The organism is Idiomarina sp. H2, from assembly GCF_004364275.1.
Taxonomy (GTDB): Bacteria; Pseudomonadota; Gammaproteobacteria; order Enterobacterales; family Alteromonadaceae; genus Idiomarina; species Idiomarina loihiensis.
In genome coordinates this window covers 1-57671 of sequence record NZ_SNZY01000007.1, presented here as the reverse complement: position 1 = coordinate 57671, position 57671 = coordinate 1, and the positions used below count along the sequence as shown (strand labels likewise).

Here is a 57671-nt window from a genome sequence, read left to right as displayed (position 1 = left end):
TATTTGTCAGTACCAATAACTCAGACTTTGATAACTTCGGCTCGAATCCGTCACGTGTGGCACAATTTGAAGACGACGGGCGAGGGCATGACGAAAGAGCGGGTGATGGTATATTTACCGGTTTCTTTAATCTGGATGTTGTACCAGGTGAGTGGATGGCCACTTATGAAATGACCACCCCTCTGTACCAACGAGTGTTTGAATCAGGCCCTGTTGAGGTTAAGCCGTTACCAGTTGAATTTAATGTTATTCAGTCAGAGTCTGTGGACGATAATCATCAATTAGTCGTTCGTGTTAATGAAGACTGGATAGATCCACAGAGCCTGGTGATTAATGGTGAAACCAGCTTCCCTAACGGAGAGGTTCGTAAATTTACGGTCAGCCAGATAGAGGGCTTTCCGCACAGCGTCGAAATTGCCAACCTGGCTTTTGGTAAACACCTTATAGACTTAGATATTTTTGCCACCAGTGTAGGGGGGCGTGAGTTTGAGGCCAGAATTGATGACTTTAGTTTTATTGCAAAGGAACCGCCTCCTCCTGAACCGACAGCCGCAGAGCTGGCTGAACGACAGCAAATAGAGCTTGAGCGTCAACGTGAACAGACAAGACTAGAACGCGAGGCCAAGCAAAAACAGGCGATGACCAATCTGATCATTATTGTTGTTGTTAATATTGTTCTCATTGCGTTAGCTTTAGTTGGGCTGTGGTGGTTTAAGTTTCGTCGGAAAAAAGTTGCCGTTGAGAGCGATGAAGCGGAAGCTGAAAAACCAGAGAAAAGTGGTAAAAAGTGACCTTTGTGGTTAAAAAAGCACAGATCTGAATATAAATCAGACAGTCGGTTAAAATCTTTAAAAAAAGTGTTGACTCATTTGCCCCTCACTCGTAATATGCACGCCGCGTTGAGGGAGACTTCAACGTGTAGTACTAATGCGGAGTGGTAGTTCAGTTGGTTAGAATGCCGGCCTGTCACGCCGGAGGTCGCGGGTTCGAGTCCCGTCCACTCCGCCATTTAGTACGCCTCAAAGAATTTTTGCGGAGTGGTAGTTCAGTTGGTTAGAATGCCGGCCTGTCACGCCGGAGGTCGCGGGTTCGAGTCCCGTCCACTCCGCCATTATTCTCTCTCTTAGTAATCCCCCCTGTAAAATCTAAATTAATTATATTTTTTATTTTCTTTCGTTTGTTGTATTTTTTATCCATCTTAAGTTTTACCCCGAAGATCATGCTTTTTGCCGTTTAGCTCTTGAGCCTGAGCCTCCACAGGGCTAGAGTATTGTCACCAAAATCACAATGATAAACATAGACAACGGGAGATACCCATGCGGAAAACTTTACTGGCTGTAGCTGTGAGTGCGGCAGTATCGTTGGGAGCTTGCAGTGATGCAAATGACTCATCGACAACTGAGAACAAAACTGCTTCAACTGAAGCTTCTAAAGACAGCAGTCAACAAGCAAAAGAAACCAACCCATTCTACAAACCCAGCCCTCTGCTGTATCAGGCACCTGACTTCGATGCCATTGAGTTCAAACATTTTGAGCCTGCGTTTGAAAAGGGTATGGATGAGCACATGGCTGAAATTGAAGCCATTGCAAATAACTCAGCAGAGCCAACATTTGAGAATACCATTGTAGCGATGGAAAAATCGGGTGCGATCCTTGGCCGTGTTTCATCAGTTTTCTACAACCTGTCATCGTCCAATAGTAATGAACAAATTCGCGAGCTGCAGGGTAAGTTAGCTCCGAAGTTAGCGGCTCATAGCGATAATATTCGTCTGAACGCTAAATTGTTTGCCCGAATTAAGTCACTTCATGACAAACGTGACGAATTAGAGCTGGATACTGCGTCAGAACGTTTATTAGAAGACACCTACAAAGGTTTTGTCCGTGCTGGTGCTGAACTAAATGAAGATGAGCAGCAACAGATTCGCGATGTTAATTCGCAACTTTCCAGCCTGACCACAGAATTTCGCAACAGCTTAATGAAGTTGACCAAGGAAAATGTGATTGTCGTTGATTCTAAAGAAGAATTAGCCGGCTTAAGTGATAGTCAAATCAGTAGCTTGGCGAGTGCGGCTGAAAGCCGTGATATGCCGGGTAAATACGCCATTACTTTAACTAACACAACACGTCAGTCTATTTTGACTGATCTTGAAAACCGCGAATTGCGTCAGCGCATTTGGGAAGCGTCCTCAAACCGTGGCACAGGAAATACCGAAACCGATACTCGCCCAATGGTTGCAAAGCTAACTCAGTTGCGTGCAGAAAAGGCGAATCTATTAGGTTATGACACCTGGGGTGATTACGTTCTTGAAGAAAACATGGCCGGTAATCCAGAAGCCGCTCAAAAAATGTTGCGTGATCTGGTTCCTGCAGTTGTAAGCAACGTTGAAAGCGAAGCCGAAGAGATTCGTGCGATGATTGAGGCTGAAGGCGAACAGCATGAACTGAAACCGTGGGACTGGTTCTACTACGCAGAGAAAGTTCGCGAAGAAAAATACGCGATTGACTCTGACGAAGTGAAAAAATACTTCGAATTTAATCGTGTTCTGGAAGACGGCGTGTTCTATGCAATGAACCAACTGTTTGGCATCACTTTTGAAGAGCGTAACGATATCCCTGTTTATCAGGATGATGTTGTTGTTTATGAAGTGAAAGACGTAGACGGCTCAAGTTTAGGTTTGTTCTATGCGGACTATTATGCTCGCGACAGCAAACGCGGTGGAGCCTGGATGAGCTCGTTCCGTACTCAGTCTGAATTGATGAACCAGAAGCCGGTTATTTTGAATAACATGAACATCACTAAAGCGCCTGAGGGTGAACCAACCTTGTTAAGCTTTGATGAAGTTTCAACCATGTTCCATGAAATGGGCCATGCGTTGCACGGCATGTTCTCTGACGTGAAATATCCATCTCAGGCAGGTACGTCTGTGCCGCGTGACTACGTTGAGTTCCCTTCAACTTTCCAGGAAGACTGGACGCTGAACCCGAAAGTTATTGCAAATTATGCAAAGCATTACGAAACGGGTGAACAGATTCCTGACGAGTTACTGCAAAAAGTACTGGATGCACGTAACTTTAACCAGGGCTTTGATACTTTAGAGTATATTTCCGCTGCGTTACTGGATCTTGAGTATCATACAGTGGAGCCGGGTACAGAAATTAGCGACATTGAGAAGTTTGAGCAGGACGCGCTGGAGAAAAACGGTGTAGCGATTGAAGCTGTACCACCACGCTACCGTTCAACTTACTTTGCTCACGTATTTGCGGGCGGCTACTCAGCAGGTTACTACGCTTACATGTGGAGTGAAGTGCTGGCAGCCGATGCGTTTAAACACATGGGCAATAATGGTGGTTTGAGCCTTGAAAATGGCCAGGCTTTCCGTAAAGAAATTCTGTCCAAAGGCAGCAGTAAAGATCCTATGCAACAGTACATCGACTGGCGTGGTCAGGAGCCAACTGTTGAAGCCTTACTTGAGCGTCGCGGACTAACGAATCCTAGTATTGACTAAGTCATACTGAAATAATTTCGACTGAACAGTCGTTATCTAAAGCCACTGGCGTTATCATCGTCAGTGGCTTTTTTATTATCTGCAGATAGGCGAGGCACAAATGCAAGAACGGATTGTAATAGTTGGTGGCGGTGCAGGCGGATTAGAATTGGCTACTATGCTGGGAAGAAAGCTGGGTCGCAAGAAGAAAGCAAAGATAATGCTAATTGACAGAAACAGTACCCACTTGTGGAAGCCGTTGTTGCACGAAGTTGCCTCAGGTGCTCTGGACTCGCGGCTGGCTGAACTGGATTATCGCGGACAAAGTGCCCGCGAGGGTTTTCAGTTTCTGGTTGGCACTTTAGAGGCTGTGAATAAAAACGAAAAGTCGATTCAATTAGCGGCAATAAAAGATGAGCAGGGTAATGAAGTGTTGGCGCCGCGCAGTATTCAATACGATAGATTAATTCTTTCCATTGGCAGTGTTACCGCAGATTTTGGAACCCCCGGAGTTAGCGATCATTGCTATTTCCTGGACTCATTACGCCAGGCGGATGAATTCCATGAACATTTATTAAATGAATTTTTACGAGTAAACCAGTCGATTGAGGACGGCGAAAATACGAAATTGTCACTGGCTATTGTGGGCGGCGGGGCGACCGGAGTTGAGCTGGCTGCTGAACTCATTCACTCAGTGTCATTGTTGTCTATTTATGGTCTTTCTTTCCTTGATCAAAAGCATTTTGAAGTTCGTTTGGTCGAAGCCGGTAAACGATTGCTGCCTGCGTTACCTGAGCGTTTGTCAGCATCAGTAGAGAAGAAACTGAAATCGTTAGGTGTCGAAGTCATATTGGGTAACCCGGTTACTGAAGTAAAAGAAAACACTCTGGTGTTGTCTGAAGGAGAGAATATCAACGCCAATTTAATGGTCTGGGCGGCTGGTGTCCGGGCTCCTGACTTCGTCAGTGAATGGGGTCTGAAAGTGCGCAAAAACAATCAAATTGAGGTAAATGAGTATCTCCAGTCAGTATCTGACGAAAGCATTTATGCTATTGGTGACTGTGCTGGTTGCCGCATAGATGACGAACGTTGGGTACCACCAAGGGCCCAGTCCGCACATCAGATGGCTGAATGTTTGTATCAGAATATTGTACGTGAGTACCGCAACAAACCGGCAAAAGCCTTCAAATATAAAGACCGGGGTTCACTCGTCTCACTGAGTCGTTTTTCGGCGGTGGGTAATTTAATGCAAAGTAAAAGTCTGTCAATGTCGCTTGAAGGCACTTTAGCGCGTTGGGCTTACGCCAGTTTATACCGGATGCACCAAAGAGCCTTACACGGCTGGTGGAAGATGTTTTTGTTGTTAATGGTGGACAAACTTAACCATGTTGTAAAACCGCGACTGAAGTTACACTGACGATATACTTCAGAGGCTGCTTAAGGCACAATAACGACCCTAAAATGATAATGAAAAAAGCCAGACTGTATCCGTAAAATGACTGCACCAAATTTTGTTCACTTAAGAGTTCATAGCGACTTTTCCATGATAGATGGACTGGCGAAAGTTGGTCCAATTTGTGAGGCTGTTGCTGAAGCGGGTATGCCTGCTTTAGCCATTACCGACCAAATGAACTTTTGTGGTTTGGTTCGCTACTATGGAAAAGCGCATCAACTGGGCTTAAAGCCTTTAATAGGGTGCGATTTCTGGGTGCAGGCTGACTATCCTGAATCTGAAATTTTCCGCCTGACTGCATTGGCAATGGATAATGAAGGTTATCAGCAGATAACTCAGCTTATTTCAAAAGCTTATTTGCGCGGTAATATTAAAGGCAAGCCGGTTATCGATAAAGACTGGCTGAAGGAGCATAACGAGGGCATTATTTTGTTGTCCGGAAGCCGTCAGGGTGATGTAGGACATGCTCTAATTAAAGGCCACGACAGCCAGCTGGATGCTGCCCTCGATTTCTACCAGCAATATTTTCCTGACCGCTATTACCTGGAACTGGTGCGCACCGGTCGGCCTCAGGAAGAAACCTATTTACATAAAGCGGTGGCTTTAGCCGGAGAAACTGGCCTACCCGTTGTCGCTACTAATGAAGTGGTTTTCCTGAAAGAAGAAGACTTTGATGCTCACGAAATTCGTGTGGCTATTCACGACGGGTACCAGTTGGAAGACAAACGTCGGCCGAAAAAATATTCACCACAACAATATTTGCGCTCCAGCGAAGAAATGACAGAGTTGTTTTCTGACATTCCTGAAGCAATAGAAAATACTGTTGAAATAGCCAAGCGCTGTAATGTCACTGTGCGTTTGGGCGAATACTTCCTGCCTAAGTTTCCAACTGGCGACCTGACCACGGAAGAGTTCTTAGTTAAGGTTTCGGAAGAAGGGCTGGAAGAACGTTTAGAGTTTTTGTTTCCTGACGCGGAAGAGCGACAGCAAAAGCGTCCAGAGTACGATGAACGACTCAAGCGTGAGCTTGGCGTTATTAACGATATGGGCTTCCCCGGGTATTTCCTTATCGTTATGGAGTTCATTCAGTGGAGTAAAGATAACGGCATACCCGTAGGCCCGGGGCGCGGTTCAGGTGCTGGCTCTCTGGTGGCTTATGCACTTAAAATAACGGATTTGGATCCGCTTGAATTTGACTTACTTTTTGAGCGATTCCTTAACCCTGAACGGGTTTCTATGCCAGATTTCGATGTCGACTTCTGCATGGATCGTCGGGATGAAGTTATCGATCACGTTGCTGACCTGTATGGTCGTGAAGCGGTTTCGCAAATTATTACCTTCGGTACTATGGCGGCTAAGGCTGCTATACGAGATGTCGGACGGGTACTGGCTCATCCCTATGGTTTTGTCGACCGAATTTCCAAATTAATACCGGGCGATCCGGGCATGACGCTGGCCAAAGCCTTTGAAATTGAGCCCCAGCTTGGCGCCGCGTACGACCAGGATGAAGAAGTTAAGGCCATTATTGATATGGCGCGTATTCTTGAAGGTGTGACTCGTAATGCTGGTAAACACGCTGGTGGCGTGGTTATTTCTCCAACCAAAATAACCGACTTCTCGCCACTGTATTGCGATGATGAAGGTAACAACCCGGTCACTCAGTTTGATAAAGATGATGTTGAGTCGGCAGGTCTGGTTAAGTTCGACTTTTTGGGTTTGAGAACGCTGACCATTATTCAGTGGGCGGTTGATATGGTGAACCGCCGGCATGCTAAGAGCGGTAAAGATCCTATTGATATTACGTCGATTGATTTAACTGATCCGGCGTGTTTTAAACTGTTGAAAAAAGCCGAAACAACGGCGGTGTTTCAGTTAGAGTCGCGTGGCATGAAAGAGCTTATTAAAAAGCTTTTGCCAGACTCTTTCGAAGACATTATCGCCCTGGTGGCGCTATTCCGGCCGGGGCCACTGCAGTCCGGCATGGTTGATAACTTTATTGACCGGAAGCACGGCAGGGAAGAAATTTCGTACCCCGATGCTGAGTATCAGCATGAGAGTTTGCAACCCATACTAGAGCCGACTTACGGTGTCATTCTCTACCAGGAACAGGTCATGCAAATTGCCCAGGTTCTGGCTGGCTACACTTTGGGTGGCGCAGATTTGTTACGCCGTGCAATGGGTAAGAAAAAGCCCGAGGAAATGGCTAAGCAACGAGAAATTTTTGCTAAGGGTGCGGCGCAAAATAATATCGACCCTGAACTGGCGACGAAAATCTTCGACTTGGTAGAGAAATTTGCCGGTTATGGCTTTAACAAGTCGCACTCGGCTGCCTACGCTTTAGTTTCATACCAGACTTTATGGATGAAAACCCACTTCCCGGCAGAGTTTATGGCTGCGGTGATGTCCGCCGATATGGATAATACCGACAAAATTGTCACTCTGGCGGACGAATGTGAACGCATGGGACTGGACTTGTTGCCTCCGGACGTAAACAAAGGCGAATATAAGTTTACCGTCGATGAACAGCAACGAGTGGTGTACGGTATAGGCGCAATAAAAGGTGTGGGTGAAGCGCCAATTGAGTCTATTATTAAAGCCCGGGAAGAAGGCGGGCCGTTCCGGGATTTATTCGACTTCTGTTGCCGGGTTGATCTGAAGCGAATGAATAAGCGCATTCTGCAGCGCTTAATTCGTGCTGGCGCAATGGACAACTTAGGACCTCACCGTGCTTCATTAATGGCGACGCTGGAAAAAGCCATTCGTCAGGCCGAACAGCATTTGAATGCGGAAAAAATTGGTCAGTCGGATATGTTTGGGGTGCTTACCACCGAACCTGAAGCGGTTGAACAGGAGTTTGTCAGCGTACGTAAATGGTCGGAAGCGGTCTGGTTGGAAGGAGAGCGCGATACCCTCGGTCTTTATTTGACTGGTCACCCCATTAACCGTTTTCGTGCAGAGCTCAAACATTACATTAATAGTACATTGTCCAATGTTACTCCTACCCGTAAAGATGAGAGTATTGCTATTGCCGGGCTGGTGATTGATGTGAGAGTACTGACCAATAAAAGAGGTCAGCGTTTTGCTATAGTGACTTTAGATGACAAAACAGCGCGCATGGATGTACGCTTATTTAGTAACGAATACGAAAGTTATCAGGAATTGCTCGAAAAAGACCGAATTTTGTGGATAAAAGGTGAGGTCAGATTTGATAACTTCAGTAATAGCAATACAATGACTGCCAGAGAAGTGATGGCAATTGAGCAGGCTCGGGAAACTTATCTCCGGCATTTAGCAATTACAGTGACGGATGAGCAGCTTGCTAAAGGTCTTGCCGGAAAACTGGAAAAGCTATTACAGCCCTTTGCTGAAGGGACTTGTCCGATAAAAATGCGGTATCAGTCGGAACGCGTTGAAGCCACGTTAAATGTTGGCGCACAATGGTATGTGAATCCGTCTGATGAATTAATATACGAATTACAGAATTTGCTGGGAACTCAGCAAGTTTCACTTGAATTTTAAAGGAAATGACAGCGAATGAGCCTTAATTTTCTGGATTTTGAACAACCTATTGCGGAACTTGAAGCGCAAATCGAGGAACTGAAGTCTGTTGGCAACCGCGGGCAACTGGATCTTAACTTAGAAGAGGAAGTGCAGCGACTGACCACCAAGAGTCAGGAACTGACAGAGAAAATCTTTTCTGATTTAGGTGCGTGGCAGGTTGCACAGCTGGCGCGTCATCCGTTGCGTCCTTACACGCTTGACTATATTCGCATGATATTCACCGAGTTTGACGAAATGGCGGGTGATCGCTCTTTTGCTAATGACGAGGCGATTGTTGGCGGTATTGCGCGTTTAGACGGCACTCCGGTTATGGTTATAGGCCAGCAAAAAGGCCGTGAAACCAAAGAGAAGATCCGTCGTAACTTTGGTATGCCCAAGCCGGAAGGTTATCGTAAGGCGCTACGCCTGATGCAAACCGCCGAGCGTTTTAAAATGCCAATTGTTACCTTCATTGATACACCTGGAGCTTACCCGGGAATTGGTGCGGAAGAGCGCGGTCAGAGTGAAGCCATTGCACGTAACCTGAAAGTTATGGCTCGTTTAACCGTTCCTATTGTTTGTACTGTTATTGGAGAAGGTGGTTCTGGTGGTGCTCTGGCTATTGGCGTCGGTGACCGCGTTAATATGCTGCAATACAGTACCTACTCGGTTATTTCTCCGGAAGGTTGTGCTTCTATTTTGTGGAAAAGTGCCAGCAAAGCGCCATTAGCGGCAGAAGCTATGGGCGTAACCGCAGCGCGGAGTAAAGAGCTGGGTCTGGTTGATTCTGTGATACCTGAACCTTTAGGTGGCGCACACCGCCATCAGGAAGAAATGGCGGTACGCCTTAAGCGTCAGCTGATTGCTGATTTAGGAAGCTTACAGGGCTTAAGCCATGAGGAATTGCTGGACCAGCGTTATCGTAAACTCATGTCTTTTGGTTACTGCTAATTACCAATGATGAAAGATGGTCTTTACGACCTGTTTTGTGAAAGCTTAGAGTCTCTTGCATTAAAGCCGGGGCAGCAATTAGTTGCTGCCCTTGGTGGCGGGGCTGACTCGCAAACTATCCTCGATTTACTGATGCGCTTTCGTCAGCAGAACCCTCAGTATCAGTATTTAGCCATTCATTTAGATCATAGTTTTCACCCCAGTTCAGCTGACTGGTCGTCGACTATTGAGCATGCTGCTAAGGCCTATGGTGTAAAAACGGTTTTTGAACCGCTTAATGTCCCAATAGAAAACCGCCAAAGCAAAGAGGCCGCAGGGCGTGAAAGCCGTTACCGGAGAATGGCCGAGCTGACTGAGGATGATGCGGTATTGCTGTTAGGGCAACACCGCAATGATCAGATCGAGACCTTTTTTTTGCAATTAAAACGCGGCAGCGGGCCAAAAGGCTTATCCTCAATGGCTGCTATTCAGCCTTGGGTTGGCCGCCGTCGTCTCTGCCGGCCTTTGCTTAGAGTGAGTAAAGAAGACATTTTAAGCTACGCGCAGCAACGGAAATTAACCTGGATTGAAGACGATACGAACTATGATACCCGTATTGAGCGGAATTTTTTGCGGCATAAAGTGGTGCCGTTATTAGAGCAGCGTTGGCCTCAGTTTGGGAATAGCGTGCTGAGGTCAGCAAAACTTTGTGCCGAGCAACAGCAGGTGATGGATGAACTCTTGCAGGAAAAGCTGCATAAGGCGCAGAAGCACAAGAGTCACTTTCCTTTAAGTTTGCTGAGGGAGCATTCTGCGGCTATGCAGCGAGCGTTACTGCGAACCTGGCTGCAGGAACAAAAATATTCGTTGCCCAGTTACGAGCAACTGGAGCAAATTCGGTTACAAGCTCAAAGCGCAACAGACGATAGCCAAATGCAGGTTCAGTGTGATGGCTACAGTGTGCGCTACTTTCAATACGCATTATGGTGCGACAACAATGTCGGCCAGTTACCTGAAGATTGTTGGTTAGCTGAGGCTAATGTCAATTTGGGTGAATGGGGAAAATTAAGCGTGCCAGATGCATTGCTGACAAATAATAATGAGTTGAGATTAACCTTTTCGTTAACCTCAGAAAAACTGGCAAAACCCGGACGTCAGGGGCGCAAAAAACTGAAAGACTGGCTGAAGCAGGCGGGAATTCCGCCGTGGTTAAGAGCCCGACGACCAATACTTGAGTTGAACGCTCAGTACGTGTGGGTAGCCGGACTTGGCTGGTTCAGCTACCAGGTTATTGAGAAAACAGAATTCGACAGCCTTAAGTTACCTGAGCCAAACTGGGTTAGCTCAGGTGTTGATTCTTACCGGTTACTTTAGCGGCGTAAAGGCGTCTGTCGGCTTCATCAATAATATCCTGCGGGCTATGAAAGCTCTCCATAACCAGGCTACCAGCGCTGACGCCAATATTGAAAGTGGCAAGGCTAATATCGTTATCAAGCGCGTCCCGAATACGCCGAAAAACGTCATCTGCTTGTTCGGGCCTTGTGTTTTCCAGTATTAATACAAATTCATCGCCACCATAGCGAAATACCCTATCCGTATCGCGCAGTTGCTGTTGCAATAAATTACCAAAGAGCTTTAGTACTTCATCACCTTGCTGGTGCCCATGACGGTCGTTGACTTTCTTAAAGCCATCCATATCCAATAGCATGACAATATGAGACTGTTTACTATCGCGCTTTAAACGTGCACTGATGTGCTCAAGCGTTTCGTCCAGTAAGGCTCTGTTGCCAAGGCCGGTTAAATGGTCTCGTATCGCAACTTTTCTTAAGCGCGAAAACTCTATAGCGTTACGCAGAGGGAAAGTCAGCTGTCGGTGCATTTGTTCCAGACGCACTTTATTCACATAGGATGGTTGACGTTTGAATTGGTAAACCATTTGTCCTAAGTATTCTTTATCGGCATAAAGCATTACCGAGTATTCGCTCTCAAGGCTTTCGTAGTCGCCAATCAAATTAATAATTTGGTCATCAGAGATAAATTGCAGGGCACTTACCGGTAAACGCTGAACCATGTAATCTGCGTAAATAGATAATACCTGATGCAAATCGAGAGATGTCTGCAACCGTTCAGTTAACGGGGTTGATTTGCTTTGCAAGTCAGCCGATGAGGTTAATTGACTGATAATTGCCTGAGTTTTGTTCTCAGTTGCCTTACTCTCAGTTTTTGCTACAGCTCTGTTTAGCATGACAAACCTTTTTGCCTGAATTTGATAATTGAAAATTTATTTGCAAATATTAGGCCAAGAATAGAAAAGCTATATTTTACAAAACGTTATAAGAGATAGTTTTTCTGAAACAAAAGAGTGTTACTATTTTGACACTCATAAAAACACAGAAATCCAGGAGTTTATGAATGAACGGTACATTTTCCAGCCTTCTGCTTTTATTAGCGGTTGCCGTTATTCTTGTCTGGCTCTTCAGAAGGGTGAAATTGCCGGCAATTTTAGCCTACCTGGTTGCCGGTATTATTGCCGGGCCGGATGTTATGGGCTGGATAGCTGACCCGGATGATTATCATCTGGTGGCTGAGCTGGGTATTGTTTTGCTCCTGTTTTCGCTGGGGCTTGAGTTCTCTTTACCTAAGATGATCGCCATGCGGCGATGGGTATTCGGGTTAGGCGCGGCTCAGGTTCTTGGCTCCTTGTTAATCTTTTTGCTTATCGGCTTTATCTGGCTGGATGAATGGGCTGCATCTCTGGCTATTGCCGGAGCGCTGGCCTTGTCCTCTACTGCGGTTGTTATCAAGCAATTAAAAGAAAGTGCACAAACGTCAACCCGTCGCGGGCAGATGAGTGTCGCCATTTTGCTATTCCAGGATATAGCGGTGGTGCCACTGCTAATTATTATTCCTTTGCTGGCCTCCGATAACGGTAATATCGGCTACACCTTATTACTGGCTCTGGCGAAAGGTGCCGCCGTTATTGCTGTACTAATGACAATAGGCAAATGGGTCTTACCTTATTTGTTCAAAGAAATAGCCAAGCAAAGAACCGATGAACTGTTTGTTCTGGCGACGCTTCTGGTCGCACTGGTTGCCGGTGGTATGACTCATGTTTTTGGTCTTTCTATGGCATTAGGTGCTTTTTTAGCCGGAATGATGCTGGGGGAAAGCCAGTATAAACATCAGCTGGAAGCCGATATTCGCCCGTTTCGCGATATTTTAATGGGCTTGTTCTTTACTACCATAGGCATGCAGCTTCAGCTTTACGGCTTCGTCCAGAATTTTCACTGGATACTGCTGGCTTTGATTGTAATGGCCGTGATTAAAATTGCGTTGATTAGCTCAGTAGCACGTTTTATGGGCGAGCGGGATGAGGATGCCTGGGGCAGTGGTATTTCACTATTTCAAATGGGGGAGTTTGGCTTTGTCATTGTCGCCTTGGCTAGCAGCCATGGATTACTGAGCAAAGAGATTGTCACCAGTATGATAGGTATTGGTGTGTTGAGTATGGCGATAACACCTATTGTTATCCACCGTCTGAAACCTTTAGTGAATCTGGTTGTTCGCCACCCTGATCCTCTGGTCGATATTGAACAGCAACGAACAACCGGTAGTGAAGGGCTGGAGAACCAGGTACTGATTTGCGGCTTTGGACGGGTTGGGCAAACCATGAGTCGATTTTTAGACGCAGAGGGAATTACTCATATAGCTGTCGATAATGACCCCATGCGAGTTCAGGAAGCCGTTGCCGGTGGTGCCCGGGTCTACTTTGGTGACAGTGCCAGAAAAGATATTTTACGTGCGGTAGGAGCCGAGAGTGTCGATCTGATTATTATCAGTTTCGCCGATGACCTGCGCGCTCTCGAAGTACTAAAAGAGCTTCGCCAGTTAAACCCTGATGCCTACATTATTGTACGGAGTCGTGACGATACAAGATTGACTCAGTTACAGGAAGCCGGAGCGTCTCAGGTGGTTCCAGACACACTGGAAGCGAGCTTAATGCTGATTTCTCATGTGCTTAGCCGCAGTGGTATTCCAATACGCCGTATTCTTGCGCGGCTGGATAAAGAAAGACGCAACCATTACGGTGAAATGCATGGCTTCTTTCAAGGGGATGAAACTGAGATTACGCCAGAACTTGCTGACAAACTTGAGTTTTTACGTGCTTTAACCTTACCTGAAGGTGCCTGGGCGACGGGCAAACGCATTGATGAATTAGACTGGGAAAAACATCAGGTACAGTTAAAAGCTTTAAGGCGTGACGACGAGGAAATTCAGGAGCCCGATGGTGATACCGAGTTACAACCGCAGGACGTGGTCTTGCTGGTGGGTAAACCGCGTTATGTTGAGGCCGCGGAACGTTGGTTACTGGAAGGCTGAAACAGTCAGTTACAACTTAGTGCCGGAATCACACAACTGGCAACAGTTAACGCCTAACATTTTACATTATTAACAGTAATAATAATGCTGTGAGTTAACCAATTATGAGAACAATAAAAAATGAAATTTAAAAAACGAGCCTTTATTCCGCCGTTAATTATTGTTGGAGCTATCGTTTTATCGATACTTGCAAGCATGTCTGCGGAGCCGCCAAAACAAAAAGAGCGAAGTAAACCTGCTGCGATGGTTGAAGTTCTGGAAGTCAGCCCTCGTGACATGACGTTTATTGTTGATTCTCAGGGCACGGTAAAACCAAAGCATTCCACTACTCTGGTTGCAGAAGTGACCGGGCAAATTGTTGATGTCGCTGCGAATTACCATGCCGGTGGTTTCTTCAAGAAAGGCGATATGCTGGTTCAGGTCGATCCGTCTGACTATGAAGTTGCGGTCCAACAGGCCCGGGCTAACTTGTTGCAGGCCCAGTCTGAGTTAGAACAAGAGAAAGCACGTGCCCGCGTTGCTGAAGAAGAATGGTCGGCCTTCAAAGAAGGGAAAGCACCTGAACTGGGCTTGCGCAAACCGCAGCTTGCCAGTGCCATTGCCGCGGTAGAGTCAGCCGAAGCGAACCTGGCTAAAGCCGAGCGTGATTTAGAGCGAACCACCATAAAAGCGCCTTACGATAGCGTACTTCGTAGTAAAGAAGCCAATTTGGGGCAGTTTGTTTCAACGGGTAGCCAGATAGCCTTGGTATTTGATACCCGTACGGCAGAAGTTCGGTTGCCATTAAGTGACCTTGATATGACTTATATTCTAGATCCGGCTCTTGCTGAAGAAGCGCCCCGAGTGCAGTTAGAATCTATGGTTTCCGGTGAGTCGGCAACCTGGCAGGGACGTCTGGTTCGGACAGAAGGCGTTTTAGATGAAAACAGCCGGGTTATCTATGGTGTTGTAGAAGTTTCTGACCCTTACAATCTGGGTGAAGAGACACATCCTATTCCTTTGCGCTATGGGCGTTTCGTGCAGGCTAAAGTTGAGGGCACTGTGGCTCAGGGAGTTATGGAAATTCCTACCTATGCACTGAATCCTGATGGGTCTGTCTGGATTGTTCCTGAGAGTCGCGAGCTGGAAAAACGTGATGTTGAGGTTGTGCGAACTCAGGGCAATACAAGCCTTATAAGCTCCGGACTGGAAAGTGGAGATAAAGTGGTGCTGACGCAGCTGAAGAATGCGTTACCGGGTATGAAGGTACGTTTGCCCGGCGACCCACTGCCAGAGCAAATGGAAACAACGGCTAAAACAGATGAAAACGGTGAGAAAAAAGCCGAAGACTCTGAAAATGTAGGCGGGTAAACATCATGACGACTGAAAAACAAACCGGTCTGATTGCGTGGTTTGCACGCAACTCGGTAGCCGCAAATTTATTGATGATCATTATTCTGGTTGCAGGCGCACTATCGGTATTTAGTGTGCGCAAGCAAATGTTTCCTGAAATTGAACTGAATATTATCAGTATCCAGGTACCTTTCCCCGGTGCTGCACCACAGGAAGTGGAGCAGGGCGTTATTATGCTGATAGAAGATGCCATTGAGGATGTTGATGGTATCGAAGAGATGACCTCTCAGTCGCGCGAAGGCGGCGGTAGTGTCACTTTGGAAGTTGAACCTGACTATGACGTGCAAGTTGTCATGGACGAGGTGAAAATGCTGGTAGATGCCATTCCTAACTTCCCTCAGCAAATCGAGAAGCCGAATATCTATCGGGTAAGACCACAGCGACAAGTTATCTGGATGTCGGTTTATGGCGACCTGGATGAGCGCTCCCGTAAAGAGCTGGCGAAGGAAGTCAGAGATGAGCTCAAGACTGTCGGCGGCATAACCAAAGTTGAGGTGGTTGGTGACCGTGATTATGAAATTTCGGTTGAGATTTCTCAGCAGGATCTTGAACGCTACGGACTGACCTTCTCACAAATTGTTGACGCGGTTCGCGGAACCTCAATTGATGTTGCTGGTGGTTCAATAAAGACCCCTAACGGTGACATTTTACTGCGTGCCAATAACCAGGCCTATGTTGGCGGTGAGTTTGAGAAAATTGTTTTATTAAGCCGTGCTGACGGTACGCGTTTAACTCTGGGTGATATAGCCAAAGTAGAAGACGGTTTTATTGAAGAAGAGTCGTATACCCGCTTTGACGGTAAACCGGCAACTTTTGTCCGCGTACAGTCAGTGGGCGATCAGAACGATCTTAAAATAGCAGAGTACGTCCGGGGCTATACGGAAAGAAAAAATGAAGAGCTGCCCGACGGCGTTCAGGTAGCACAATGGGGAGACTCGTCTTATTACCTGCAAGGCCGCTTAGACTTAATGATGAACAACATGTGGATGGGCGGGCTGTTGGTCTTCCTTATGTTGTCGTTATTCTTACAACTGCGTTTGGCGTTCTGGGTCATGATAGGTATTCCGGTGTGCTTTTTAGGCACCATTGCGTTAATGCCGCTGCCGATGTTTGATATCTCAATTAATATGATATCGCTGTTCGGCTTTATACTCGTGTTAGGGATAGTGGTGGATGACGCGATAGTCATAGGAGAAAGTGCTTATACTGAAATAGAGGAAAACGGTAAAAGTATCGATAACGTTATTGCCGGAGCTAAGCGTGTGGCAATGCCGGCCACCTTTGGCGTACTAACAACTATGGTTGCCTTTGTGCCCATGTTGACGGTTGAAGGAGGTATGGGGGCTATCTGGGAGTCTATTGCCTGGGTCGTTATTCTTTGTTTGGCCTTTTCCTTAGTGGAGTCAAAACTCATATTGCCAGCGCACATCGCTAATATGAAATATTCCAAACAGAAAGGTGAAAAAGCCAACGCTTTCCAACGTTTTCGCAATAAATTCGCGAATGCAATTAAGTCTTTCGTAGATAATTACTATCGACCGTTCCTCAAAAAATGTCTGCACTACCGTTATACAACGTTAGCAACCTTTGTCGGTATGCTGATTCTGATGGTCGGTCTTATGAGTGGCGGTATTGTACGTTGGGTTTTCTTCCCGGATATTCCTAGCGATTTTATTCAGGCGAATGTGGAGATGCAGCCCGGCACCTCAGAAACTCGCACCATTGAAGTCCTGAACAGCGTGGAAAAGTCACTCAACGAAGTGAACAGTCGGATTAAAGAAAACGACGGTGAAGCCGTTGTCCGTCATACCAATATCTGGATGGATGGCAATACTTCCGGTACGGTATTTGTAGAACTGAAAAAAGGTGAAGACCGCCAGATAGACGGGTTTGAAATTGTGAACCAATGGCGTGAAGCTGTTCCCGAACTAGCTGGAGTGCGAGCCCTTAATTTCCAGGGAAGCATGAGTGGCGGTAGTGGCTTTGATATTGAGTTTCAGTTAGTCGGTGAAAACCTGGATGAACTGAAAGCCGCAGCTGATGAGCTTAAGCTGGAACTTGCCGACTATGACGGGGTATTCGATATTGAAGATACCTTTGGCGACGGTAAAGAAGAAATTCTTCTGCAGACCAAACCGTTAGCGACTGCTATGGGGATTAATCTGGCTGAACTGGCTACTCAGGTGCGCTATGCCTTCTACGGTGCTGAAGCCCAGCGCATACAGCGAGGCGACGAAGAAGTTAAAGTCATGGTTCGTTACCCCCGTGACCAGCGTGAGTCCGTTGGCAACTTGCAGGATATGAAGCTGCGTGGTCCTGATGGTTCTGAAATTCCATTTACAGAATTGGCTGATATTGAGTTCGCTGAAGGTTATAGCACCATTACCCGTATTGACCGCCAACGCTCAGTGAACGTTCGTGCGCGGGTCGATAAAGATACAGTAGAACCTTTCCGCGTTGTAAATGAAGTTCGTGAACAAAAAATCCAACCAATTCTGGATAAGTACCCTAGTGTTAACTTCCAACTCCAGGGGGCGACTCAGGATGAAGCTGAAGCAACAGGCTCTCTTGCTCTTGGCGGTTTTTTGGCAATGTTTGCGGTCTACGCACTAATGGCCATTCCGCTGAAGTCCTATAGTCAGCCGCTGATAATTATGTCGGTGATACCCTTTGGTATTATTGGTGCAATTATTGGACACTGGGTTATTGGTATGCCGGTCAGTATTTTGAGCCTGTTTGGTATTATTGCGTTAGCCGGGGTTGTGGTGAACGACAGTCTGGTCATGGTCGACTACGTTAACCGGGCCCGGGAGATGGGAACGGATTTACGTAAGGCGGTGCTGGATGCCGGTTGTCGTCGCTTTCGCGCAATAACCTTAACCTCGTTAACGACTTTCTTCGGTTTGCTTCCGATAGTGCTGGAGAAGAGTCTGCAGGCTAAAATAGTGATACCAATGGCAATATCACTGGCCTTCGGTATTATTTTCGCAACGGTTATTACCTTGTTGTTAATACCTTGTTTGTACTTGATTTTGGCTGATACTAAGCGAGGGATGCGTACCATGCTGTCCTGGTATGGGCTGGCAACGCCGCCTGAACCTAAAGATATGAGTACCAAAGAGGCACTGGAGCACTACTAAGTGTCTGAGGAAATGAAAGAAAGCCGGAGCTAAGTCTCCGGCTTTATCGTATGGTTAGTCATAAACTGGTAAACTAATTACTCTAAACTGTTAAATTATTAATAACCGAACACTCCAGAGGAAACCCTGACATGTTGCTGTCGCTTCTTGATCTTGCCGCATTGCTATTTTTCTTTTTCTGCTGGATAGGCTATTCATTGTTTGCCCGCAAACGAGCCCGAACCACGCATTGTTTGTCGAGTATTCTGTGCTCGTTAAGAATTGACTGGTTTACCACTGTCATGCACAAAGAAAATCAAGTTGCTGACGCGTCACTTATTGGCAATGTCGAGAGAACTGTCACCTTTTTCGCCTCCTCTACCATTTTAGTTTTGGCCGGTGTTATTACGGTCTTAGCACATGCCGATGAAGTTGTGTTGGTGCTAAATGAAATTCCGATGAGTCCCGCTACCAGTTCTATTTTGGTGCAGTTTAAGCTGTCGGTATTAGCCATTATCTTTATCTACGCCTTTTTTAAGTTTACCTGGTCTATTCGTCAGTTCGGTTTTGTGTCCGTCCTGCTGGGAGCCTCGGTCGAGTATCACCAGGGCAATAAACCGGAAGAAGAGCGTCAGCGTTTTGCTATGCACGCAGCAAAAGTACTGGATCAGTCCGGGCATGAGTACAATAAGGGTCTGCGCACATATTATTTTGCTTTGGCCTATTTATCCTGGTTTCTGCATCCCGTCATCTTAATTGCTTCAAGTGCTGTGGTGGTCGCAGTGCTTTATCGTCGTGAATATCGCTCACGAGTATTACGTGAATTGTTGGCAACGAAAGGCTATGTGCCGGGAAAAAAATAGGAGAAGGTTGTGAATAAGGTATTTTCTGATTTTCTGGCCTGGACTCGTGAACATGAGTGGGGTTGTAGCGAGAGCCATGACTTAACACTGGGCAATGGCACTAAACTGTCGGTCTGGGATAGCGGAGTGTTAGAAGTTTCACCGGCTAATCCGGGACACAAGGATATTGTGTTATCCTGTGCGGTGCATGGAAATGAAACGGCTCCTATCGAAATATGCCGGGATATCATTAATGACATTATTAATGAAAAACAGACAGTAACGCACCGCACGCTGTTTTTAATTGCAAACCCCGCCTCAATAAACAAAGGTGAGCGGTTTGTTGAAGAAAATATGAACCGGCTGTTTAGTGGTGAGCACAGTAAAGGCAGTACGCAAAATAAAGAACGCGAGCGCGCAGCAAAGATAGAAAGCTATGTGGAGCGTTTTTATCAATTGGCTCCGGAAGGACCCCGCGAACGTTTTCATTATGACTTACATACTGCTATTCGCGACTCAAAACGTGAGAAATTTGCGGTTTATCCGTTCACTCACGGCGCACCTTACAGCCGCCAACAGCTTCAGTTTTTGCTGTCTTGTGGTGTTGATACGGTATTATTAAATCAGGCGCCGACAACGACATTTTCATATTTTAGCGCACGCCAATTTAATGCCCATGCGTTTACCGTTGAGCTGGGTAAAGTCCGTGCATTTGGCGAAAATGACAGGACTAAGTTTGCCGCAGCGGAAAGCACATTACGCAACTTAATTTCGCAAACTGAGCTGGATTTCGGTCCCTTTGAACCAGAACGACACTATGTGTTCAGAGAAGCGCAAACCATTAACCGCACACAACCTGACTTTGAGCTAAACTTTGCGGATGATGTGGCTAACTTCACCTCTTTTAATAAAGGGGAGCTACTGGCCTGGGATGGTGACAAGGCATGTTACGCGCAGCATGACGGCGAACATATTATTTTCCCTAATGCCAAAGTGGCGCTGGGGCACCGGGCGTTATTAACTGTGGTTAGAGTACCCACAGAGTCGCTCGATTTAGTCTGAAATTATTGAGCCTAAGTTGCCGAACTTTGTTAAGACTGTTCGTTTCTATTTACACTTAGCGCACTCAGTTTTCATTAGGGTGTGGTTTGCATGTCACTTTACGTAAAGGTAAAGTAGCGGCAATTTCCAACCCAGCTTAAAACCGAAAGAGAAGGTTATGGTCAAGGATAAAAAACACGACACAGAAATTGTGACGAAACCGAAATGGTTTGATAAAGATTCAGTCACAATTCCAATGCTGCAAATATTAAAAGAAGATGGCAGTTTTCATAAAGATGCGGATATGCCGGAGTACGATAAAGAGCTGATCGTGAAAATTCACGACACCATGCAATTTATCCGTATTCTCGATGAACGCATGATCGCCGCACAGCGCCAGGGCCGTATCAGTTTTTACCTGGCCTCACGAGGTGAGGAAGCCGAGAGTGTGGCGTCTGCCGCCGCGCTGGATGCAGGTGATATGATCATGGGTCAATACCGTGAGCAGGGCGCATTAGCTTACCGTGGTTTTACCGTTGAACAGTTTATGAATCAGCTGTTTTCGAACGAAAAAGACTTAGGTAAAGGCCGTCAGATGCCGGTTCACTACGGTTGCGCTGACTTAAACTTTATGACCATTTCTTCGCCGTTGGGAACACAGATTCCACAGGCAACAGGTTATGCGTTTGGTCAGAAAATGGATAAAACCGAGAAGTGCACTATCTGTTACTTTGGTGAAGGTGCTGCCTCTGAAGGTGACTTCCACGCCGCCTTGAACATGGCATCGGTTTATAAAGTGCCGGTCATCTTCTTCTGCCGTAATAATGGCTACGCTATTTCTACACCGGCGCAAGGCGAGCAGTATGCCGGTGACGGTATTGCCCCGCGTGGTATCGGCTATGGCATGAAAACCATACGCATAGACGGTAACGATGTTTTCGCTGTACTCAAAGCGACACAGGAAGCTCGTCGTCTGGCTGTAGAAGAAAACGAACCTGTTTTAATTGAAGCCATGTCGTATCGTATGTCTGGTCACTCGACCTCGGATGACCCTACTGGTTACCGTACGCGTGATGAAGAAGCGGGTTGGCAGGCGAAAGATCCGCTTGAGCGTTTACAGAAGTGGATGATGAACGAAGGCTGGTTGGATAAAGACCACGTTGAAGAGCATCATGCTGAAGTGAAAGCCAAAGTTCTGGCGGCGTTAAAAGAGTCAGAAAAAGTACCGGTCCCGCACATTGATGAACTGATCAATGATGTATACGACGAACCGACTGACATGCTGAAAGAGCAGTTAGACGAGTTGAAAGAGCACATCCGTAAATACCCGGATGCCTATAGTAAAACGTCGGGGAGACTGGACTAATGGCTAAAATGAATTTACTACAGGCCATCAACAGCGCGCTAGACCTGGCGATGGCTAAGCATGACAACGTATACAGTTTTGGTGAAGATACCGGTGGTTTTGGTGGTGTATTCCGCGCCACTTCAGGCTTGACTGAAAAATACGGCAAGCACCGTAACTTTAATACCCCACTGGTAGAGCAGGGGATTATTGGTTTTGCCAATGGCCTGGCGTCACAAGGCAGCTATGCCATTGCCGAAATTCAGTTCGGCGACTACATCTTCCCGGCGTTTGACCAAATTGTGAATGAAACGGCCAAGTTCCGTTATCGTTCAGGTAATGAATTTAACGTTGGTGGTTTAACTATTCGTACCCCGTATGGTGGTGGTATCGCCGGTGGTCATTACCACTCGCAGTCTCCGGAAGCTTACTTTGCGCATACGCCGGGTATTAAAATAGTGACCCCGCGTAACCCGTACGAAGCAAAAGGGTTATTGCTGAGCGCTATTTTTGATAAAAACCCGGTGTTATTTATGGAACCGAAGCGGTTGTACCGCGCGTCGACAGGCGATGTTCCGGAAGAAGAATATACTATTCCATTAGGCAAAGCCGAGGTAGTTAAAGAAGGTAAAGATATTACCGTTCTTGGCTGGGGCGCGCAGATGGAAATGATTGAAAAAGCGGTGGAAAAGTCTGAAGAAGACGGCGTTTCATGCGAAGTAATTGACTTGCGTACTATTTCTCCATGGGATGTTGAAACTGTTACACAATCGGTTTTAAAAACCGGTCGTTTGGTGATCACTCAGGAAGCACCGATTACCGGTGGCTTCGCCAGCGAAATTGCGGCAACAGTTCAGGACAAATGCTTCCTGTACCTGGAATCACCAATTGGCCGAGTGTGCGGTATCGACGTACCGTATCCGCTGTGTCACGAAAAAGAGTACATGGCTGATCATTTGAAGATTTATGAAGCGATCAAACGCTCAATGAACTACTAAGGACCCATCGACATGAGTAAAGACTTTATTCTGCCCGATATCGGCGAAGGGATCGTAGAGTGCGAAATCGTTGAGTGGCTGGTTGCCGAAGGTGACGAAGTTAAAGAAGACCAACCCGTAGTTGAGGTTATGACCGACAAAGCTATGGTTGAGATCCCGGCCAAAGACGACGGCATTGTGGAAAAACTGTATTACCAGAAAGGTGATATTGCCAAGGTTCACGAACCGTTATTTGCGATAAAGCCAGCTGACGGATCTTCTGACGAGGCACCTGCCAAAGAAAAAGACAGCACGCCTGCTAAAAAAGAAGAACCGAAAACAGAGGAAAAACAGACCCCGGCTGACGGTGATACAACCGACTTTATTTTACCGGATATCGGTGAAGGTATTGTTGAATGCGAAATCGTTGAATGGCTGGTGTCTGAAGGCGACGAAGTGAAAGAAGATCAGCCGGTTGTTGAAGTCATGACGGACAAAGCAACGGTTGAAATTCCGGCTAAAGACGACGGTACCGTGGTTAAGTTGTATCACAAAAAAGGTGATATTGCGGAAGTACACAAGCCGTTGTTTGCGTTGAAGCCAGTTGGTGGCGTTCAAGAATCGGGTTCAAATGCTCCGCAGAGCCATGTTGACCCCGACGCTAAGACTTCGCCATCGGACTCAAAAGCAGAAGCTGAGCCACCAGCGAAAGCGCGTCAGGGCAAAGCTATTGCCAGCCCGGCAGTGCGTCGTCTGGCACGTGAGAGCGATATTAATATTGCCGAAGTACCAGGTTCAGGTAAAAAAGGCCGGGTTCTGAAGAAAGATATTGAAGCCTTTAAATCGGGTGAGCAGAAGTCAGCGGTATCAAGCGATAGTCAGCAACCGCAAAAAGCTGCTGCTAGCGGTGGTACTCGTACCGAAGCTATCCGCGGTGTGAAAGCAGCAATGGCTAAGCAAATGATGAGCTCGGTCAGTACGATTCCGCATTTTACTTACGCCGATGAGTTTGATGTTACTGACTTAATCGCATTGCGTGAAAAGCTAAAAGAGCAATACAAAGAGAAGGGCATTCGTTTAACTGTCATGCCATTCTTTATCAAAGCTCTGTCGCTGGCACTGAAAGAATTCCCTGTGATGAATGCGCAGGTAAATGAAGATTGTACTGAGATCACTTATTTTGATGATCACAACATTGGTATGGCCGTTGACACCAAAATTGGCCTGTTAGTACCTAACGTAAAACAGGTACAAAACAAAAGCATCATCGATGTAGCCAATGAAGTGACTCGTCTGACTCAGGCATCGCGCGAAGGTAAGTTGCCGCAGGCCGATATGAAAGGCGGTACCATCAGCATTTCAAATATTGGCGTTATTGGCGGTACGGTGGCAACACCTATCATTAATAAGCCGGAAGCAGCTATTGTTGCCTTAGGTAAAGTGCAGGAATTACCGCGTTTTGACGAAAGCGGCAACGTGGTAGCTCGTAAGATAATGACGGTAAGCTGGTCAGGCGACCATCGTATTATCGACGGCGGCACCATTGCTCGCTTCAACAAGCTCTGGCAGGAATACCTCGAAGACCCAACCAGCATGCTGGTTAACATGGTCTGAGATAACGGCAAGGCTCCGCGGACATAGTGCTCCGCTTGGAGCTAAGGCCCGCTGATACAGGAGACGCAACGAGCTCATCCATGAGGGCTTGACGAAGGCCATCCATGGCCTTCGACACTCCTGTATCAGCGGGCCTTAACTCTTAGCGCTACACACAATGCCCGCGGAGCCTCGTTTACTAAGACTTTAACCTTCCTTTCCCCTTATTTTCTACAGCTGTGCTATGGTTTTCTTATCTGAGAAGCATAGAGAGCCAAGATGTTTGAAATTATTTACCTTTCTTTAGCGATATTACTGGCGGTACTGACGTTAGCGCCGTTGTCGTGGTCGCAGGTTTGGTGGATTCGCGGGTTAGATTTTCCCAGGTTACAGCTTTCGGTGGTGCTAAGTGTGCTGTTGATAGTTGGCTTTGTGGTTATACGTGACTGGACGTCGGTCACTGCGGTGGCTATGGGGCTGATTATTGGTTGTCTTGTTTGTCAGCTGTGGTGGGTGGTGCCTTATACGGCTTTATTCCCGAAAGAAGTGAAAGCGGTTGATGTAGGCGGGGCAGGGGCTCGGCTTAGAATTATGACGGCGAATGTACTGACGCCTAACCGTAACAGTGATGGCCTTATTAAGTTGGTTCGGGACTATACGCCGGATGTTCTGGTAACGCTTGAGTCTGATGGATGGTGGGGGGAGCAGTTAGAGGCTATTGAAGAGAACTACCCTCATACGGTTAAAGTACCTTTGGATAATCTCTATGGTATGCATCTCTATTCTCGGCTGCCGTTATCTGACATTAGCATTGAATACCTAATTGAAGACGATAAGCCATCGATACATTGTTTTATTGAGTTACCGACAGGGCAGAAAGTGAAAGCGCACTTTGTGCATCCGGCGCCGCCGAGTCCAACGGAAAATGAGGAGTCGGAGGAGCGTGATGGTGAACTCCTGTTAGTTGCGAAACACGTAGAGCCCGAGAAGCATCCGACTATAGTCACTGGCGACTTGAACGATGTGGCCTGGTCGAGAACGACACTGCTTTTTCGAAAGCTAAGTGGTTTATTAGACCCGCGCGTGGGACGGGGTATGTTTAACACTTTCCACGCGGACTATTGGTTTGCTCGCTGGCCGCTCGATCATATTTTTCATAGCCACCATTTTGCACTGGTTTCAATGACTCGTTTACCGGGTTTTGGGTCAGATCATTTTCCATTACTGACAGAGCTTGCTTTAGCTCCGGGAGAAAATGGTGCCGGTGATGGTCCGTCGCCGGATAAAGATGACAAAGAAGCTGCTGATGAGATTGTGGATAAGGCTATGGCTTAAGCTTACGTCGAATGTGAATACGTTGAACTAACAGTCCGAAAATAATAAGCATAAGCCCAACTAGCGTACTTGGGTAAATGGTTTCGCCAATCACGACCGAGAGCAGCAACAGCGAGATAAAGGGCGAAATAAAAATTAAGTTGCTGATAAGTGCGGTGTTGGTGGCTGTTTTCATGGCCTTTAGCCAAAACAGAAAGGTAATACCCATTTCAAATAATCCGACATAACTGACAGCTGCCCAGCCTTGCCAGGGTATGTTCGACCAGTCGCTCCAGACAAAGCTGGCAATAATTAGAATTGGCAATGCTAGGCCAAAGGACAAGACCAGGCTAACGACTGAATCTGCATTACGTCGGGTGTTGAGTATCCAGTATCCTGCCCACAGGAAGGTTGATATTAAGGCTAGTAAAACACCCCAGGGGTTGCTAAAGCTTAGCCCTAATAAGTCACCGCGGGTCGCTATAACTAGCACTCCAAAATAACCCAGTGCGCAGGCGACCCAGTCGCGGCGACGAATATGCTGCTTTAGAAACAGGGCGGCCATAATACTGAGTGCTATTGCCCATGTGTAATTCAGGGGCTGAGCTTCGGAGGCAGGTAGCAGTTTATAAGCTTGAAAAAGCACTAAATAGTAAATAAGAGGGTTAATAAGCCCCATTAGTACGTAGTACAAGGGCATTTTCCGCAGCTCAAGCAGCAACAAGTGAGACTTTCTCTGAATCACACAGACTAGGCTTAGAATAGCAAAGGAAACGACACTGGCGGCTGTTACCATTTGTAATGGCGTCATGTACTCTAGTGTGATTTTAAACGCCGTAGCGACCGTCGACCATAATAAAACGGCAATAAGGGCGTAGATAAACGCGAGTTTATCAGCGGCTATGGTGTGATGGCATGGTGCCCCCCTTAACTCATACGTCGATGAGCACTGCAGCTTGTTGGTGTTCAATCCAGAGAAAGGCATTCTGCTGATATCGGCGGGCAAGGTCAATGACTGTTTGTTGACTCAACCCTAAAACCATAAAGCTTTTTTCGGCTGGCCATTGGAAACTGCGGTCTTGACCTACTCCGTAAAAGTATCGAATGCCTTTAAAACCCACTAATTCAGCTTCTAACTGTTGGTTCCTTTCGCAATTCTCGTCAAAGGTTAACTGCCGACTTTGAGGGTTAAAAGCGGTAATAAAGGCCCCTGTTTTGCAGTTTAAGTCATGACAGAGTGTATTAAAGTCGCTATTGGTGCTACCTACCGATAAAGTCATTTTTTGGCCATTCACAACAAACCAGTAGTCGGTATTTTTATAATGTTCCAGCAATGTTGCGTCCATACTTTGACCATCACTTAAGCGTTAATTAAAGTAAGAGTTTAACTTTTGAGGCAGTAAGATTCTATGAACCCAAGTATCAGTGTTATTACGCTGGGAGTCGATGACTTAAAGCGCGCACTTGCTTTTTATCAGGACGGTTTAGGCTGGGAAACGAAGGGCATTGTCGGTGAGGACATTGAAAACGGTGCCGTTGCTTTCTTTAAACTGCCTAGTGGTTTGAGGTTGGCTTTGTGGCCGCGTAAAAGCATTGCTGCTGAAATGGGTGTTGATGTCGCTAAAAATGCTAATGAGGTGCTGCTGAGCCATAATGTCAGTTCCCACTCTGAAGTTGATGCAGTTATGAATGAGGCTAAATTGGCAGGAGCAACCATTCTTCATGAGGCTAAAGACTTATTTTGGGGTGGCTACGGCGGTTTCTTCAAAGATCCGGACGGTCATATTTGGGAAGTTACCTGGAACCCGGCATGGAGTTCTTAATGCCGGCTTTAGCGAATTTGATACAGATCAAGTATTGGTAAGTATTTACTCTAAAATAGATCTTTTTTTGATCTGATTAGACCAGCAAAGCGTAAACTATCGCATTCAAAAGTTCTTTGTTTGTTGTAGGAATACCTTAATGCTTTGCGCTAAAACGAAACACCAGCTCGCTAAAACCACTGAAGAGCTGTCGCAATATAAACAGTTAATGAATGCCATTGACAGTAATGTTGCGCGTATTGACTTTACCCCTCAGGGCTATGTTTTAAATGCCAATAACCAGTTTCTGGAAACCATGGGATATGGTCTCGATGATGTTATCTCTAAACATCACAAAATGTTTTGTGAACCGAGTTATTCATCTTCTCAGGCGTATCGAAATTTTTGGCAGCAGCTGGCAGAGGGTAAGTCGCAGCATGAGCGATTTAAGCGCATTCGCAGTAATGGCGACATTATTTGGTTAGAAGCGACGTACTTTCCTGTTAAAAACGAGAAAAGCGAGGTTGTTTTCATTACGAAAATTGCCAGTGATGTCACTGACGAAGTCACCGCCTTAGAGCAGCAAACCGCCATTAATACGGCAATTAATAAGTCAATGGCGACTATCGAGTTTTCACCTGACGGAGTCATTACCTGGGCAAATGATAACTTTCTGAACACTTTGGGTTACTCGCTCAGCGATATTACCGGCAAGCACCATAAGCTGTTTTGTGAGCAAAGCTTTTACGATGAAAATCCGGGTTTTTGGCGAGAACTTGGTAAAGGTGAGTTTAAAACCGGACGTTTTAAGCGTGTCAGCAAGCACGGGCAACCGATTTGGCTGGAAGCCAGTTACAACCCAATTTTTGATAGTAATGGTCGAGTTGTAAAAATCATTAAGTTTGCCAGCGACGTGACGGAGCAAGTGTTAAAAGCCCAGCAAACCACAGAAGCTGCAGAAATTGCGTATTCGACGTCTCAGCAAACGGCGATGATAGTGAAAGACGGTAAAGCCTCTATTGATGTCTCTGTGGAAACCTCTAATGAAATTCTGACTAAAAGCCAGAAAACCGACGATATTATTGAGCAGTTACAAGAGCAAGCCGTTAGTATTGAAGACATTGTCAAAACCATTAACGCACTAGCTGAACAAACAAATCTTCTGGCATTAAATGCGGCGATTGAAGCGGCTAGAGCGGGTGAGCATGGGCGTGGGTTTGCTGTGGTTGCTGACGAAGTAAGAAATTTGGCAACCAGAACGACGCAGGCAACAAGCGAGATATCGGGCGTTATGCAGCGCAGTTCAGAAGTTTCAGAAGCTATCTCGTTGTCTATTGACGATATTCAGGAAATGGCAAAGCGCGGAAAAGAGCAAATTGAAAAAGTGAAAAGCTTGATAGAAGAGATAGATGAAGGTGCGACGAATGTCGTAAATGCGGTGAGCCACCTTTCTTAAGGTGACTCACTGGTTTTTCATACGAGTTTAAATTCGGATATTTAGCCCGCAGGGTAAACGTAATTTGCCTGGATACCCAGAGGAAAGCCAAGAGTCCAGTAGAGGATAAGGAAGGCTGACCATAGTATTAAGAGCGCTACAGTATAGGGCAGCATCATTGCTACTAAAGTACCTATGCCTGTGCCTTTAACATAGCGTTGGCAATAAAGAACGACCAGCGGGAAGTAAGGCAGTAGTGGCGTAATAATATTACTGGATGAATCACCGACACGATACGCCGCCTGGGTTAAGTCGGGTGAATAGCCTAACTGCATTAGCATAGGCACAAAAATAGGGGATATCAGGGCCCATTTAGCCGATGCTGAACCTACGAATAAGTTAATAAAGGCTACTAAGAAAACGATGCCGACCATAGTAACCCCACCAGACAGCTCTAAGCTGGCCAGGAAGTTAGCGCCTTTAACGGATATTAAAGTGCCGAGCTGTGAATCTCCGAACGCTTTTATGAATAAGGCACAGAAGAACGCCATAACCATATAGTAGGCCATGCCTTCCATTGACTTAGTCATTGCGCCGATAACATCCTGCGAGTTGGTAAAGTTACCGGAAACATAGCCGTGAACAATACCCGGAATAATAAACAGTAAGAAAATGAGCGGTACAATCATACCCATAAGAGGTGCTGAGTAAGATGCCAATTCACCGGTTGCCGGGTCAGCCAAAGGAGTATTTTCAGCCGTTGCTGAGAAATACAACAGAGCCAAACCTACGGCCATGGTGATTACGCCAGCATAAAACGCTTTGCGATCACGTGGGGAGACGTCGTCTAGCGCAGGCATATCTTCGGCGTCACCATCAATTTCGGCACCGCGTAAACGGGGCTCAACCACTTTGTCCGTCAGGAACCAACCAATGGCAACAACGACAATTGACGAAGCGGCTGTAAAGTAATAGTTATTCAGTGGATTTAACTGCATGTCGGCGTCAATAATTTGTGCGGCGCTTTCAGTAAAGCCCTGCAACAACGGATCGATAGCCGAAGGTACGAAGTTGGCACTGAAACCGCCGGAAACACCAGCAAAGGCTGCAGCAATACCCGCCAGCGGATGTCTGCCGGCCGCGTAGAAAATTACACCACCTAAAGGAATAACCAGAACGTAGCCGGCATCAACTGCCGTATGGCTGACTATAGCAACCAGAATCAAAACCGGCGTCAGCAACATTTTCGGCGTAACGTTCAACATGAGTTTTATGGCAACATTAATAAAGCCCGAGCGTTCGGCTACACCCACACCCAGCATAGCTACCAGCACAACACCCAGGGGTGCAAAACCCATAAAGGTATCAACCATATTGGCAAGAAAAGCCGCAAATTCGGTGCCGCTTAATAAGTTGATTACGCCAATAGAGTCACCCGTAAGCGGGTGCTTCTCATCAAAACTCACGCCGGACAACTGGTTGTTATTTTATTGGTCTAATTATTATGCGCAGGTATCATAACCATTATTGTAAGGTGGAACAAAGCGAACAAGGTGAAAAAGTGTCAATGATTTGTGGTACAGATGAAGCGGGTCGCGGACCTATTGCCGGGCCGGTTGTGGCAGCGGCTGTCATTTTAGACCCGGATAACCCAATTGAAGGGCTTAACGACTCAAAAAAACTGAGCGAGAAGAAGCGTGAAAAATTGAGTCTGGAAATAAAAGAAAAGGCACTTTACTGGGCTATTGCTCAGTCTGACCCCGACGAAATAGAAGCCATTAATATTCTCTGGGCGTCGATGAAAGCCATGCAGCGAGCTGTGGAAGCACTGCCGGTCAAACCCGATATGGTGCTGGTGGACGGCAACCGGGTTCCGGAGTTGAATGTACCGGCAAAAGCCATTGTTGGCGGCGATGCCAGCGAACAATGCATTGCTGCTGCTTCAATTTTAGCGAAAGTGGAGCGGGACAGACAGATGCTCAAGTGGCATGAATTGTACCCACAATATGAATTCGATAAACATAAGGCTTATGGTACTCCCAAACACCTGGAGTTATTGGAAAAACACGGGCCTTGTCCTATACACCGTAAAGGTTTTAACCCGGTTAAGCGGCTCCTTGCTAACTTGTGATTTAACCCGAAAATTCATACAATAACGGCCTGTTCATTAAGCTCTTTCAGGAAGTTGGAGTTCACCATGCAGTCTATCCCGCACGTTGATATGCGCCGTTATCAGAATGATTTTGATGCTTTTACTCAAGATGTCGGTAATGGTTACGAAAAATACGGTTTTATTGCCTTAACTCAGCACGGCGTCGATACTGCGCTTATTGAACGGGCACTGGATACCTGTCGTGAATTGTTTGCATTACCTGAAGATGTAAAAAAACAATATCACCGCCCGGGTCAGGGTGGCGCCAGAGGCTACACGCCCTTTGGTACTGAAGTGGCTAAAGACGCCAAACATGTCGACTTAAAAGAGTTCTGGCATGTGGGTCGTGAAGTTGAAGGGGAGCCCGCATACCCACAACTATTGCCAAACGTCTGGCCACAAGAGTTGCCTAAATTTAAAGACGATATGCTAGCTATTTATGCGGCTTTGGATAACCTTGGTAATCAGGTGCTGGAAGCTCTGTCAGTTTATTTGGGTCAGCCGAAAGACTTTTTCCGCAATAAAGTGAATAACGGCAATTCAATTTTGCGGCCTTTACACTATCCACCTATTATTGATGAAGATACGCCATCGGTTCGTGCCGGTGCGCATGAAGACATCAACGTTCTGACACTATTGGTGGGGTCGCGTGAACCGGGGTTAGAAGTGCTGGCGAAAGACGGCACCTGGGTGCCGGTAACCATTATTGAAGGTGCTATTATTTGTAACGTGGGTGACATGCTGCAGCGCTTAACGAATCATGTGCTGCCATCGACAACGCATCGGGTGGTTAACCCACCTGCACCATTTAATGAAAAGTCGCGTTACTCAATACCCTTCTTTTTACATTTTAATCCGGATGTGATGATCACACCGCTGGAAAGCTGCATTTCGGATGAAAATCCGCAGCGAGATGAACCTATTACAGCGGATGACTATCTAATGCAGCGCTTACGTGAAATTGGTTTGATAAAAGACTAAAAGGAACAGCTGGTGAAAACAGGCGAGTTTAATCTAAAACGCATAGTTCGGGGTGTGGCTGCTGTCACTGTTTCTGCATTATTAATCAGTTGCGCATCAGCTCCGCAGGAGCCTGAAAGCAATGAGTTTCGATTGACGTTGCTGCACATTGATGACCACCATTCTAATTTGGATGCTAAGCGGCAAACCTTAGTGTGGGGTGAACAGGAGTGGCAAGTTGAAGCCGGCGGTTTCCCTCGTGTTGGCGCGCAAATCAAAAAGCTACGCGCGGCTAACGAAAATGTACTGACATTGCATGCTGGTGACGCTCTGACAGGCAGCTTGTATTTCACCTTGTTTGGTAGTGAAGCCGACGCCCGCATGATGAACAACATTTGTTTCGATGCCTTCACTATTGGTAACCATGAGTTTGACACCGGCGATGCCGGACTGGCCGAGTTCCTGCAGGAATTGGGAACTGAAAGTTGCCCTACCGTGAAGCTCGGAGCCAATATTAAGCCGAAAGTCGGGCAGTCTCCACTGACCCCTGACCGCGAGTGGCAAATGTTTCAGCCGTACACAATAGTCGAGCGTGGCGGTGAAAAAATAGCCATTATAGGTCTGGACATTGCCAGTAAAACCAAAAAGTCATCGCAGCCGGATGAAACTACTGAGTTTTTAGATGAGCTGGAAACGGCGCGCAAGTATATCGCGGAAGTTCAACAGCAGGGTATCGAGAAAATAGTGTTGCTGACGCACATTCAATACGAGCGGGACAAAGAGCTGGTGCAGCAGTTGCCAGGCGTGGATATTGTTATTGGTGGTGATTCGCATACGCTGTTAGGCGATTTCAGTGATTTTGGTATGGAGTCTGACGGGCCTTATCCAACCGAACTGAGCAATGCCGACGGCGACAAAGTTTGTATTGGCCATGCTTATCAATATTCATTGGTAGTTGGCGAGATGCAGGCGGTATTTGAAGGTGACAAAATTGCAGAGTGCGGCGGGCGTCCGCATTATCTTCTGAGTAACGACATTCAGGTCAGCGACGGCATTGTGACAACTTACGAGCCGATTAAAACCGCACTGGAAGAAAGTGACGTATTCAGCTTTGTTGAACCTGACGCTGAGCTGCAAAGCATGTTGCAGGAGTATCAAGGCAAAGTTGAAGAGTTTTCTGCCGAAGTGCTGGCGCAGGTGCCACAGCAAATTTGTAGTCAGGAAATTGATTTGCCGAGACGCGATGGTTGCGCTGACATTATGAGTTCTGGTGCTCACCGTCTGGTTGCTGAAGCCTTTTTGAGCTCAGTGCCGGAAGCTGACTTTGCTATTCAAAATGGTGGTGGTGTCCGCTCTGGCATTAGCCAGGGGGACTTTACCGTGGGCGACGCTTTCAATGTACTGCCTTTTGCGAATACTCTGGTTAAGCTGGAACTGAGCGGCTCTGAGTTCAAACAGGCAATGGAAGAAGCACTGGCCTATTCCATTTCTGATGGCGGCTCAACCCGAGCTTATCCCTATGGTGCCGGTATTCGTTATTCGGTGGACTTAACCAAAGAAAAAGGCAGTCGTGTGTCTAACCTGCAAGTGTGGGATAAAGGCAGCAGCAGTTGGCAGCCAATGACCGCCAGAGCAACCTACGTGATGGTGACAAACAGCTTTATTGCAGGCGGTCAGGACGGTTATGACACCTTTTATCGTGTCAGTGAGCGCGGACGAGCCCGTAATACCGGAATAGACTATGCTCAGTCGCTGGTGGATTATGCCAGAGAGCAGGAGGTTTTGAAGCGTCCGCAAGAATTTGCGACGCAGTCATATGTTCCTGTGGGAGATAAATAATGGCTCGTGCATTCGAGCCAGCCCCGGTTTCCGATAACGCCAGATTCGATTTTATTGTTGTTATTCTGGCGTTATTGACGGCTTTTGCGCCACTTTCCATTGATATGTACCTGCCGGCTTTCAGCGCTATTGCGTCGGACTATGCGACCGATACGCACCACGTTGAACTGTCGCTGACGGCATTTTTCTTCGGCCTTTTTATTGGACAGCTGCTCTACGGTACAGCGACCGATAAATTTGGGCGTAAAAACCCGCTTTATATCGGTTTAGCTATTTACGTGGTGACATCCATTGGTTGTGCTTTTGCGCCGGATATTCAGTGGCTTATTGCTTTACGCTTCCTGCAGGCTATAGGGGCCTGTGCCGGTATTGTTATTGCACGGGCTGTGGTGCGTGACTTATATACACCACAAGCGTCGGCCCGTGTGTTTTCATTCCTCATATTGGTAATGGGAGTTGCGCCTATTCTGGCGCCTCTGTTTGGTGCCTATGTAACCGAATGGATGGGATGGCGTGCTCTGTTCTTAATTGTCGCCGGTTTAGGTGTGGCCTCCGCCGTGACTATCCACTTTGTTCTGCCGGAAACCCGCGGGCGCCGTTATGACGTGCGTATGCGAAATACTGGCAGCACTTACTGGGCGGTTTTGCGAGATCCTTCATTCCTGCGTTATTCGTTAACAGGTGCTATTGCTCAGTCTGGGTTGTTTGCCTACATTACAGGTTCGCCAAAAATGTTTATTGAGGTTTTTGGTCTTGAACCCATGCACTACAGTTGGCTGTTTGGATTAAACGCTATTGGTATTATTGGCTTTTCGCAGCTTAATGGATGGTTGCTGAAATACCACTCCTCACGCAAGATCCTTAATGTTTCTTTACCGATATTGGCCGTAGTATCCATTGTAATGTGCGTTATGGCGTATTTTAATGCCGGCTTCTGGGGAATATTGCTGCCGTTATTTGCCTATATTTCGACTTTAGGCATGGTTTTCCCGAACGCTATGGCCGGGGCTTTGGCTGAACAGAAAGAACGCGCAGGTTCGGCATCTGCAGTAACCGGTAGCTTACAGTTTTTAATTGCTGGTTTAGTTTCTGCCGGAGTGAGTCAGGCGGGCTCATTCACTGATTACGCCATGGCCTGGGTCATAGGTGTGGCCGGCTTACTCGCGGTAATTGCATACCGCGTAATGCGCCGGCCAGAATAAGCTTTTTAGTTATAATAAGTCGGTGCGGCTGGTCCTACAGGGAATCCAAATACAAAGACCCAAAGGAAGAAAAGCACCGACCAGCCAACAAAGAAGAACATAGAATAAGGGAGCATCATGGCAACCAGAGTGCCAATACCTAAATCCTTCTTGTAACGAGCCGCAACGGCCAATATTAAGCCAAAGTAACTCATCATTGGTGTAATAACATTGGTGACTGAGTCACCAATGCGGTACGCCGCCTGAATGACTTCCGGCGAATAGCCAACCAGCATCAGCATCGGCACAAAAATAGGAGCGGTAATAGCCCACTGTGCAGAAGCCGAGCCAAGCATCAGGTTCACAAAGCCGCAGACCATAATGAAGAACAGGAAAATGATAGGGCCGGTCATGCCAATATTGGTCAGGAACTCTGCACCATTAATGGCAAAAATAGTCCCGAAATTAGTCCACTTAAAGAAGTTAACGAATTGAGCCGCAAAAAATACCAGCACAATATACATACCCATGGTACTCATGCTGTGCGACATCGCGTCGATAACATCGCGGTCGTTTCGCATGGTCTCAACCGTGCGACCATAGACAAAGCCCGGAATGGCGAAAAAGAAGAAGATATAAACAACCACGCCTTTCAGGAATGGCGAACCTTTAACATCACCGGTTTCCGGGTGGCGTAAAATACCCCATTCAGGTACAACGGTTAATGCCAGAATACCTGCCAGAACCAGAACGCTTAACCCCGCGTAAATTAACCCGCGTTTTTCCTGTTTGCTCAGAGGGTCCATTGAGGATTGATCGGACAAATCAATAGAGGCTTCGTCTTTGTTGTATTTACCCAGTTTAGGTTCGACAATTTTGTCGGTTATAAATGCGCCCATAATCGCAATCAGGAAGGTACTGACCATCATGAAGTACCAGTTGGCTTCTGCGCCAACGGTATAGGCAGGGTCAATAATTTTGGCCGCTTCTTCGGTAATGCCCGACAGTAAGGGGTCTACTGTACCAATTAGCAGGTTGGCACTGTAGCCTGCGGAAACCCCGGCAAAACCAGCCTCGTCTGGTCGCGTTATAGTCATTATTGGGAGACTGCATAACTCGCGCCTTTATTATAAGTTTTAGACCAGCGCAAGATTCTAGCATAAAAAAACGGCGCCGCTGAAATCAGGGGCGCCGTTTGTAGGTTAACCTTCAGCTGTTATGCAGCTTCATCTTTCTTAAGGTTTTTCAGGGCATAATCGAATGCTGCCTGACCGGCTAATAAATCTTCCGGAGCAAAGTCATCAACGTTTATGGTACGCAGGCGACCAACTTCCGTGCGCTCAAGCAGAGCAACTTCGTCGTCACTCAATACACCCAGCTCTTTACCTTTAGCGGCCAGCTGGTCTAATTGAGTAAAGCTGAAGCGTTTACCGGCTGCTTTACAAACTTTGTCGTACAGTGGCTCTGAGGCAATCACGTTTTTCAGGGTTTCTTCAAGGAAACCGAAGTGACCTTCAGGGCTAAGGAACTGGCCTTCGCCTAAACGCGTACGGACGTCGTTTGGTGACATAAGCATACGGGCAATTTCATGATCGTTTTTATCTGTAGGACGTTTAGCAATACGACCTAACGGATACATAACGGCGCGCATGAAGCTACCAACACCACCAAAGTTCGCCAGCATTTCCAGCTGTGCTTCCTGTAACTTATGCAGAGTGTCCTGCATAGCCCAGTGAACTAATGGTAAGTCTTCTTTAATGCGACCCTGGTCGTGATAACGCTTCAGCACACAAGAACCGATGTACAAGTAGCTGAGCATATCACCTAAGCGCGCAGAAACTCGTTCCTTGCGTTTAAGACTACCACCCAGTTTACCCATAGCAATGTCTGACAATAATGCCATGTTGGCACTGAAGCGGTTCATCTGCTGGTAGTATTTACGGGTTTCGTCGCTAGCCGGAACAGAGCTCAGGCGGTGACCACCAAAACCATAGAACAGTGAACGAACAAAGTTACTGATGGCAAAGCCAATATGACCAAACACGGCTTTATCAAATTTCTTCAAGGCATCCGGGCCTTTTTCAGCCGAGGCTTCCATTTCTTTCAAAACAAATGGGTGGCAACGGATAGCGCCCTGGCCGTATATCATCATACTGCGGGTAAGAATGTTGGCACCTTCTACTGTAATGGCGACCGGAACACCCTGGTAACCACGACCAAGATAGTTATTCGGTCCTAAACAGATACCTTTACCACCGTGAACGTCCATAGCGTCGTCCATGCAAGCACGTAGCTTCTCAGTCATGTGGTATTTCGCAATGGCACCGATAACGCCAGGCTTCTCGCCTAAATCAATACCTTTGGTGGATAACATAGTCACCGCATCCATCAGGTACGCGTTACCACCTATGCGAGCCATTGGCTCTTCAACACCTTCCATTTTACCAATAGGTAGTTTGAACTGACGACGGATGCGTGAGTAAGCACCAGTTGCCAGAGCCATTTGCTTAATACCACCGGCACTGTTTGAAGGCAAGGTAATTGAACGGCCGACTGACAGACATTCAACCAGCATACGCCAGCCCTTACCGGCCATTTTCTGTCCACCAATAATGTAATCTAATGGAACGAAGACGTCGTTACCGCGGATAGGACCGTTCTGGAACGGCACGTTCAGCGGGAAGTGACGGCGACCAATTTCAACACCTTTGGTGTCGCGAGGAATAAGCGCACAGGTAATACCCAGCTCTTCTTCTTCACCAATAAGGTTGTCAGGGTCGTACATTTTAAATGCCAGACCTAAAACAGTAGCTACTGGTGCTAAGGTAATGTAGCGCTTATTGAAATTCAGTTTAATACCGACAATTTCTTCGCCGTTCCACTCACCTTTACACACCACACCTGAGTCAGGAATAGCGCCTGCGTCAGAACCGGCTTCCGGGCTGGTTAGTGCGAAACATGGAATTTCGTCACCGCTGGCTAGGCGTGGCAGGTAATGGTCTTGCTGTTCTTTGGTGCCATAATGCTGCAACAATTCGCCCGGGCCTAATGAGTTAGGTACGCCGACGGTTGAGGCCAGCACCGTGCTAACACCGGCAAGCTTCTGTAAAACACGAGACTGCGCGTAGGCAGAGAATTCAAGACCACCGTACTCTTTCTTGATGATCATGGCGAAGAATTTCTCGTCTTTCAGGTATTGCCAGACGTGCTCAGGCATGTCCGTTAATTCGTGGGTCACTTCCCAGTCGTCCAGCATTTTGCAGACTTCTTCACAAGGCCCGTCCAGAAAGGCTTTTTCTTCAGCCGTTAACTCGGCTTTAGGTACCTTATGAAGTTTTGACCAGTCAGGGTCACCACTGAATAAATCGCCGTCCCACCAGACCGTACCGGCTTCCAGTGCATCACGCTCGGTATCAGACATTTCTGGCATTACTTTGCGATATGCGCTAAGAATAGGCTTAGTCAGCAGGTTTAAACGAATTGGCGCTATGTTAAGCGGAACCAGAACAATTGCCAGAATAGCCCAAAGCACCGGGCCAACAATGTCAATTGCGCTACCAATAGCGAACATAATAACCAGACCGGCGCTGAACATAGCCAGGCTGGCTCGTTTGTAGATTAATGCAGCCGCGACTATAACAGTAGCGACAATCCAAAGTGCAATACTCATAATGTAATACTCCGATTTGGAGGTCTGACCAGTAATACTGTGCAAGTTAGATCAACCAGAGTATATTTTCAAGAGAAAATTGAACGGGCGTTTGAATTTTGTTGTCAATATAAACGTCCAGTAGTGAACAGAAGGGGAGAAGTGAAAGTGAAAAGGACCGTCAGTTGGCTGGTATCCAGCGTATTATTAAGTGGTTTGGCAATGAATACCGCTGTTGCAGATAGTCAGCAGAACGCCGGGCAACCCATCGAACAATCAATGAAGCCGTATCAGGCTGATTATGTGATCACACGTGGTGACAGCGAGTATGGGGAAGGTTACCGTTATCTTGAGGTGTCGCCCGAGGACGAATGGCAACTGCGGACAAAGTCGGATATTTCCTGGTTTATTTTGTCGGACACCCGTGAAGCTCGTTCGGTATTTATTGTGGATGAAGAGAATAGCCGGCTGGAGCCTCGCGAATTTATTTACATGAGAACCGGCACCGGATCGGATAAGTCTTTTCATGGTGAATTCAAACCGAATGAGAAAAAGGTTCGCAATGTGGATACCGGGCGCATGCTGGATGTGAACTGGGAAGACGCGTTATTTGATGAAGCCAATGTGACCGAACAATTACGTGTGGATTTGGCCAGCGGAGCTGAAACTTTTAAGTACCGATTGGTTGATGAAAAAGGTCAAGAAGACGAATATCGTTTTGAGGTGCTGACAACAGAAGAGTTGTCGTTGCCTTACGGTGAGGTTGAAGCAATAAAAGTCGGGCGTATAAGGGATAATAACCGGCGCCAGACCTTTTTCTGGTTCGCGCCGGAGCTAAATTACGTGATGGTGAAAATGAAGCAGTTTAAAGAAGGTGACGAGCAAGCCACCATGTCACTGAAAAGCTTGTCTATGTGAACTAGTGCTTGTTTGACACGATATGTATCTGCTCTGGCATTTATGTAGCCTGACATTCATGTCAGGTTCAATGTTCAATACCTCACCTGACATAAATGTCAGGCTACGCAATTATTCGGTTGCGTAGCCTTGAGCGCCCAGAACTTCGCCGTCTAGTGTAACGCGACCGCCTTGCAGCTTAAGACGCTCCTGACAAAACCAGTTAACCACCAGCGGATAAATACGGTGTTCCTGCTCGTGCACGCGAGCCTGAACTTCTTCCACTGTGTCACCCTCAAAAATAGGTACTTTAGCCTGCAATACCACGGGACCACCATCGAGTTCTTCAGTGACAAAATGCACACTCACGCCGTGTTCGGTATCGCCCGCGTCTAATGCGCGCTGGTGCGTATTCACACCTTTATATTTAGGCAGAAGAGACGGGTGAATGTTGAACATGCGGCCTTCATAATGGCGCGTAAAATTACCTGTCAGAATGCGCATAAAGCCCGCCAGAACCACTAAATCGGGCTGGTAACTATCAATCAGCGATTTTAGTTCGGCGTCATAAGCCTCGCGAGAGTCAAACTCTTTATGACTCAATACCTCGGTATCAATGCCTTTAGCAGCTGCTTTCTCTAAGCCTTTAGCCGAGGCTTTATTGGAAATAACCGCAACCACTTCACCGGCTACTTTTCCATCTTCGCAGGCCTGTTGAATGGCCTGCATATTACTACCGGTGCCTGAAATTAGTACAACAATACGCTTCATTAGTGAGTCTCGTCGGCCAGAATGTCGACTTGCTCTTCACCTTCAGCCGCGTTGGCAATACGGCCAATTTTCCATGCGTCTTCACCGGCGTCTGTCAGAATTTGAATGGCTTTATCTGCTTGCTCGTTAGGTACGGCGATGACCATACCCACACCACAGTTAAAGGTGCGGTACATTTCTTTCATGCTGACATTGCCGTTTTCTTTTAACCAGTCAAAAATAACCGGCCAGTCCCAGCTATTGCCGTCAATAACGGCTTTACTACCTTTAGGCAGTACGCGAGGGATGTTTTCCCAGAAGCCGCCGCCGGTAATGTGTGACAACGCGTGTACCGGCACGTGTTTAATCAGTTCCAGAACCGACTTAACGTATATGCGGGTAGGTTCTAATAAATGATCAGCCAGTGTTTTGCCTTGTAAGTGAGATTCTAAATCAGCGCCGCTAACTTCAATAATTTTGCGAATAAGCGAGTAACCATTTGAATGAGGGCCGCTGGATGCCAGCGCTATTAAAGCGTCGCCGTCGGCAACTTTGGTACCGTCAATAATTTCAGACTTTTCCACCACGCCCGTACAGAAACCGGCTAAGTCATAGTCGCCGCCTTCGTACATGCCCGGCATTTCTGCGGTTTCGCCACCGATAAGAGCACAGCCCGACTGTTCACAACCGTCGCCGATACCGGCAACCACGTCAGCTGCTACGTCAACGTCCAGTTTGCCGGTTGCGTAGTAGTCAAGGAAAAACAGCGGCTCAGCGCCTTGTACAATAAGGTCGTTGACGCACATAGCAACTAAGTCGATACCTACACCACGATGACGCTTAAGGTCTATAGCTAAACGCAGCTTGGTACCCACACCGTCGGTGCCGGAAACCAAAACCGGCTGTTTATAACCTGCCGGAATTTCACACAGAGCACCAAACCCACCAATGTTACCCATGACTTCAGGCCGGTGCGTGCGCTTGGTAACGCCTTTAATACGTTCAACCAATGCATTACCAGCGTCAATGTCGACGCCCGCGTCTTTATAACTTAAAGAAGGTTTTTTATCGCTCACAGAATAATCCCGACTGGCAAAATTTGCGCGCAAGTTTAACACGATTTAGGCTGCAAAAGGTAGCTTATGACTACACTATTGTGTCAGGATTTCTCTGCGATAAACCGGTAGCCGACACCGGGTTCTGTTTCTATATACTTTGGCTGTGTCGGGTCATCTTTGAGCTTTTTACGTACCTGGCTGACAAAAATACGCAAATAGTGGGTGTCTTCCTGGTGCGTTCGGCCCCAAATTTTCTCCAGCAACTGTTGCTGAGTAACGAGTTTTTGCGGGTGGCTGACTAAGAAATCCAGTAAGGCGTATTCTTTACGGGACAAGTTAACTATTTCGTTTTGCAGAAACACTTTGTGCTGCTCGCGGTCGATGAGTAACTCACCAAAACGAAGCTGGGCTTCTGCTGTGGGTTGTTGATCGGAGAGGTCGCGCAATAAAACATGAATACGCGCCATAAGCTCCCGAATACCAAAGGGTTTGGTCAGGTAGTCGTTAGCTCCGCCTTCCAGTAGTTTCACTTTCTGTAGCTCGTCATCACGCGCTGTCAGCACCAGTACCGGCACCTGGCTCCATTTGCGCAGCTGTCGCATAACCTGATAGCCGTCAGCATCAGGCAGACCTAAGTCCAGAATAACCAAATGCGGGTTCTGGCTGGTAATCTGCTTTATCCCTTGCCCGGCTGTCGCCGCTTCCAGGTAGGTATAACCTTCGGCGGTGAGCGAGGCGCGCATAAAGCGTCGTATCTGTGGTTCGTCATCAATGACTAAAATGCGGGGGCCGTCGGTGCGGGCTTGTGCATTCATGAGACTTCCTCTGTGATGTTGGCGCGTGGTAATTTAATTCGGACAAGGCAGCCATCAGAGCTTTCTTCAATACTTATTTGGCCGTTATGAATGTCGATTATTCCTTTAGCAACGGACAGACCCAGACCGGTTCCGCCAGTGCCTGAGTCTTTCTCGCGCGACGAATAAAAAACATTAAATACAAGCGAGTGCTTACTGGTTTCTATGCCGGGTCCCTGGTCTTGTATGTCGATGACAACAAACTCGTCGATCTCTGACAGAGTTAAAGTAACGGGAGCTGTGTCGCCGGAAAAGCGCATCGCGTTATCAATAACATTAAACAGTGCCTGCTCCAGCAGCGAGGACTGAACCTCAACCATAGCGTGCTGTAAATTATCTTTAACCAGTAACCGTTCTTGTGAAGCAAAGCGCGACAGAGTTTTACTGATAACCGGACGAATATCCTGCACTGCATGAGTCAGACGAATTTCGCCGTGCTGCAGTCGTGTGGCCTGTAACAAGTTTTCGATATAACGATGCAGGCGGTCACTTTCATCCAGCGCACCCTGTAACAGCTCGGCTCGTTCTTGTTCGGGCAAGCGTTCCTGATACGCCTGCAATGTACTTAAATTGCCAATGACGCTGGCCAGCGGGGTTCTCAGATCGTGTGAAACCGATAGCAGAATGTTTGAGCGCAGCTGGGCCTGACGTAAGCTTTCTTTTTGGTTTCTGAACAAGGTGACTAAGTGGCTGGTAATAACGCCCACGGCAATAAATACAATTGCAGTAACCATTTCGTCTATGTCAGTCATGTGCAGCGAATAGCGCGGTTCTGTAAATAAAAAATTAAACAGCAGCAAGGCCAGAACAACGGCAAGTAGTGCCGCGCGAAAATTGGTTAAAAACGCAATAAGCAACACCGCCAGTTGCAGAATGAGCACCGTGCCGGAGGTGGGCAATAACCAGTGATCGAGCAGGTAAGCAAGGCCCGCCGCAGTGCCGGTGATGGCAGCGGACGCCAGGTAACCTAACCACGGCTGTTTACTCATGTTCTAATCTCATGTGCTAGTCCCGCCAGAATTGAGGAAGTAACAATGTTAGCAAAGTAAAGTATTCAAGGCGTCCTAAAATCATTGCTAACGTCAGTACCCAGGTTCCGGTGTCTGATACCGGAATAAAGTTACTGGAAACTTCGCCAAAACCCGGACCAAGTACGTTCAGACACGCCGAAACGGCGGTAAATGCCGAGAAAAAATCCAGCCCGGTCAGCATCAGTATGAGGGTAAGCACCATGGAACTAATTGCGACCATTAGCATAAAGCTCATTACCGCCTGAATCACGTCGTTAGTCACCGCTTTTCCCTGATACACCACTTTCAGAATGGCACGCGGGTGGATGGCCTGCAGCATTTGGTGTTTCAGGATGCGTAAGGTAATGACATTACGGACAAATTTGTTGCCTCCGGCAGTTGACCCCGCGCAGCCGCCCAGGTAACTGGCTGCCACTAAAAAGCCAGCCGTAGCCGCAGGCCAGGCAGAGAGGTCATCGGCACCGTAACCGGTACTGGTCATAAAGGAAACGACATGAAAAACCGCCTGATTCAGAGACTCCCCGAAGGAATGGTGAGTTTGAGCGTTGAATGCCAGAGCGGTAAGAATAACGCTGAAAACGGCCAACGCAATTAAAAACCAGCGAGTTTCCTCGTCTTTCCAGTAGCCACTTATGGCTCTGGCTGTAAACAGTTTATGGTGCAGGGCAAAACTGATAGCCCCCAGAATCATAAACACATCGGCAACTATAAGAATAATTGGTTGCTGAAAGTGGCCCATACTGGCGTCGTAGGGCGAAAACCCGCCGGTTGATACGGTCGTCAGACTATGGGCTATGGCATCGAAAGGAGACATTCCGGCCAACCAGTAACTGCCGGCACAGCCTATTGTCAGGCACAGGTAAACTAACCAGAGGTAACGGCTTGTACTCGCAACACGTGGTGCTAACTTCTCATTTTTAATGGGACCCGGAGTTTCAGCCTTAAGCAGGCGCATGCCACCCACGTTTAGCATGGGAAGAATGGCGACTACAAAAATCACGATACCGAGCCCGCCCATCCATTGCAGAAACTGGCGGTACAGTAAAAAGCTTTTGGGCATTTCATCAAGGCCGGTGAGAATGGTGGCACCGGTGGTGGTCATAGCGCTGACCGACTCAAATACTGCGTCGGTAAAGCTAACCCCGGTAACAGACATAATGGGTAATGCTCCCAGAACGCCTATTAAAATCCAGGTGAATGAAGCGAACGCCAAGGCTTCGCGGAAAAAGATTTTCTTTTGCTCGCCGTTATTAGTGCGTATGAATAGAAAGAGCGCGAGAACAAGGCAGAGCAAAGAGGAATAAATAAAGTCGGTAAAGGTTTTGTCCCTAAAGACAAAAACCGAAAGCAAACCAAAAAAACACTGAATTGAGGCAATCCAGATCATAGGCCAGGTTAATAGGCGCAACGTTGCTTTTAGATTCACTGTAACCTCATGCGAAGAGCCGACTTTTTCTATTACTAAGGGTAATTCTGCAGGGCGTAAAATCTCTATACCGAAAGCGTCTTTAGGCGTAAAATCTGCGTAAAATTAAGGGGGTTATTTTATGGCCAGTATTCAACCGGCACGTAATGAGCATTTAGACGCCGTAACGGCGCTAGAAGCTGTCACTTTCCCCGAAGATGCGATCAGTAAGCGCAGTTTTCGGCGGTTTATTGAGTCGCCTAGCGCCGATTTTCAGGTGTTACTGCTGAACGAAAAGGTCATTGGCTATACCGTTGTCCTGTACCGAAACAATACGAACCTGGCTCGACTCTATGCTCTGGTTGTCGAACAGAACCACCGTAGTAATGGCTATGGTCGCCGTTTGTTGCAAGCTGCAGAAGACCTTGCCGATGAGCGGCATTCTTTGTTTTTACGCACGGAGGTGGCAACCTCTAATACCGTAGGGCAACAGCTGATGAACAGCGAGGGCTTCCGGGCAATAGAGCTCCGTGAAGCCTATTTCCCGCCTTCTGCGTCGCAATCGACAGACGCTCTGGTGCTGCAAAAGCTATTGCCTCGTTATGAAATGGGCGAAGATGCAGGCGTGGGAGCAACCGAAGAATACGTTCCTATGCTGACCCAGTCGACGGAGTTTACCTGCGGCCCCGCAAGCTTGCTAATGGCTATGGACTACTTCGGCCGGCCCAGTAGCGACCCGCAAGCCGAAGAGCTGGAAATTTGGCGTCAGGCGACGACCATTTATATGACCTCCGGGCACGGTGGCTGCGGCCCTCATGGGCTTGCGCGGGCGGCGTTTCAGCGTGGCCTGAAAGTTCGGGTGGAGGTCAATACCGACCAGCCATTATTTGTGGATTCCGTCCGTCAGGAGCAGAAAAAAACGGTTATGCAGCGCATACAGCAGGCCGATATGACCTACCTGGAAAAGCATGGTGTTCCCATTGTTGTACGCGACTATGACGTGACGTTAATAAAAGAGGACTTAAGCCAGGGCTGTCTGGTTATGGTGCTTATCTCTACTTATCAGTTTGACGGTATTAGGGCACCGCATTGGGTCTTAATTTGCGCGGCCGACGATGACTTTATCTACATAAACGACCCCGATTACGACACTTTACCCTGGGAATCTCCTACCGAACGTCAGTATTTACCGGTGCCTATAAGTACCTTCAGCAAAGCCTTTGGCTACGGTGGTCGTAAGCAAAAAGCAGCGGTTGTACTTTCAGCTGATTTAACAACAAAGTGATCAATTCCCCTTGAATTCTGCGTAATTATGCTCAAAGTCATATAACAGTATTAGATGAAAAAGGAATTCTGTATGAGTTCAGCATTTGATGATTTTGAATTAAAAGGCCACAAGCTTGAAAACCGTTTTGTTGTGGCTCCCATGACGCGAACCAGTGCCGACAAGAAAGGCAAGCCAACGGAGTTAATGGGCGAGTATTACGAGCGTTTCGCGAAAGGCGGCTGGAGCATGATCATCAGCGAGGGCGTGTACACAGACCGGCAGGCAAGTCAGGGCTATGAAAATCAGCCGGGCATTACCGACGCCCCACAAACCGACGCCTGGAAAGAAATTGTCGAACGAGTACACAAGCATGACTGCAAGTTTATTATGCAGTTGATGCATGCTGGCGCTCAGTTCCAGCATAATGAATACACAGACACACCCATTGCGCCCAGCGAAATAAAGCCTAAAGGTGAGCCGCTGGACTTGTATGGAAAAACCGATGGCTGGCCCGAAGTGAAAGCCATGGATGAAACGGATTTTGATGCCGTTATGAACGGTTTTGTTGGTTCCGTAAACCGGGCTAAAGAGGCGGGTTTTGACGGGGTTGAGTTGCACGCAGCTAATGGGTACTTACTGAATGAGTTTTTAAGTGACTACTTTAACCAGCGCCCTGACCAGTGGGGCGGAGACATGGCAAAACGCATGCATTTTCTGGAATTAGTGGTTAAGGCTGCGAAATCCGCTGCGGGCGATGACTTCATTGTCGGTGTGCGTTTAAGCCAGATTACCGTAACGGACTCTGATTATCAGTGGCCGGAAGGCGAAGACGCCATGATTAAAGTGGTCAAGGCCATGGAGAAAGCCGGTGTGGATTACATTCACACAACAGATACGGACGTAATGCGTAAGCCATTTAAAGGCGGAAGTAATAAATCATTGGGCGATATTGTGCAGGAGTTTTCGGACATTCCGTTAATTGTAAACGGCGGTATTAGCGAGAAAAACTATGAGCACGTCGCGGGGCATTATCCTAATGCTTTGCTTGCTATGGCGAAAACGTCATTAGCGAATCCGGACTTTCCTATTCGCATTAAGTCTTCCGAGCCAATACGTCAGTTAAATTTTGCCATGCTACAACCAACCGCTACACTTGAGAATGAGTGGAAGTGGCGCGACGAGAACGACGCGCACATTGAACTGGATTAAAGCGAATTTTAAGTAGCGGACAGGAGGTTTCGACTATGAAAAAAGTAGCAGTTATTTTATCCGGCTCCGGTGTTTTTGACGGAGCCGAAGTGAACGAAGCTGTATTAACCTTATTGCACATAGCAAAGCAGGGAGCCAGCTACGAATGCTTTGCACCAGACATTGAACAAATGCACACCATTAACCACCTTAAGGGTGAGGAAAGCGGTGATAAGCGCAATGTTCTGGAAGAGGCGGCGCGCATTACCCGCGGTGAAGTAAAACCTTTAACCGACTTAGATTCGTCTGAGTTTGATGCGTTGATATTGCCGGGCGGTTTTGGTGTTGCCAAAAACTTCTGCGATTTTGCCGTTAAAGGTGCTGATATGACGGTAAATGACCAGGTGTTGAAAGTTGGTAAAGCCTTTGTTGAGGCGAAGAAGCCAGCAGGCTATATGTGTATTTCACCTGTCTTGTTGCCGCACATATACGGAAAAGGTGTGAAAGTCACCATTGGTAACGACGGCGAAGTGGCCAGTGCCATTAACAAAATGGGTGGCGAGCACGTGAACTGTGGTGTTCGCGATATTGTCGTTGATGACAAGCACCAGTTAGTTACCACACCGGCCTATATGCTGGCTGAAAACCTGCCGGATGCCGAAGAGGGCATTCGCAAGCTGGTTGAAAAAGTTTTGTATATGGCGGCCTAATACCTGACTTAACGTCCAATAAATAACCGCTTGAGTGCAGAACTTATAGCACTTAAGCGGTGTCTGAGTTATAGTACACAAGTTACGTAAGTAATAGCTTTGGGGCTGATCTGGATTCGACGGGATACACGAAACCCAAGGTGCATGCCGAGGTGAGGCAGGCCTCGTAAAAAGCCTCAACCTAATAGTTGCAAACGACGACAACTACGCTCTAGCGGCTTAATAACCCGCTAAGCCCATCCCCCGGCGCTTTGTCTGCGAGACCGGACTAGGATGGCTCAAACTAATGTAGACTCGCGTGGAGGCTTTGTCCGGAGCTGAAGCGTTAAAACCAATCGGACTCGTCAGTTGTGAAGCCTGTCAGTCGGCGTCACACTGATTAACTAAATGACTGACTAAGCATGTAGGACCGAGGATGTAGGTATTGCGGACGCGGGTTCAACTCCCGCCAGCTCCACCACATTATTAAATCAGGGCGCTCCAGTAGCGCCCTTTTTTATGCCTAGAGCCCCTTTCATAGAGCCTCTTAAGCTATTTTAGATTCTCAAGTAATCTCACGATATTCCAGGGAAGCCTAACGTTTTTGTATTCCAGGTTGTATTCCTGAGCGATGGGTATACAATCCAGGAATACAACGATTGGAGATTTTGATATGCCACGGCCTGTGACTCCGCTTAACGACAGTCAAATAAAAAAAGCTAAGCCAAAGGAAAAAGACTGTGTTTTTTCTGATGGTGGGGGGCTTCAGTTGCGCATTAGAGCTTCCAGTGGTTCAAAGTTATGGAATTTTAATTACCTGCATCCAGTTACAAAGAAACGTATGAATATGGGGTTGGGGATGTACCCTGAGGTTAGCCTAAAAAAGGCCAGAAGCTTAGCGGAAGAGGCTCGGGCAAAAGTTGCTGAAGGCATAGACCCTAAGCTTTCTAGAGATGAAAGTATTCGGACTCAGCGAACTGAGCAAGAGTCGACTTTACGTAAAGTTGCTGAAGATTGGTTTGAAACTAAGAAAACCAAAGTCACGGATGATTATGCGGATGACATTTGGCGATCACTAGAGCTTCATGTATTCCCAGACTTAGGCAAAAAGCCGATAAATGAAATTACTGCGCCGATGTTTATCCAGGTACTTAAACCGATAGAAAAGTCGGGGCGCTTGGAAACTGTGAAGCGTGTTATTCAACGTGTTAATGAAATCATGGTCTTCGCCACGAATACTGGTGTTATCCAGGCTAATCCCCTAGCTGGAGTGAAAGCAGCTTTTCAGTCGCCCAAAAAGCAGCATTTACCAACAATAGGAAAGGATGAACTACCGGTATTCTTGGATAAACTCCAAAACACTAGCGTCAGTAAGGTTACTAGGCATTTAATTAAATGGCAGTTACTTACGATGGTTCGGCCATCTGAAGCTGCTGGCGCTAGGTGGGAAGAAATTGAAAGGTTAGATAACGGTGAGGTTAATTGGATTATACCGGCTGAACGAATGAAAAAGCGACGTCAGCACATTGTTCCTCTACCGACGCAAGCCATAAAAGTGCTGGATAAAATGAAAGAGATTAGCGGTAACAGAGAGCATATTTTCATTTCAATGAAGAACCCTAACACGCATGTAAACAGTCAAACTGCGAATATGGCGATACGACGCATGGATTATAAAGATAAGCTCGTTAGCCACGGTTTAAGAGCTTTGGCGAGTACTATTCTAAATGAAGAAGGGAAGGATCCTGATCTGATTGAATCTGCGTTGGCGCATACTGACCCTAACCAGATACGCAGTGCTTACAATAGATCTCAGTATTTGGAACGCCGTCGGGAATTGATGCAGTGGTGGGGGGACTATCTTGATGAAGCCTTCCGCGCGGGCATATGAGACGGTATGGGATAAACGAGGGGCTCCTGAGAAGGCGTAGTAGCTCCACCGTGCTTTAATTAGCTTTTACAGCCTTTTTTGTCACAATTTATTTTTTCGTGTGAGTTCACCCAGTGACTTGAGTTTTCTTTAGTGTTGAATCCGCAACCAGTTCTCCCGCCTTTACTTCCTTGATGCACAACTCCGGTTGGTGTGTGTTTTACTGCCATAATTAACCTTCCTATTTTAAGCTTAGTGTTTAACTCTAATGTGAATTTTGTATATAGGTGATATTTTTTGAATGTGCAAACTAAACTCTGGATGAGAGAGGTTAGTGACAATGAAAATTAATTTTTTAGGCTCTATACCGCTTCTTCAACTCTTTCATTGCCGATTCTTGGCAGTCATCAATCTTTTTGCGTAACTTTTCACACGTATCGTTAGCAGTTGAATACTGAAAGCCTTCAATAATTTCTATAGTGCAGAAAAACTTAAGAATCGCCTGTACTTCGTACACTGATTCAATTAGAGAAACATGTTTGCTTTTGTCAATCGGTATCTTAGAGTGAACCGGCAAGCACTGCTAGGATGATCGTTTCAAAACCATCGTAACGGTACAGTGCGAGATGGCCACTCTGGCCAAAATCAATGAGCCACTCTCTAAATTCGACGGGCATATCATTCAGAGGGCGGCCATTTTCGGGTTGATGAGCCAAAACAAGGACGTCCTGGTGGATGTTTTTAACGGCCTCGCGGGCAGCTATCAGAGCCTTGTTTCGCAAAGGTACCTTAGAAATCCAGCACTTATGAAAGGAGGTTAGCGCCTCAACCATAGCCGAACGAATATGCTAATTTAGATCCTCCGGCACAAAGTAAGCAAGGTTTTGGTAAAGCCATGAAGGTAAAAGTGCGTGTGCTAAAGCGTCGTTATACAATGTGTCATGTACTTTGCTGCTTCTGACAAAACTGTTTTTATGGAAATCATAGTAACCAGCCATACTTCCGCTTGGCGTTAAAATGATCACAGCGTCGTTAGTCATCCACGCATAGTTATTACCAAATTGCATCATCGCACGATTGGCAAACGGTACATTTTCTGCAGATAGATCCTGCCCTATTGACGGAGTCCAGGAAGAAACACCCGCAAGCGATATAACAGTCGGTAACAAATCAATTTGACTGACTATTGAATCTATTTTCCTGGGTTTAATAGACCCTCCCAAAATAAGCCCGGGTATATGGAATTTATTAATGGGCACTAATTCGTTGCCGTAGACACGCGTATCATGGTCTGCAACAATTAGAAAAATCGTGTCCTCCCAATATTCACTTCTTTTTGCCTTTTTAATGAATTCACCCAGAGCGAAATCTGCGTATTTAACCGCATTTTCAACCGTATTCTTTGACTTCGAATAGAGCTCAATTGCATTGTCCGGAAACTCAAACGGCTCATGATTGGACGATGTAAAAACTAAACTAAAAAAAGGTTGCCCGATTTTTTCCAGTTCCTTAAATCGCTGATGCGCCGTATTAAATAAATCGCCGTCACTAGCCCCCCAACTGCCCACAAATTGTGGGTTAACAATGTCACCTTGCCCCAGTATTGATTGAAATCCGTTGCCGGTAAAAAAGCTCCCCATATTGTCGAAGTGGGTTTCACCACCGTAAATAAACTCGGTAAAATAGCCTTTACGCGACAACAAATCCGCCGCGGTATAAAAGTTTTGCTGCGATAAAGAGAGTTTTACGGTGCTTCTTGCAGGCGTTGGTAAAAAGCTTGAGATGACCGCCTCAATACCGCGAACCGAGCGAGTTCCTGTCGCGTACAACTGCTTAAACCACCAACCTTCCTGTCGTAACTGTTCAAGATTTGGTGTCACACCAACCCCACCTAAATCTTTAACAAAAGTAGCCCCCAGACTCTCCTCCAAAATAACAACAATATTTTTGGGTTTGTTGTAATTACGGGAGGCGGGATTAAAATGCACTGTTGGGTATTTTTCAGACGGAAAAGTTTTCTCAACTAAGTGAGGTTGTTTTTTCACGGTATTAAGTATCTGATCGATGGGAACCTTACCATACACACTGGCAGCGCTTGCCTCATGACGCATATTATAAATTGCATATTCGACAGAGTAAGCTGAACTAATAACTAAACTATTCACAAGCGCATCAGACGTCACTGCAAAAAAGGCTGGGTTAGCCGGCCGGTGCGCCAGAGTTGAGCGGACACCAGCAAAGACAAGGATCACTAACAACGGCCAGACAACCAGAGAACTGACAACCTTCTTGTTATCGATGGGGGGTGATGTATTCAAGCGCTTCGCTAATTTAGTTAACCCATATAAACAGCCAATCACAACCACGCCGCTTACAAATAACCAGGGTTTAAAACCAGCCCAGAGCATACTAAACACTTCTTTGGGATATTCTAAATATTCAATGAACAAGCGGTTAGGTCGCAAATCGTATTGCATAACAAAAGCTGGCGTTGATATCTCCATAAACGCAATATAGGTAATAGCGATAATCAACCAGATGCTCTGAAGTTTTTGCCATAGCCCCAAACCCCATCGGTTTAGAAATAACGGCGCAAATAACAATAATGGCAGTGTCAGATATCCCATTTGAACAACGTCAGCCCTCAATCCCATCACCATCAGATAGCCAATATTCGCCGCCTCCGTTACACGATCAAACTGCCAGATAAACAGCAGCAGACGGCTGACACTCAAAATGATTAAGCCAAGCGCAAATCCTACAATCAGCGTCTGATAGTGCGCTAAAGACCGCGTCGCTTTTTTTAGCAAAACATTCCACATTAAGAATCCAATCCATTTGTAGCTTTAGTGATGCGATGGATAGTAAAGGGGGAACCTTAAGCTGAACTTAATATTGGTCGTTTAGGATGTATTTTTTTATCGTGACAGGACTCATCATGAAACCAGGCAAAACAGGAGTAATCCGAATACTTCATGCAACGCGGTATTCCATAAAGGGGCTAAAAGCTGCATGGCTTTTTGAAGCCGCATTTCGGCAAGAAGTGTTACTGTTCATTTTATTAGCGCCTATTTTAGTGCTGGCACCGTTGGCGTTAGCAGAGCGGTTGTTAATGTTTTTGTCTCTGTCCGGCTTACTCATTACTGAGTTGCTTAATTCCGCTGTAGAAGCTGTAGTCGACCGTATCGGCGCAGACTTTCATGAGCTTAGCGCGCGAGCGAAAGATATCGCGTCGGCCGCTGTATTTCTTGCGATCATTCAGTTCATCATCGTTTGGGCAGCACTCTTATGCCAGCTTTGAAGATGACAACAACCAGCCAACGTTGGCTGATTACTCTGGTCATTTTTATTGCGGTGTTAACAACGGCAGAATTATTTGATCTCAAATTCCTATTTGCCAATGCACTCTATCGGCTAGAAGGGGGGCAGTGGTCACTTAAACACCACTTCATTACTGAAACCATTTTTCATGAAGGTGCTCGGAATCTCAATCTCATCGCTGTCATTTCGCTACTGGCCTTAACCTTATTCCAGTTTTTTCCGGGAAAAAATAACGCTCAGCGGCGTCGCTATGTGCTGCTGCTCTTATCTATTTTACTGTCTTTTGGCTTGGTTAATTACCTTAAAGCGACTCTGGGGATGGACTGTCCCTGGGATCTGCGTGTATACGGCGGCACCAAACCTTACTTCAGTTTGTGGTCGTTGAATGACAGCCCCTTTAGCTCAGGACGATGCTTTCCGTCGGGGCATTCGAGTATCGGTTTTGCCTGGATCGGGCTTTATTTTTTCTGGCGTAAAAATCAGCCCGTCCTTGCTAATACATCGGCTGTTTTCTCACTTTTTGTTGGCTTCACTCTCGGCTTTGCACAACAACTGCGTGGCGCCCACTTCTTCGTCGACGATATCACTACAGCGTTTATTTGCTGGAGCATCGCGTTACTTATTTTTCATATAGGTGAGCATCATGAAACGACTGACACTTAATTTTTCAATACTGTTAATGGTTGTTGCAACTTGGTTAACCTTTGCCTACTCAGCGCCTTTATTAAACGCTTTGGAGGCTTATGGTGTCCAGTCATTCACACAGTTTAAGTTAATGGTATTCACACTCTGTTTTTATGCTTTTGTGCTGGCCTTAAGCCGGTTTATTAATGCGTTCAAGCCACTGGCGATTGTTTTAATTATTGTGGCTGCGCCGGCCTCATTTTATATGCTGGAATACGGCATTGTTATTGACTCCGACATGCTCATCAATACCATGGAGACCGACCCAGCAGAGGCCGGAGACCAACTTTCTACCAGTTTTTTTATCACCTTAATGGCACTGGGTATCATCCCTTCGTTATTGCTGATGTACATAAAAATCCCCAAAGCAAGAACACTTACACAGATCAAACAAAGTCTTGTTACAGCAGCCTGCTTCTGTTTTTTAGCGGTCGGTATTGTTTATACAAGTTATGACGACTTTGCCTCCTTATTTCGTAACCATCGGGATGTAAAGTATCGGATCGTCCCATTCAATGTCATCTCGGCGAGTGTTTCAGTCATAAGACAAAAACTAGAAAAGCCGGCTCAGTTTACCTCTTTGGGGCAGGACGCGGTGCAAACTAAAACTTCGGCAAAGCCAAAAGTAATGGTTGTCATATTGGGCGAAACAGCGCGTGCAGATCACTTTTCACTGAATGGTTATGAGCGTCCGACAACACCCATGCTTTCCCAGTTAGCAACTTCAGAACCAATCTTGAGCTACAAAGCTGCCATGTCATGCGGCACAGCTACGGCTGTTTCTGTTCCCTGTATGTTCAGTTTTTTAACGGCTGACACTTATTCCAATGCCGCCAGAAATTCCAGTAACGTATTAGATGTTTTAGAAAATGCCGGTATCAAAGCAACCTGGATTGAAAACAACTCCGGGTGCAAGGACGTCTGTAACCGTATTCATACCATTGTGATGGATGAAGATCGGTGCGGAGAAACGGGCTGCTACGACTTTGAGATGCTTGATGACTTGAGCTCCTGGTTACGAAACATCACTCAGGATTCGATTATTGTGCTTCACCAAATGGGTAGTCATGGGCCAGCATATTACAAACGCTCGCCAGAGAAACTCAAACATTTTTTACCAGAGTGTAAAAGCGAGGAATTAACAAACTGCACAAAAGAAGAAATTATTAATGCGTACGACAACAGTTTATTGATAACTGATCGGCTCGTGAGTCAGGCCATTAGGTTATTGAGGAGCCACAAAGAGCTGGAGAGCAGTATGATGTATGTATCCGACCACGGTGAGTCCCTGGGTGATAACGGTATCTACCTGCATGGTTTACCAAATTGGTTAGCGCCCGAGGAGCAACGACATATCCCTTGGATAGTTTGGCCTTCAGAGACATTTGAAATGACGGGGAATAATACAGACGCCAATATTAATCACGATAATTTCTCGCATACTGTATTAGGTTACTTTAATGTAGAAACGTCACTTTATAATGCAAGCCTTGATTTAACCCGTTTAACGAGAGATATGTAAATGCGTCTACTACTCCTTGAAGATGACAAAACCTTGGCAGAAGGTATCATTAAGGGTCTGAATCGTATGGGTTATATGGTCGAACTCGCTATGAATCTGTCGCAAGCGGAAAGTGCCCTTAAAACTGACCAATTCGAACTGGCAATTTTTGATCTTGGCCTGCCTGATGGCAATGCCGTATCCTTGATCAAAAAACTGAGAAAGGCAGGGCAACCCGTTCCTATTGTCGTACTCACCGCCTGGGATGATGTTGATACGAAGGTGCTGGCACTGAATGAGGGCGCCAATGATTACGTAGTAAAGCCGTTTGAGTTACGTGAGTTAGAAGCCCGTGTTCGGGTTCAGGTGCGAAAAGCAAACCTCCAACTCAATGATGTTATAAATTGCGGCGATCTGAGCGTTGATATTGCATCACAACAATGTCGCTTTCAGCGCAAACTAATTAATTTAACCCGGTTAGAATGGATATTACTCAAACAACTCGCGTTGCATGTCGGAAAGATAGTGAGTAAAGAGCAGTTAGAAACTGCATGTTATGGCTGGGATAGCGATAACGAAAGCAATTCGTTAGAGGTCCATATTCACCATTTACGAAAAAAACTGAACCCTAGCCTGATAACCACCATCCGAGGTTTAGGCTATCTGTTAAAAGATGAGTCATCATGAAATTCTGGTCGCTTCGCCGCTCATTGGTTATTGGCATTAACTTAGCTGTAATTGCTGTATTAGTGTTCACAGCTTGGGCTAGCTATCGGGATATTCTGCACGAGTTAGATGAAGTTTTTGATGCGCAACTCGCACAAACCGCAAAGTCGCTGGCAGCATTTTATACACACTCTTCGGAAACTCAGTCTGTACCTAAAAGGATCCCAATATCAAACTACAATGATACCGGTGAAGATGAGTCCGCTAATGAGAGAGGCCCTAGCGGCCATAAGTACGAATCTAAAATCGGCTATCACATATACAACTCTGAAGGTAAATTGCTGGCCTTAACTAATCAGTTGAAGATACTGCCGCTGAAAAATTTAGACGCTGGCTACCATACGTTAGAAAATGATGCGCAGACATGGTTTATCTTTAGTTATTTTTCGAAATCTAAGGGCATTTGGGTGCGTACCTTTCAACGGGAGGATGTACGCAGTGAGCTCAGTGGTTACTTGGCTACAGAACAGCTGTACCCGCTAGTATTGATGTGGGTACCGATAAGCTTAATAATACTCTTTATTGTTTATCTTGTACTGAAACCGGTTAATCGATTCGCCATTCATTTAAGAGCCAGAGCGTTAAACAACCTGTCACCAATTGAGTCAGAACTGCCCAAAGAGTTGATCCCGATAAAGCAGGCAATTAATAAATTATTACATCAAATTAAGATGTTTTCAGAGAGGGAAAAGCGTTTTATTGCTGATGCGTCACATGAGTTACGAACACCGTTAAGCGCAATTCAAGTACATGCGGAAAATATTATTCACGCTGAATCGCTGGAGGATTCCAAACAGTCCGGTAAAGCCATTTTTAGTACCGTAGAGCGCATGTCGCATTTAGTTAATCAACTCTTGCGCTTAAATCGACTGGATAGTTTGGATAAGTCTACTGATTTCTCCGAGATTGAACTCAAAACGCTTGTTTCTGCAGCCATCAACGCTCTCCCCACAAACACGGTCGAGAATTATCAATGGCAAATCGACGCTCCCACAATCAAGATAGCCTGCAATGAAACTTTGATAATAAGCGCGTTGACCAATCTTCTATCCAACGCCATGAAATTTTCACCCGCAGATTCCAAGATACAAATAAATGCAGTTGAAACATCAGAAAGCATTACTATCAAAATAATGGATCAAGGCACCGGAGTACCCACAGAAATGCTTCAGCGAATGGGAGAGCGGCTTTATCGGTTTCAAGGGCATAGTGGAATCGACGGCTCTGGTCTTGGTTTATCCATTACCTCGAAGATAATACAATTGCACGATGGAAAAATATCATTCAACAATATTCATCCAACCGGATTTGCAGTACAAATAGAGCTTCCAAAAAGCACAGTTTTGGAAGCTAAGTTAAATTCATAAGTTAGGCGATAAGAAATAGTTGCCGTCAGGTTGAGTTGTTCGGATCCTGATGATTTAAACTTTACTTCAAGAATAATGTTTAAGTTACCAAGTCGTTAGCTCTAATTTGGCGATTTCTGTACAAATCTCGGCTTACCATCCCTCTCAAATCCACTAAATTTAGCAGTGTCTCTACCAGGTCATTATCAATTCCGTATTGGCGGTGTGCTTCTTTAATAAATAGATCATCAATGTGCATAATACCGTCGTCAATGGTACAAATTTAGGTGCCCGAGCCTTACTGACGGTACTTGCTCGCGAACAGTCTGAAAATTCTCAATGTTTCACGATGTATTGCATGCAATGAACCCGTATCTTTTGTTTTATAAATGTACTACTGCTCTTGGTAGGAGCCAGCAGCTCGTAGTTGCGAACCCTTCTCAAGCGTACTTTTACTGCTTATTGATCTGCCGTTGGTCTTGTCTTCTCCCTATCAATTGTCTCATCCAGCGCAGCAAGATAATTGCTTAACATCTTTAGTGAATGTTTGAGCACATAACTTTAAGCCTTCTACCATCGTAAGGTATGGGAAGAGCTCATCAGCCAACTCATTGACTGTCATTCCTGCTCTTATCGCCATTACAGCAGCTTGAAT

The 57671-nt window shown here is 46.5% G+C and carries 42 protein-coding genes, 2 tRNA genes, 1 other RNA gene and 3 pseudogenes (1 of these 48 running past the window's edge); 34 read left to right on the top strand and 14 right to left on the bottom strand.

Annotated features, from left to right (window positions below; all coding sequences use genetic code 11):
- The 8 genes from DET62_RS10120 to tilS all read left to right on the top strand — a co-directional run.
- Nucleotides 1–791, top strand: partial view of a TIGR03503 family protein gene (locus DET62_RS10120; RefSeq protein ID WP_110013820.1) — the 3' portion only. It extends 544 nt beyond the left edge of the window; only the last 791 of its 1335 coding nucleotides appear in the window; the start codon falls outside the window, past its left edge; it ends in the stop codon at nt 789–791.
- A 140-nt stretch (nt 792–931) separates the two neighbouring features.
- A tRNA-Asp gene (locus tag DET62_RS10115) sits at nt 932–1008 on the top strand.
- 26 nt (nt 1009–1034) lie between these two features.
- Nucleotides 1035–1111: transfer RNA gene (locus tag DET62_RS10110), tRNA-Asp, on the top strand.
- 205 nt (nt 1112–1316) lie between these two features.
- Nucleotides 1317–3506 carry a M3 family metallopeptidase gene (locus DET62_RS10105; protein ID WP_110013819.1) on the top strand — a complete coding sequence of 730 codons (2190 nt, stop codon included), beginning with the start codon at nt 1317–1319 and terminating at the stop codon, nt 3504–3506.
- Between the two features lie 100 nt (nt 3507–3606).
- The gene (locus DET62_RS10100; protein WP_110013818.1) at nt 3607–4902 is read left to right on the top strand and encodes an NAD(P)/FAD-dependent oxidoreductase; all 1296 of its coding nucleotides are present in this window, start codon (nt 3607–3609) and stop codon (nt 4900–4902) included.
- A gap of 78 nt (nt 4903–4980) precedes the next feature.
- Nucleotides 4981–8457 carry a DNA polymerase III subunit alpha gene (gene dnaE, locus DET62_RS10095; RefSeq protein WP_110013817.1) on the top strand — a complete coding sequence of 1159 codons (3477 nt, stop codon included), beginning with the start codon at nt 4981–4983 and terminating at the stop codon, nt 8455–8457.
- A gap of 15 nt (nt 8458–8472) precedes the next feature.
- Nucleotides 8473–9429, top strand: coding sequence for an acetyl-CoA carboxylase carboxyl transferase subunit alpha (gene accA / locus DET62_RS10090; RefSeq protein WP_110013816.1), 957 nt, complete (start codon nt 8473–8475; stop codon nt 9427–9429).
- 6 nt (nt 9430–9435) lie between these two features.
- Nucleotides 9436–10782 carry a tRNA lysidine(34) synthetase TilS gene (gene tilS / locus DET62_RS10085; RefSeq protein ID WP_110013815.1) on the top strand — a complete coding sequence of 449 codons (1347 nt, stop codon included), beginning with the start codon at nt 9436–9438 and terminating at the stop codon, nt 10780–10782.
- Here the strand turns inward: tilS and DET62_RS10080 are convergent.
- Nucleotides 10748–11653: a GGDEF domain-containing protein gene (locus DET62_RS10080; RefSeq protein ID WP_110013814.1), complete on the bottom strand. Its 906-nt coding sequence runs from the start codon at nt 11651–11653 to the stop codon at nt 10748–10750. The genes tilS and DET62_RS10080 overlap by 35 nt on opposite strands.
- Nucleotides 11654–11820: 167 nt before the next feature.
- Here DET62_RS10080 and DET62_RS10075 point away from each other — a divergent pair, with 167 nt between their 5' ends.
- The 9 genes from DET62_RS10075 to DET62_RS10035 all read left to right on the top strand — a co-directional run bounded on the left by DET62_RS10075 (nt 11821) and on the right by DET62_RS10035 (nt 25432).
- Nucleotides 11821–13788 (top strand): monovalent cation:proton antiporter family protein, encoded by a 1968-nt coding sequence (locus DET62_RS10075; protein WP_011234921.1) that lies wholly within the window; start codon nt 11821–11823, stop codon nt 13786–13788.
- A 120-nt stretch (nt 13789–13908) separates the two neighbouring features.
- Nucleotides 13909–15138: an efflux RND transporter periplasmic adaptor subunit gene (locus DET62_RS10070; protein ID WP_011234920.1), complete on the top strand. Its 1230-nt coding sequence runs from the start codon at nt 13909–13911 to the stop codon at nt 15136–15138.
- 5 nt (nt 15139–15143) lie between these two features.
- Nucleotides 15144–18320 carry an efflux RND transporter permease subunit gene (locus DET62_RS10065; protein WP_110013813.1) on the top strand — a complete coding sequence of 1059 codons (3177 nt, stop codon included), beginning with the start codon at nt 15144–15146 and terminating at the stop codon, nt 18318–18320.
- Nucleotides 18321–18451: 131 nt separating this feature from the next.
- Nucleotides 18452–19162 (top strand): DUF599 domain-containing protein, encoded by a 711-nt coding sequence (locus DET62_RS10060; protein ID WP_110013812.1) that lies wholly within the window; start codon nt 18452–18454, stop codon nt 19160–19162.
- 9 nt (nt 19163–19171) lie between these two features.
- Complete coding sequence (gene astE, locus DET62_RS10055; protein WP_110013811.1) at nt 19172–20203, top strand: succinylglutamate desuccinylase; 1032 nt, start codon at nt 19172–19174, stop codon at nt 20201–20203.
- A 157-nt stretch (nt 20204–20360) separates the two neighbouring features.
- The gene (locus DET62_RS10050) at nt 20361–21548 is read left to right on the top strand and encodes a thiamine pyrophosphate-dependent dehydrogenase E1 component subunit alpha (RefSeq protein WP_110013810.1); all 1188 of its coding nucleotides are present in this window, start codon (nt 20361–20363) and stop codon (nt 21546–21548) included.
- Nucleotides 21548–22525: a transketolase C-terminal domain-containing protein gene (locus DET62_RS10045; RefSeq protein ID WP_110013809.1), complete on the top strand. Its 978-nt coding sequence runs from the start codon at nt 21548–21550 to the stop codon at nt 22523–22525. The genes DET62_RS10050 and DET62_RS10045 overlap by 1 nt, the downstream gene beginning before the upstream one ends.
- 12 nt (nt 22526–22537) lie before the next feature.
- Entirely contained in the window at nt 22538–24118 is a 1581-nt protein-coding gene (locus DET62_RS10040) for a dihydrolipoyllysine-residue acetyltransferase (RefSeq protein WP_110013808.1), read from the top strand.
- A 258-nt stretch (nt 24119–24376) separates the two neighbouring features.
- Nucleotides 24377–25432: an endonuclease/exonuclease/phosphatase family protein gene (locus DET62_RS10035; protein WP_110013807.1), complete on the top strand. Its 1056-nt coding sequence runs from the start codon at nt 24377–24379 to the stop codon at nt 25430–25432.
- On the opposite strand, the gene DET62_RS10030 is transcribed toward DET62_RS10035, so the two are convergent.
- Together DET62_RS10030 and DET62_RS10025 are read right to left on the bottom strand one after the other, a co-directional pair.
- Nucleotides 25422–26396 (bottom strand): DMT family transporter, encoded by a 975-nt coding sequence (locus tag DET62_RS10030; protein WP_309109150.1) that lies wholly within the window; start codon nt 26394–26396, stop codon nt 25422–25424. The genes DET62_RS10035 and DET62_RS10030 overlap by 11 nt on opposite strands.
- Nucleotides 26344–26757 (bottom strand): DUF3293 domain-containing protein, encoded by a 414-nt coding sequence (locus tag DET62_RS10025; protein ID WP_110013806.1) that lies wholly within the window; start codon nt 26755–26757, stop codon nt 26344–26346. The genes DET62_RS10030 and DET62_RS10025 overlap by 53 nt, the downstream gene beginning before the upstream one ends.
- A gap of 63 nt (nt 26758–26820) precedes the next feature.
- Between DET62_RS10025 and DET62_RS10020 the strand changes: the two genes are divergently transcribed.
- Nucleotides 26821–27234 carry a VOC family protein gene (locus tag DET62_RS10020; protein WP_110013805.1) on the top strand — a complete coding sequence of 138 codons (414 nt, stop codon included), beginning with the start codon at nt 26821–26823 and terminating at the stop codon, nt 27232–27234.
- A gap of 139 nt (nt 27235–27373) precedes the next feature.
- Nucleotides 27374–28669 (top strand): PAS domain-containing methyl-accepting chemotaxis protein, encoded by a 1296-nt coding sequence (locus DET62_RS14605; RefSeq protein ID WP_110013804.1) that lies wholly within the window; start codon nt 27374–27376, stop codon nt 28667–28669.
- 41 nt (nt 28670–28710) lie between these two features.
- Here the strand turns inward: DET62_RS14605 and DET62_RS10010 are convergent.
- Nucleotides 28711–30120: pseudogene (locus DET62_RS10010) on the bottom strand (AbgT family transporter); the annotation flags it as partial.
- Nucleotides 30121–30152: 32 nt separating this feature from the next.
- On the opposite strand from DET62_RS10010, the gene rnhB reads away from it, so the two are divergent.
- The 4 genes from rnhB to DET62_RS09990 all read left to right on the top strand — a co-directional run bounded on the left by rnhB (nt 30153) and on the right by DET62_RS09990 (nt 34801).
- Nucleotides 30153–30779: a ribonuclease HII gene (rnhB, locus tag DET62_RS10005; protein WP_110013802.1), complete on the top strand. Its 627-nt coding sequence runs from the start codon at nt 30153–30155 to the stop codon at nt 30777–30779.
- Nucleotides 30780–30845: 66 nt separating this feature from the next.
- Nucleotides 30846–31781: a 2-oxoglutarate and iron-dependent oxygenase domain-containing protein gene (locus DET62_RS10000; RefSeq protein ID WP_011234905.1), complete on the top strand. Its 936-nt coding sequence runs from the start codon at nt 30846–30848 to the stop codon at nt 31779–31781.
- Between the two features lie 12 nt (nt 31782–31793).
- On the top strand, nt 31794–33599 hold the full coding sequence (locus DET62_RS09995; protein WP_110013801.1) for a 5'-nucleotidase C-terminal domain-containing protein: 1806 nt from the start codon (nt 31794–31796) through the stop codon (nt 33597–33599).
- Nucleotides 33599–34801 (top strand): multidrug effflux MFS transporter, encoded by a 1203-nt coding sequence (locus DET62_RS09990; RefSeq protein WP_011234903.1) that lies wholly within the window; start codon nt 33599–33601, stop codon nt 34799–34801. Before DET62_RS09995 ends, DET62_RS09990 begins: the two co-directional genes overlap by 1 nt.
- Before the next feature lie 5 nt (nt 34802–34806).
- Here DET62_RS09990 and DET62_RS09985 read toward each other — a convergent pair.
- Nucleotides 34807–35847 (bottom strand): annotated as a pseudogene (locus DET62_RS09985) (AbgT family transporter); the annotation flags it as partial.
- A 149-nt stretch (nt 35848–35996) separates the two neighbouring features.
- Complete coding sequence (gene fadE / locus DET62_RS09980) at nt 35997–38450, bottom strand: acyl-CoA dehydrogenase FadE (protein WP_110013800.1); 2454 nt, start codon at nt 38448–38450, stop codon at nt 35997–35999.
- A gap of 147 nt (nt 38451–38597) precedes the next feature.
- Between fadE and DET62_RS09975 the strand changes: the two genes are divergently transcribed.
- A complete protein-coding gene (locus DET62_RS09975) occupies nt 38598–39347 on the top strand; it encodes a DUF3108 domain-containing protein (RefSeq protein WP_110013903.1) in 750 nt (249 codons plus the stop codon).
- A 111-nt stretch (nt 39348–39458) separates the two neighbouring features.
- On the opposite strand, the gene purN is transcribed toward DET62_RS09975, so the two are convergent.
- The 5 genes from purN to DET62_RS09950 all read right to left on the bottom strand — a co-directional run bounded on the left by purN (nt 39459) and on the right by DET62_RS09950 (nt 44445).
- Nucleotides 39459–40097: a phosphoribosylglycinamide formyltransferase gene (purN, locus tag DET62_RS09970; protein ID WP_110013799.1), complete on the bottom strand. Its 639-nt coding sequence runs from the start codon at nt 40095–40097 to the stop codon at nt 39459–39461.
- Complete coding sequence (gene purM / locus DET62_RS09965) at nt 40097–41152, bottom strand: phosphoribosylformylglycinamidine cyclo-ligase (protein ID WP_110013902.1); 1056 nt, start codon at nt 41150–41152, stop codon at nt 40097–40099. Before purM ends, purN begins: the two co-directional genes overlap by 1 nt.
- Before the next feature lie 83 nt (nt 41153–41235).
- Complete coding sequence (locus tag DET62_RS09960; protein ID WP_110013798.1) at nt 41236–41949, bottom strand: response regulator transcription factor; 714 nt, start codon at nt 41947–41949, stop codon at nt 41236–41238.
- Nucleotides 41946–42977: a DUF4118 domain-containing protein gene (locus DET62_RS09955; protein ID WP_110013797.1), complete on the bottom strand. Its 1032-nt coding sequence runs from the start codon at nt 42975–42977 to the stop codon at nt 41946–41948. Before DET62_RS09955 ends, DET62_RS09960 begins: the two co-directional genes overlap by 4 nt.
- Nucleotides 42978–42993: 16 nt before the next feature.
- The gene (locus tag DET62_RS09950) at nt 42994–44445 is read right to left on the bottom strand and encodes a TrkH family potassium uptake protein (protein WP_016341364.1); all 1452 of its coding nucleotides are present in this window, start codon (nt 44443–44445) and stop codon (nt 42994–42996) included.
- A gap of 121 nt (nt 44446–44566) precedes the next feature.
- On the opposite strand from DET62_RS09950, the gene DET62_RS09945 reads away from it, so the two are divergent.
- The 5 genes from DET62_RS09945 (at nt 44567) to DET62_RS09925 (ending at nt 49459) form a co-directional block, all read left to right on the top strand.
- Complete coding sequence (locus tag DET62_RS09945) at nt 44567–45709, top strand: peptidase C39 family protein (protein WP_110013796.1); 1143 nt, start codon at nt 44567–44569, stop codon at nt 45707–45709.
- A 72-nt stretch (nt 45710–45781) separates the two neighbouring features.
- The gene (locus tag DET62_RS09940; RefSeq protein ID WP_110013795.1) at nt 45782–46900 is read left to right on the top strand and encodes an NADH:flavin oxidoreductase; all 1119 of its coding nucleotides are present in this window, start codon (nt 45782–45784) and stop codon (nt 46898–46900) included.
- Nucleotides 46901–46935: 35 nt separating this feature from the next.
- Nucleotides 46936–47589, top strand: coding sequence for an isoprenoid biosynthesis glyoxalase ElbB (gene elbB / locus DET62_RS09935; RefSeq protein ID WP_110013794.1), 654 nt, complete (start codon nt 46936–46938; stop codon nt 47587–47589).
- Between the two features lie 101 nt (nt 47590–47690).
- Nucleotides 47691–48049, top strand: a transfer-messenger RNA (tmRNA) gene (ssrA, locus tag DET62_RS09930).
- A 192-nt stretch (nt 48050–48241) separates the two neighbouring features.
- Nucleotides 48242–49459: an integrase domain-containing protein gene (locus DET62_RS09925; protein WP_110013793.1), complete on the top strand. Its 1218-nt coding sequence runs from the start codon at nt 48242–48244 to the stop codon at nt 49457–49459.
- A 539-nt stretch (nt 49460–49998) separates the two neighbouring features.
- Here the strand turns inward: DET62_RS09925 and DET62_RS09920 are convergent.
- Both DET62_RS09920 and DET62_RS09915 read right to left on the bottom strand, forming a co-directional pair.
- Entirely contained in the window at nt 49999–50271 is a 273-nt protein-coding gene (locus tag DET62_RS09920; protein WP_110013792.1) for a type II toxin-antitoxin system RelE/ParE family toxin, read from the bottom strand.
- Between the two features lie 15 nt (nt 50272–50286).
- Nucleotides 50287–52260 carry an LTA synthase family protein gene (locus DET62_RS09915; RefSeq protein ID WP_011234889.1) on the bottom strand — a complete coding sequence of 658 codons (1974 nt, stop codon included), beginning with the start codon at nt 52258–52260 and terminating at the stop codon, nt 50287–50289.
- A gap of 116 nt (nt 52261–52376) precedes the next feature.
- On the opposite strand from DET62_RS09915, the gene DET62_RS09910 reads away from it, so the two are divergent.
- Genes DET62_RS09910 through DET62_RS09890 form a run of 5 tightly spaced genes read left to right on the top strand, consistent with a single transcriptional unit; the run spans nt 52377 to nt 57037 of the window.
- Entirely contained in the window at nt 52377–52739 is a 363-nt protein-coding gene (locus DET62_RS09910; RefSeq protein WP_011234888.1) for a diacylglycerol kinase, read from the top strand.
- Entirely contained in the window at nt 52727–53422 is a 696-nt protein-coding gene (locus tag DET62_RS09905; RefSeq protein ID WP_110013791.1) for a phosphatase PAP2 family protein, read from the top strand. Before DET62_RS09910 ends, DET62_RS09905 begins: the two co-directional genes overlap by 13 nt.
- Nucleotides 53403–54965: a phosphoethanolamine--lipid A transferase gene (locus DET62_RS09900; RefSeq protein WP_110013790.1), complete on the top strand. Its 1563-nt coding sequence runs from the start codon at nt 53403–53405 to the stop codon at nt 54963–54965. The genes DET62_RS09905 and DET62_RS09900 overlap by 20 nt, the downstream gene beginning before the upstream one ends.
- A complete protein-coding gene (locus tag DET62_RS09895; RefSeq protein ID WP_011234885.1) occupies nt 54966–55631 on the top strand; it encodes a response regulator in 666 nt (221 codons plus the stop codon).
- Nucleotides 55628–57037 carry an ATP-binding protein gene (locus DET62_RS09890; RefSeq protein ID WP_110013789.1) on the top strand — a complete coding sequence of 470 codons (1410 nt, stop codon included), beginning with the start codon at nt 55628–55630 and terminating at the stop codon, nt 57035–57037. The genes DET62_RS09895 and DET62_RS09890 overlap by 4 nt, the downstream gene beginning before the upstream one ends.
- Before the next feature lie 481 nt (nt 57038–57518).
- Here DET62_RS09890 and DET62_RS09885 read toward each other — a convergent pair.
- A pseudogene (locus DET62_RS09885) lies at nt 57519–57671 on the bottom strand (mercuric reductase); the annotation flags it as partial.

Bases quoted from the DNA above. Each gene is read 5' to 3' on its own strand.
- DET62_RS10105 (WP_110013819.1), top strand. From the start codon at position 1,317: ATGCGGAAAACTTTACTGGCTGTAGCTGTGAGTGCGGCAGTATCGTTG.
- DET62_RS10100 (WP_110013818.1), top strand. From the start codon at position 3,607: ATGCAAGAACGGATTGTAATAGTTGGTGGCGGTGCAGGCGGATTAGAA.
- dnaE (WP_110013817.1), top strand. From the start codon at position 4,981: ATGACTGCACCAAATTTTGTTCACTTAAGAGTTCATAGCGACTTTTCC.
- accA (WP_110013816.1), top strand. From the start codon at position 8,473: ATGAGCCTTAATTTTCTGGATTTTGAACAACCTATTGCGGAACTTGAA.
- tilS (WP_110013815.1), top strand. From the start codon at position 9,436: ATGATGAAAGATGGTCTTTACGACCTGTTTTGTGAAAGCTTAGAGTCT.
- DET62_RS10080 (WP_110013814.1), bottom strand. From the start codon at position 11,653: ATGCTAAACAGAGCTGTAGCAAAAACTGAGAGTAAGGCAACTGAGAAC.
- DET62_RS10075 (WP_011234921.1), top strand. From the start codon at position 11,821: ATGAACGGTACATTTTCCAGCCTTCTGCTTTTATTAGCGGTTGCCGTT.
- DET62_RS10070 (WP_011234920.1), top strand. From the start codon at position 13,909: ATGAAATTTAAAAAACGAGCCTTTATTCCGCCGTTAATTATTGTTGGA.
- DET62_RS10065 (WP_110013813.1), top strand. From the start codon at position 15,144: ATGACGACTGAAAAACAAACCGGTCTGATTGCGTGGTTTGCACGCAAC.
- DET62_RS10060 (WP_110013812.1), top strand. From the start codon at position 18,452: ATGTTGCTGTCGCTTCTTGATCTTGCCGCATTGCTATTTTTCTTTTTC.
- DET62_RS10050 (WP_110013810.1), top strand. From the start codon at position 20,361: ATGGTCAAGGATAAAAAACACGACACAGAAATTGTGACGAAACCGAAA.
- DET62_RS10045 (WP_110013809.1), top strand. From the start codon at position 21,548: ATGGCTAAAATGAATTTACTACAGGCCATCAACAGCGCGCTAGACCTG.
- DET62_RS10040 (WP_110013808.1), top strand. From the start codon at position 22,538: ATGAGTAAAGACTTTATTCTGCCCGATATCGGCGAAGGGATCGTAGAG.
- DET62_RS10035 (WP_110013807.1), top strand. From the start codon at position 24,377: ATGTTTGAAATTATTTACCTTTCTTTAGCGATATTACTGGCGGTACTG.
- DET62_RS10030 (WP_309109150.1), bottom strand. From the start codon at position 26,396: ATGCCTTTCTCTGGATTGAACACCAACAAGCTGCAGTGCTCATCGACG.
- DET62_RS10025 (WP_110013806.1), bottom strand. From the start codon at position 26,757: ATGGACGCAACATTGCTGGAACATTATAAAAATACCGACTACTGGTTT.
- DET62_RS10020 (WP_110013805.1), top strand. From the start codon at position 26,821: ATGAACCCAAGTATCAGTGTTATTACGCTGGGAGTCGATGACTTAAAG.
- DET62_RS14605 (WP_110013804.1), top strand. From the start codon at position 27,374: ATGCTTTGCGCTAAAACGAAACACCAGCTCGCTAAAACCACTGAAGAG.
- rnhB (WP_110013802.1), top strand. From the start codon at position 30,153: ATGCGCAGGTATCATAACCATTATTGTAAGGTGGAACAAAGCGAACAA.
- DET62_RS10000 (WP_011234905.1), top strand. From the start codon at position 30,846: ATGCAGTCTATCCCGCACGTTGATATGCGCCGTTATCAGAATGATTTT.
- DET62_RS09990 (WP_011234903.1), top strand. From the start codon at position 33,599: ATGGCTCGTGCATTCGAGCCAGCCCCGGTTTCCGATAACGCCAGATTC.
- fadE (WP_110013800.1), bottom strand. From the start codon at position 38,450: ATGAGTATTGCACTTTGGATTGTCGCTACTGTTATAGTCGCGGCTGCA.
- purN (WP_110013799.1), bottom strand. From the start codon at position 40,097: ATGAAGCGTATTGTTGTACTAATTTCAGGCACCGGTAGTAATATGCAG.
- DET62_RS09960 (WP_110013798.1), bottom strand. From the start codon at position 41,949: ATGAATGCACAAGCCCGCACCGACGGCCCCCGCATTTTAGTCATTGAT.
- DET62_RS09955 (WP_110013797.1), bottom strand. From the start codon at position 42,977: ATGAGTAAACAGCCGTGGTTAGGTTACCTGGCGTCCGCTGCCATCACC.
- DET62_RS09945 (WP_110013796.1), top strand. From the start codon at position 44,567: ATGGCCAGTATTCAACCGGCACGTAATGAGCATTTAGACGCCGTAACG.
- DET62_RS09940 (WP_110013795.1), top strand. From the start codon at position 45,782: ATGAGTTCAGCATTTGATGATTTTGAATTAAAAGGCCACAAGCTTGAA.
- elbB (WP_110013794.1), top strand. From the start codon at position 46,936: ATGAAAAAAGTAGCAGTTATTTTATCCGGCTCCGGTGTTTTTGACGGA.
- DET62_RS09925 (WP_110013793.1), top strand. From the start codon at position 48,242: ATGCCACGGCCTGTGACTCCGCTTAACGACAGTCAAATAAAAAAAGCT.
- DET62_RS09920 (WP_110013792.1), bottom strand. From the start codon at position 50,271: ATGGTTGAGGCGCTAACCTCCTTTCATAAGTGCTGGATTTCTAAGGTA.
- DET62_RS09915 (WP_011234889.1), bottom strand. From the start codon at position 52,260: ATGTGGAATGTTTTGCTAAAAAAAGCGACGCGGTCTTTAGCGCACTAT.
- DET62_RS09910 (WP_011234888.1), top strand. From the start codon at position 52,377: ATGAAACCAGGCAAAACAGGAGTAATCCGAATACTTCATGCAACGCGG.
- DET62_RS09905 (WP_110013791.1), top strand. From the start codon at position 52,727: ATGCCAGCTTTGAAGATGACAACAACCAGCCAACGTTGGCTGATTACT.
- DET62_RS09900 (WP_110013790.1), top strand. From the start codon at position 53,403: ATGAAACGACTGACACTTAATTTTTCAATACTGTTAATGGTTGTTGCA.
- DET62_RS09895 (WP_011234885.1), top strand. From the start codon at position 54,966: ATGCGTCTACTACTCCTTGAAGATGACAAAACCTTGGCAGAAGGTATC.
- DET62_RS09890 (WP_110013789.1), top strand. From the start codon at position 55,628: ATGAAATTCTGGTCGCTTCGCCGCTCATTGGTTATTGGCATTAACTTA.